The 54,148-nt window shown below is 60.2% G+C and carries 56 protein-coding genes, 2 tRNA genes and 1 pseudogene (1 of these 59 cut by a window edge); 31 read left to right on the forward strand and 28 right to left on the reverse strand.

Annotated features, from left to right (window positions below; translation table 11 throughout):
- The 4 genes and pseudogenes from HMPREF2698_RS13160 to HMPREF2698_RS01450 form a co-directional block, all read right to left on the reverse strand.
- Positions 1-643: pseudogene (locus tag HMPREF2698_RS13160) on the reverse strand (hypothetical protein); the annotation flags it as partial.
- Positions 644-987: 344 nt separating this feature from the next.
- Positions 988-1,647 (reverse strand): hypothetical protein, encoded by a 660-nt coding sequence (locus HMPREF2698_RS01440; protein ID WP_070510733.1) that lies wholly within the window; start codon positions 1,645-1,647, stop codon positions 988-990.
- Positions 1,648-2,464: 817 nt separating this feature from the next.
- Positions 2,465-2,553 (reverse strand) — tRNA-Ser (locus HMPREF2698_RS01445).
- A gap of 45 nt (positions 2,554-2,598) precedes the next feature.
- Entirely contained in the window at positions 2,599-3,753 is a 1,155-nt protein-coding gene (locus HMPREF2698_RS01450) for a PucR family transcriptional regulator (protein WP_070561632.1), read from the reverse strand.
- A gap of 113 nt (positions 3,754-3,866) precedes the next feature.
- Between HMPREF2698_RS01450 and HMPREF2698_RS01455 the strand changes: the two genes are divergently transcribed.
- Genes HMPREF2698_RS01455 through HMPREF2698_RS01470 form a run of 4 tightly spaced genes read left to right on the forward strand, consistent with a single transcriptional unit; the run spans position 3,867 to position 8,414 of the window.
- The gene (locus HMPREF2698_RS01455; protein WP_246819412.1) at positions 3,867-5,264 is read left to right on the forward strand and encodes an amino acid permease; all 1,398 of its coding nucleotides are present in this window, start codon (positions 3,867-3,869) and stop codon (positions 5,262-5,264) included.
- Between the two features lie 14 nt (positions 5,265-5,278).
- Positions 5,279-6,952, forward strand: coding sequence for an alpha-keto acid decarboxylase family protein (locus HMPREF2698_RS01460; protein ID WP_070561634.1), 1,674 nt, complete (start codon positions 5,279-5,281; stop codon positions 6,950-6,952).
- A 10-nt stretch (positions 6,953-6,962) separates the two neighbouring features.
- On the forward strand, positions 6,963-8,021 hold the full coding sequence (gene hisC, locus HMPREF2698_RS01465) for a histidinol-phosphate transaminase (protein WP_070561636.1): 1,059 nt from the start codon (positions 6,963-6,965) through the stop codon (positions 8,019-8,021).
- Positions 8,022-8,042: 21 nt separating this feature from the next.
- Positions 8,043-8,414 carry a phage holin family protein gene (locus HMPREF2698_RS01470; protein WP_070561638.1) on the forward strand — a complete coding sequence of 124 codons (372 nt, stop codon included), beginning with the start codon at positions 8,043-8,045 and terminating at the stop codon, positions 8,412-8,414.
- On the opposite strand, the gene HMPREF2698_RS01475 is transcribed toward HMPREF2698_RS01470, so the two are convergent.
- Positions 8,411-8,665 carry a MoaD/ThiS family protein gene (locus HMPREF2698_RS01475; RefSeq protein WP_070533522.1) on the reverse strand — a complete coding sequence of 85 codons (255 nt, stop codon included), beginning with the start codon at positions 8,663-8,665 and terminating at the stop codon, positions 8,411-8,413. The genes HMPREF2698_RS01470 and HMPREF2698_RS01475 overlap by 4 nt on opposite strands.
- Before the next feature lie 40 nt (positions 8,666-8,705).
- Here HMPREF2698_RS01475 and HMPREF2698_RS01480 point away from each other — a divergent pair, with 40 nt between their 5' ends.
- From HMPREF2698_RS01480 to HMPREF2698_RS01495, 4 genes are read left to right on the forward strand one after another with little or no spacing between them, the layout of a single operon-like run.
- Entirely contained in the window at positions 8,706-9,857 is a 1,152-nt protein-coding gene (locus HMPREF2698_RS01480) for a molybdopterin molybdotransferase MoeA (RefSeq protein WP_070533415.1), read from the forward strand.
- Entirely contained in the window at positions 9,854-10,324 is a 471-nt protein-coding gene (locus tag HMPREF2698_RS01485; protein WP_070561640.1) for a MogA/MoaB family molybdenum cofactor biosynthesis protein, read from the forward strand. The genes HMPREF2698_RS01480 and HMPREF2698_RS01485 overlap by 4 nt, the downstream gene beginning before the upstream one ends.
- Positions 10,314-10,733 carry a molybdenum cofactor biosynthesis protein MoaE gene (locus HMPREF2698_RS01490; protein WP_070561642.1) on the forward strand — a complete coding sequence of 140 codons (420 nt, stop codon included), beginning with the start codon at positions 10,314-10,316 and terminating at the stop codon, positions 10,731-10,733. Before HMPREF2698_RS01485 ends, HMPREF2698_RS01490 begins: the two co-directional genes overlap by 11 nt.
- Positions 10,730-11,755: a ThiF family adenylyltransferase gene (locus HMPREF2698_RS01495; RefSeq protein ID WP_070561644.1), complete on the forward strand. Its 1,026-nt coding sequence runs from the start codon at positions 10,730-10,732 to the stop codon at positions 11,753-11,755. Before HMPREF2698_RS01490 ends, HMPREF2698_RS01495 begins: the two co-directional genes overlap by 4 nt.
- A gap of 137 nt (positions 11,756-11,892) precedes the next feature.
- On the opposite strand, the gene HMPREF2698_RS01500 is transcribed toward HMPREF2698_RS01495, so the two are convergent.
- Positions 11,893-12,207 (reverse strand): DUF4288 domain-containing protein, encoded by a 315-nt coding sequence (locus tag HMPREF2698_RS01500; RefSeq protein ID WP_042528787.1) that lies wholly within the window; start codon positions 12,205-12,207, stop codon positions 11,893-11,895.
- A gap of 403 nt (positions 12,208-12,610) precedes the next feature.
- Here HMPREF2698_RS01500 and HMPREF2698_RS01505 point away from each other — a divergent pair, with 403 nt between their 5' ends.
- From HMPREF2698_RS01505 to HMPREF2698_RS01515, 4 genes are all read left to right on the forward strand, one after another.
- Complete coding sequence (locus tag HMPREF2698_RS01505) at positions 12,611-13,342, forward strand: DUF1648 domain-containing protein (protein ID WP_070561646.1); 732 nt, start codon at positions 12,611-12,613, stop codon at positions 13,340-13,342.
- Positions 13,343-13,346: 4 nt separating this feature from the next.
- Complete coding sequence (locus HMPREF2698_RS01510; RefSeq protein WP_070561648.1) at positions 13,347-14,090, forward strand: NAD-dependent deacylase; 744 nt, start codon at positions 13,347-13,349, stop codon at positions 14,088-14,090.
- A 61-nt stretch (positions 14,091-14,151) separates the two neighbouring features.
- Positions 14,152-14,406 (forward strand): prevent-host-death family protein, encoded by a 255-nt coding sequence (locus tag HMPREF2698_RS12820; RefSeq protein WP_369816022.1) that lies wholly within the window; start codon positions 14,152-14,154, stop codon positions 14,404-14,406.
- Positions 14,407-14,415: 9 nt separating this feature from the next.
- Positions 14,416-14,685 carry a type II toxin-antitoxin system RelE family toxin gene (locus HMPREF2698_RS01515; protein WP_010188336.1) on the forward strand — a complete coding sequence of 90 codons (270 nt, stop codon included), beginning with the start codon at positions 14,416-14,418 and terminating at the stop codon, positions 14,683-14,685.
- Positions 14,686-14,764: 79 nt separating this feature from the next.
- On the opposite strand, the gene HMPREF2698_RS13375 is transcribed toward HMPREF2698_RS01515, so the two are convergent.
- Positions 14,765-14,905: a type II toxin-antitoxin system Phd/YefM family antitoxin gene (locus tag HMPREF2698_RS13375; RefSeq protein ID WP_010188335.1), complete on the reverse strand. Its 141-nt coding sequence runs from the start codon at positions 14,903-14,905 to the stop codon at positions 14,765-14,767.
- Positions 14,906-15,744: 839 nt separating this feature from the next.
- Positions 15,745-15,832, reverse strand: a tRNA-Ser gene (locus tag HMPREF2698_RS01525).
- Between the two features lie 153 nt (positions 15,833-15,985).
- Here HMPREF2698_RS01525 and HMPREF2698_RS01530 point away from each other — a divergent pair.
- Complete coding sequence (locus tag HMPREF2698_RS01530; protein WP_070561650.1) at positions 15,986-16,882, forward strand: NAD(P)/FAD-dependent oxidoreductase; 897 nt, start codon at positions 15,986-15,988, stop codon at positions 16,880-16,882.
- Positions 16,883-16,897: 15 nt separating this feature from the next.
- The gene (locus HMPREF2698_RS01535) at positions 16,898-17,854 is read left to right on the forward strand and encodes an NAD(P)H-quinone oxidoreductase (protein WP_070561652.1); all 957 of its coding nucleotides are present in this window, start codon (positions 16,898-16,900) and stop codon (positions 17,852-17,854) included.
- On the opposite strand, the gene HMPREF2698_RS01540 is transcribed toward HMPREF2698_RS01535, so the two are convergent.
- Positions 17,851-19,062: an aminotransferase class V-fold PLP-dependent enzyme gene (locus HMPREF2698_RS01540; protein WP_070520243.1), complete on the reverse strand. Its 1,212-nt coding sequence runs from the start codon at positions 19,060-19,062 to the stop codon at positions 17,851-17,853. The genes HMPREF2698_RS01535 and HMPREF2698_RS01540 overlap by 4 nt on opposite strands.
- A 196-nt stretch (positions 19,063-19,258) precedes the next feature.
- On the opposite strand from HMPREF2698_RS01540, the gene HMPREF2698_RS01545 reads away from it, so the two are divergent.
- A complete protein-coding gene (locus tag HMPREF2698_RS01545; protein WP_070533525.1) occupies positions 19,259-20,110 on the forward strand; it encodes a galactan export ABC transporter permease subunit Wzm/RfbD in 852 nt (283 codons plus the stop codon).
- Between the two features lie 12 nt (positions 20,111-20,122).
- Positions 20,123-20,920, forward strand: coding sequence for a galactan export ABC transporter ATP-binding subunit Wzt/RfbE (locus tag HMPREF2698_RS01550; RefSeq protein WP_070561654.1), 798 nt, complete (start codon positions 20,123-20,125; stop codon positions 20,918-20,920).
- Here HMPREF2698_RS01550 and HMPREF2698_RS01555 read toward each other — a convergent pair.
- Together HMPREF2698_RS01555 and HMPREF2698_RS01560 are read right to left on the reverse strand one after the other, a co-directional pair.
- Entirely contained in the window at positions 20,917-21,807 is an 891-nt protein-coding gene (locus HMPREF2698_RS01555; RefSeq protein WP_070561657.1) for a Fic family protein, read from the reverse strand. The genes HMPREF2698_RS01550 and HMPREF2698_RS01555 overlap by 4 nt on opposite strands.
- Positions 21,808-21,870: 63 nt before the next feature.
- Positions 21,871-22,476 (reverse strand): GNAT family N-acetyltransferase, encoded by a 606-nt coding sequence (locus tag HMPREF2698_RS01560; protein ID WP_070533439.1) that lies wholly within the window; start codon positions 22,474-22,476, stop codon positions 21,871-21,873.
- A 186-nt stretch (positions 22,477-22,662) separates the two neighbouring features.
- Between HMPREF2698_RS01560 and HMPREF2698_RS01565 the strand changes: the two genes are divergently transcribed.
- The 3 genes from HMPREF2698_RS01565 (at position 22,663) to HMPREF2698_RS01575 (ending at position 24,622) form a co-directional block, all read left to right on the forward strand.
- Entirely contained in the window at positions 22,663-23,049 is a 387-nt protein-coding gene (locus HMPREF2698_RS01565; protein WP_230307919.1) for a hypothetical protein, read from the forward strand.
- A gap of 148 nt (positions 23,050-23,197) precedes the next feature.
- On the forward strand, positions 23,198-23,656 hold the full coding sequence (locus HMPREF2698_RS01570; protein WP_070533443.1) for a hypothetical protein: 459 nt from the start codon (positions 23,198-23,200) through the stop codon (positions 23,654-23,656).
- A 60-nt stretch (positions 23,657-23,716) separates the two neighbouring features.
- A complete protein-coding gene (locus tag HMPREF2698_RS01575) occupies positions 23,717-24,622 on the forward strand; it encodes a galactofuranosyltransferase GlfT1 (RefSeq protein ID WP_070561659.1) in 906 nt (301 codons plus the stop codon).
- Here HMPREF2698_RS01575 and HMPREF2698_RS01580 read toward each other — a convergent pair.
- From HMPREF2698_RS01580 to HMPREF2698_RS01595, 4 genes are read right to left on the reverse strand one after another with little or no spacing between them, the layout of a single operon-like run.
- Positions 24,619-25,074, reverse strand: a complete 456-nt coding sequence (locus HMPREF2698_RS01580; protein WP_070561661.1) for a GtrA family protein — start codon at positions 25,072-25,074, stop codon at positions 24,619-24,621. The two genes, HMPREF2698_RS01575 and HMPREF2698_RS01580, sit on opposite strands and share 4 nt — an antisense overlap.
- Before the next feature lie 2 nt (positions 25,075-25,076).
- Positions 25,077-25,466 carry a GtrA family protein gene (locus tag HMPREF2698_RS01585; RefSeq protein ID WP_070520260.1) on the reverse strand — a complete coding sequence of 130 codons (390 nt, stop codon included), beginning with the start codon at positions 25,464-25,466 and terminating at the stop codon, positions 25,077-25,079.
- 32 nt (positions 25,467-25,498) lie between these two features.
- Complete coding sequence (locus HMPREF2698_RS01590) at positions 25,499-26,365, reverse strand: plasmid pRiA4b ORF-3 family protein (RefSeq protein ID WP_070561663.1); 867 nt, start codon at positions 26,363-26,365, stop codon at positions 25,499-25,501.
- A 20-nt stretch (positions 26,366-26,385) separates the two neighbouring features.
- Complete coding sequence (locus tag HMPREF2698_RS01595) at positions 26,386-26,808, reverse strand: hypothetical protein (protein ID WP_070561665.1); 423 nt, start codon at positions 26,806-26,808, stop codon at positions 26,386-26,388.
- A gap of 36 nt (positions 26,809-26,844) precedes the next feature.
- Between HMPREF2698_RS01595 and HMPREF2698_RS01600 the strand changes: the two genes are divergently transcribed.
- From HMPREF2698_RS01600 to HMPREF2698_RS01620, 5 genes are all read left to right on the forward strand, one after another.
- Positions 26,845-27,123: a hypothetical protein gene (locus HMPREF2698_RS01600; protein ID WP_070520269.1), complete on the forward strand. Its 279-nt coding sequence runs from the start codon at positions 26,845-26,847 to the stop codon at positions 27,121-27,123.
- 148 nt (positions 27,124-27,271) lie between these two features.
- Entirely contained in the window at positions 27,272-28,675 is a 1,404-nt protein-coding gene (locus tag HMPREF2698_RS01605) for a decaprenylphosphoryl-beta-D-ribose oxidase (RefSeq protein WP_070561667.1), read from the forward strand.
- 14 nt (positions 28,676-28,689) lie between these two features.
- On the forward strand, positions 28,690-29,448 hold the full coding sequence (locus tag HMPREF2698_RS01610; protein WP_070520274.1) for a decaprenylphospho-beta-D-erythro-pentofuranosid-2-ulose 2-reductase: 759 nt from the start codon (positions 28,690-28,692) through the stop codon (positions 29,446-29,448).
- 38 nt (positions 29,449-29,486) lie between these two features.
- Complete coding sequence (locus tag HMPREF2698_RS01615) at positions 29,487-31,439, forward strand: galactan 5-O-arabinofuranosyltransferase (protein ID WP_070561669.1); 1,953 nt, start codon at positions 29,487-29,489, stop codon at positions 31,437-31,439.
- Positions 31,440-31,470: 31 nt separating this feature from the next.
- The gene (locus tag HMPREF2698_RS01620) at positions 31,471-34,812 is read left to right on the forward strand and encodes an arabinosyltransferase domain-containing protein (protein ID WP_070561671.1); all 3,342 of its coding nucleotides are present in this window, start codon (positions 31,471-31,473) and stop codon (positions 34,810-34,812) included.
- A gap of 3 nt (positions 34,813-34,815) precedes the next feature.
- Here the strand turns inward: HMPREF2698_RS01620 and HMPREF2698_RS01625 are convergent, their stop codons facing one another.
- Both HMPREF2698_RS01625 and HMPREF2698_RS01630 read right to left on the reverse strand, forming a co-directional pair.
- Positions 34,816-35,646: an alpha/beta hydrolase gene (locus HMPREF2698_RS01625; RefSeq protein WP_070561673.1), complete on the reverse strand. Its 831-nt coding sequence runs from the start codon at positions 35,644-35,646 to the stop codon at positions 34,816-34,818.
- Between the two features lie 14 nt (positions 35,647-35,660).
- Entirely contained in the window at positions 35,661-37,577 is a 1,917-nt protein-coding gene (locus HMPREF2698_RS01630; protein WP_070561675.1) for a M13 family metallopeptidase, read from the reverse strand.
- Between the two features lie 42 nt (positions 37,578-37,619).
- On the opposite strand from HMPREF2698_RS01630, the gene HMPREF2698_RS01635 reads away from it, so the two are divergent.
- Together HMPREF2698_RS01635 and HMPREF2698_RS01640 are read left to right on the forward strand one after the other, a co-directional pair.
- Positions 37,620-38,111: a hypothetical protein gene (locus HMPREF2698_RS01635; protein WP_070520291.1), complete on the forward strand. Its 492-nt coding sequence runs from the start codon at positions 37,620-37,622 to the stop codon at positions 38,109-38,111.
- Entirely contained in the window at positions 38,108-38,950 is an 843-nt protein-coding gene (locus HMPREF2698_RS01640; RefSeq protein ID WP_070520294.1) for a PrsW family intramembrane metalloprotease, read from the forward strand. The genes HMPREF2698_RS01635 and HMPREF2698_RS01640 overlap by 4 nt, the downstream gene beginning before the upstream one ends.
- A 1-nt stretch (position 38,951) precedes the next feature.
- On the opposite strand, the gene HMPREF2698_RS01645 is transcribed toward HMPREF2698_RS01640, so the two are convergent.
- Positions 38,952-39,554 (reverse strand): zinc metalloprotease, encoded by a 603-nt coding sequence (locus HMPREF2698_RS01645; protein ID WP_070520298.1) that lies wholly within the window; start codon positions 39,552-39,554, stop codon positions 38,952-38,954.
- Between the two features lie 101 nt (positions 39,555-39,655).
- Positions 39,656-40,429: a hypothetical protein gene (locus tag HMPREF2698_RS01650; protein ID WP_083303761.1), complete on the reverse strand. Its 774-nt coding sequence runs from the start codon at positions 40,427-40,429 to the stop codon at positions 39,656-39,658.
- 325 nt (positions 40,430-40,754) lie between these two features.
- On the opposite strand from HMPREF2698_RS01650, the gene HMPREF2698_RS01655 reads away from it, so the two are divergent.
- Complete coding sequence (locus tag HMPREF2698_RS01655) at positions 40,755-42,014, forward strand: HNH endonuclease signature motif containing protein (RefSeq protein ID WP_070520413.1); 1,260 nt, start codon at positions 40,755-40,757, stop codon at positions 42,012-42,014.
- Positions 42,015-42,061: 47 nt separating this feature from the next.
- On the opposite strand, the gene HMPREF2698_RS01660 is transcribed toward HMPREF2698_RS01655, so the two are convergent.
- The 6 genes from HMPREF2698_RS01660 to HMPREF2698_RS01685 all read right to left on the reverse strand — a co-directional run bounded on the left by HMPREF2698_RS01660 (position 42,062) and on the right by HMPREF2698_RS01685 (position 45,297).
- Complete coding sequence (locus tag HMPREF2698_RS01660) at positions 42,062-42,361, reverse strand: MGMT family protein (protein ID WP_070561677.1); 300 nt, start codon at positions 42,359-42,361, stop codon at positions 42,062-42,064.
- Positions 42,333-43,037: a VOC family protein gene (locus HMPREF2698_RS01665; RefSeq protein ID WP_070561679.1), complete on the reverse strand. Its 705-nt coding sequence runs from the start codon at positions 43,035-43,037 to the stop codon at positions 42,333-42,335. The genes HMPREF2698_RS01660 and HMPREF2698_RS01665 overlap by 29 nt, the downstream gene beginning before the upstream one ends.
- On the reverse strand, positions 43,037-43,315 hold the full coding sequence (locus tag HMPREF2698_RS01670; protein WP_046648682.1) for an RNA-binding S4 domain-containing protein: 279 nt from the start codon (positions 43,313-43,315) through the stop codon (positions 43,037-43,039). The genes HMPREF2698_RS01665 and HMPREF2698_RS01670 overlap by 1 nt, the downstream gene beginning before the upstream one ends.
- Positions 43,316-43,334: 19 nt before the next feature.
- A complete protein-coding gene (locus tag HMPREF2698_RS01675; RefSeq protein ID WP_070708104.1) occupies positions 43,335-43,982 on the reverse strand; it encodes a LysE family translocator in 648 nt (215 codons plus the stop codon).
- Between the two features lie 80 nt (positions 43,983-44,062).
- Complete coding sequence (locus tag HMPREF2698_RS01680; RefSeq protein WP_070520317.1) at positions 44,063-44,755, reverse strand: SDR family oxidoreductase; 693 nt, start codon at positions 44,753-44,755, stop codon at positions 44,063-44,065.
- Positions 44,756-44,760: 5 nt separating this feature from the next.
- Complete coding sequence (locus HMPREF2698_RS01685) at positions 44,761-45,297, reverse strand: NADPH-dependent FMN reductase (RefSeq protein ID WP_070520320.1); 537 nt, start codon at positions 45,295-45,297, stop codon at positions 44,761-44,763.
- Positions 45,298-45,380: 83 nt separating this feature from the next.
- Here HMPREF2698_RS01685 and HMPREF2698_RS01690 point away from each other — a divergent pair, with 83 nt between their 5' ends.
- From HMPREF2698_RS01690 to HMPREF2698_RS01700, 3 genes are read left to right on the forward strand one after another with little or no spacing between them, the layout of a single operon-like run.
- A complete protein-coding gene (locus tag HMPREF2698_RS01690; protein ID WP_070520323.1) occupies positions 45,381-46,523 on the forward strand; it encodes a Fic family protein in 1,143 nt (380 codons plus the stop codon).
- 23 nt (positions 46,524-46,546) lie between these two features.
- Entirely contained in the window at positions 46,547-47,161 is a 615-nt protein-coding gene (locus HMPREF2698_RS01695) for a sugar O-acetyltransferase (protein ID WP_232755543.1), read from the forward strand.
- Positions 47,154-49,349, forward strand: a complete 2,196-nt coding sequence (locus HMPREF2698_RS01700) for an ATP-dependent RNA helicase (RefSeq protein WP_070520329.1) — start codon at positions 47,154-47,156, stop codon at positions 49,347-49,349. Before HMPREF2698_RS01695 ends, HMPREF2698_RS01700 begins: the two co-directional genes overlap by 8 nt.
- Here the strand turns inward: HMPREF2698_RS01700 and HMPREF2698_RS01705 are convergent.
- The gene (locus HMPREF2698_RS01705; protein ID WP_369815739.1) at positions 49,346-50,122 is read right to left on the reverse strand and encodes a TSUP family transporter; all 777 of its coding nucleotides are present in this window, start codon (positions 50,120-50,122) and stop codon (positions 49,346-49,348) included. The genes HMPREF2698_RS01700 and HMPREF2698_RS01705 overlap by 4 nt on opposite strands.
- A 16-nt stretch (positions 50,123-50,138) precedes the next feature.
- Between HMPREF2698_RS01705 and HMPREF2698_RS01710 the strand changes: the two genes are divergently transcribed.
- The gene (locus HMPREF2698_RS01710) at positions 50,139-51,191 is read left to right on the forward strand and encodes an AbrB family transcriptional regulator (protein ID WP_369815737.1); all 1,053 of its coding nucleotides are present in this window, start codon (positions 50,139-50,141) and stop codon (positions 51,189-51,191) included.
- Here the strand turns inward: HMPREF2698_RS01710 and HMPREF2698_RS01715 are convergent.
- Together HMPREF2698_RS01715 and HMPREF2698_RS01720 are read right to left on the reverse strand one after the other, a co-directional pair.
- Positions 51,171-52,421, reverse strand: a complete 1,251-nt coding sequence (locus HMPREF2698_RS01715; protein ID WP_070561681.1) for an ATP-binding protein — start codon at positions 52,419-52,421, stop codon at positions 51,171-51,173. The two genes, HMPREF2698_RS01710 and HMPREF2698_RS01715, sit on opposite strands and share 21 nt — an antisense overlap.
- 106 nt (positions 52,422-52,527) lie before the next feature.
- Positions 52,528-54,148, reverse strand: the 3' portion of a protein-coding gene (locus HMPREF2698_RS01720; RefSeq protein ID WP_070561683.1) for a DUF885 domain-containing protein. Its footprint extends 41 nt past the window's final position; 1,621 of the gene's 1,662 nt are visible here — the last part of the coding sequence; its start codon lies off the right edge, out of view; it ends in the stop codon at positions 52,528-52,530.

The raw sequence follows: 54,148 nt of genomic DNA on the forward strand, positions 1-54,148 counted from the left end.
ACCCCGCTACGCACCCCGAAACCGGAAGAGCCCCTTTCCCATTGCCGCCTTCAATGAGGGCCACCAATTCTCCTGCAGGATTATAGACAGGGGCGCCTGAATCCCCAGGTTTTGAAGTCATTTGAGCCTTTAGAGTTCGCGCCTGATATTCTCTCCCATTGATGGAAAATGCCTCACAATATAAGTTCTTGTCGTTGACAACCCCATCAATTCTCCCTCCGAGAAAGGTTTTTGCAAAAATAGCTGAAGGTATTTCGATACTTTTATCACTAATTTTATCAGCCCGAAGAACGTAATCTACCGGAGGATCAAGAAGTATTTCTGAAACATCTATCCCTTGGTTACTCCACAAGTAGTTTTCACCAATACTTCCAATACGCCTACCTTTCGAATACACTTCATCCGCACTTTCACCACAATGACCGGCAGTCAAGGCCCGCTGCTGGGAAATGATAGTCACAGAACACGTCACCGCCCCTCGGGGAGGACCCACCTGCACCTCATCTCCACTTTCAATATATGAAAGAGGATCGAAATTCCTCTGTTGAACAGTAGATATTGATGAAGCCGTGGCCCCAAAAGATACGCTAGCCAGAAAGAAAAGAGCTAGCCTGCCTACTATAGAAATAGTATTTTGTTTCATAACTTAATAAATAATCAATCTAAAACAGAGGCAGGCCCGCTAAAATACCCACCTCTGCTCAGATATTTACTTCTTCCCAGATGGAACAAACACAAGGAAAATGACCAAAATTGCTAGAGCAATCGTGACCCCATACGGCCACTGAAGTTGAGCGGAAAGCATCATCAATAAAACGCCCACAGTGGCCAATATCTTTTTCCACATATTTTACTCTCCAGAACCATTTCTATTCTTGCCAGGCGGCAGATTCTCTTGGACTGTTATCTGAACAATGCAGAAACATCCATATGGCAAAATTCCAATTACCTTTCCCTAAACCCCTTTCTGTTTAGAGGAAGGATAATTTATTGAAAACCAACCCGCTGAGGATATGCATTATGTGTGAAAGCGCCAGCCACAATCGAACCAATGCCATAGTCTGCATACATACCACCGGGCGCAAGACCAGCAATAGCCCCTCCAGTAGCTAGGATTTTGGAAAGAACTGGCTCGGGAATCCAGACTCCAGCGATTGTGACACCGCCACCCACCCGGTTAATCGTCGTTTTAGACAGTAGCACCCTCACATAAGTCCCATGGAATTCAATTCCATTCCGACCCTCTTGAAAGTATGGATCAATGTCATCATCATCAGCGCTCGAAATCTTCGGCCCTTTTTCCCAGAAAGTTATCGAGTCTCCCGCCACCTTCATCTCAAGGTTACTATCAGCCTTGGCCTCGCTGATCCTTTCGTTCTGAGTCTCTACTTCATTTTTGATTTCTTGCAGTTCCTTTTGCGAAAGAGCGCTTTCTGCCTCTCTAGCAATCGCGAATTGGTCTCCCTGAAGGAAAACATAGGAATCTGCTTTTTCCGCAACTTCTGAGGAAACAGAAGACTGAGAGGCATTATTCTGAGTCGACTCAGCGAGGTCAGTCTCAGTACCGGCACTAGCATTGACTGGTGCAAAAACTGTTGCTGCCGCAACCAGCACCACTAAACGCGTAGATTTCTTGAGACGATACATGTCCATAATCCTTTCTAGAAAAGATGGCTGAAAATCGGACACCCCTAGAGTTACATCCAGTAGGGATAATTGGAAGCAAAAGATGTAAAATGTAGACTATTGTATAAACTTCCTCAAGATTTGTTGCGAGGGCGCACAAGAAGGCATATAATCCCTCCCCTTCCCCGCAAACCCTAGTCTTTTGAGACTCGGGTTAACCAGCGCCCCAAAGACTGGTGGTGGGCGCTCATTGTCATCAAGTGCCGCGCAGCCACAGGAGTCATCGACGGACTCTGGTTCCCAAGCGTAGGAATCGCATCCATGTTTTGAGTCATCGCATATTTCTGCGCAGCCTCAGCAGCCCGTGTCCGCGCCCACTTCCTCGACAGTGAATTCTGGATCAACTGCTTAGGCATGCTCGCGCTCTCAACCGGTGTATTGGTCCTGCCGCTAGTGCTGAATTAGGCGACCAAAAATTCTTCGGAACCACCCCTGCCCCATTTCGCCATCAAGCACATTCGCCCGATATTTACTTCTTTTTCATCCCCCACCTCACTATGCCGTTCGTTGCTTTGGGAAGTGGCTGAGGGGAATAGCACTCATGAATTTTGGAAAGAACAAAATATTCGGACAAAGTTCTCATCGGGATCGATGTTCGCGTTACTTTCCACATCCCAAATTGGCTCTTTTAGTAACTCCATGACGCTCCCAGCCAGCACAGATTAAGGTCAGCGCCTTCATTCTAAGTTCCCTGCTCACGGGCTGTCGGCATACGAAGGAACTGAAAACGTAAAATCCCGAGCCACCGGTGAAACGATGACTCGGGTTCTGTAGTTTGCGGAGACGAGAGGATTTGAACCTCCGGACCTACGCAAGTAAGTCAACTCCTTAGCAGGGAGCCCCATTCGGCCGCTCTGGCACGTCTCCAGCGATTCGCAATGAATCGTCCATCACTCTACCTGAGCGCTTCCCCTAGGGACAAAATGGGGCTTCCCTATTCTTTCCCTGAAGCGCCGCATGCAGCTTAAGGGCAACGTAGAGAGCCGCGCAGCGCCAGCCATCATCCAGCACGCCGGGCCCGAGAATCTCACGGACGCGGTCGAGGCGATAGTGCAGCGTGGCGCGGTGAATGTAGAGTGCAGCGGCGGTCGCAGAGACGTTGCGGGAATGCTCAAAGTAGGTCAGCAGGGTCTGCCAGTAGGAGTTGCGAGGGTCGTCGAGAAGCACGGCGGCATCCGGGCTCATCTCCACCACCGTTGCTTGGGTCAGCTCCCACCCGCGCAGCAGCCGCCACGCACCGGCCTCCTCCCAGCGCAGCGAATCCTGGCCGCAGAGTTTGGCCACGTCCGCCATGAGTCGCGCCTGCGGGGCCGTCGGCGCCGAGCCACGCGCCACCACCTCAGCGCCGGTGACAAGCGCGGCACTCTGCAGCTCCTCCATGAGGGCCTCGGTGTCCTTGTCGTCGCGGCGGCACTCAACGAGCACGAGGGAATCGTGGGAATCCGCGACCAAGAAGGGCCGGCGCACCAAGGGGCGCGCAAGCTCCACGGCCACCGCACGCTGATCGCCTTCCACCAGCACGCGATGCACGGTCAGCTCACCATCGGAGGGCAAGAGATCGCGCTCCCGCGCACCGGCCAGCGCAGCCGGATCACCTGTGAGCACCTCGCGGGCCAGCTCACCGAGTTGTTGGGCGCGGGCAGCGAGGGGTGCATCGCGTGCGTCGATAAGCCTGGCAAGGGGCGCAAGCAATGAATCCAGGCGGGCCAAGGGGGCGTCGCCCAGCGCGGGCTCATCGATGATCCACAGGTAGCCCACCAGCCTGTCCTCGTGACGCAGGGGAATGACCACGCGGGGCAGCATGTCATAGCGCGGGTTGGCGGGCAGGCGTACCGGCAGCACAGCCTCTTGGATTCCGAAGCTGAGCATCCACGGGATGGGCTCCGGGGGCGGGGTGCGATTAAGAATGGAGGCCGCCCGGTTCTTATCGATGGCACCGATTTGCGCACTAGCCACAATCACCGCGATGGCGGGGGTGGTCACCTCAACGGAGCGCTGCAGGATCTGGGCGCATTCGTCGACGATATCCTGGATGCTCGTCAGCTGTGGGGGTGTCACTTTTGACATATGTCAAAGATACTTCCGAATATTGTCTAGTGACAAACAAAACTGTGCTGCGCAATAATCTCCTACAGCCAAATGACCCACGTCACACATATACGTTCATGAAGGGCGTCTACATGACCACAACCAACAATTCCGTCCGGGCACAGGACGTTGTCGCCAGCGACAACGCCAGTGCAGACGACGGCCTGCAGCGCGGCATGAAATCGCGCCACCTGCAAATGATCGCCTTCGGCTCATGCATCGGCACGGGCCTCTTCTTGGGCTCCGGTGCCTCCATCCAGGAGGCCGGTCCCGGCGTTATCGCCGCCTACGCCATCGGCGGCTTCATCATCTTCCTCATCATGCGCATGCTCGGTGAGATGGCCGTGGAGCACCCCGTCGCCGGCTCCTTCAGCGCCTACGCCCGCGAATACATCGGGCCCATCGCTGGCTTTGTCACCGGTTGGAACTGGTGGTTTACCACCATCGTCGTCGGCATGGTGGAACTCACCGCCGCGGGCACCATCATGGATTTCTGGTTCCCTGGCATCCCGCACTGGCTCACCGCCCTCGTCGCGCTCGTCATCGTCACCGCCATCAACTTGGTGCACGTCGGAGCCTTCGCCGAGGCGGAGTTCTGGCTCTCCCTCATCAAGGTCGCCGCGCTCATCCTCATGATCGTCGTCGGCGCGGCCATCGTCTTTGGCCTCACCCCGGAGCCCGCCCTCGGCTTGAGCAATATCACCGAGCACGGCGGCTTCTTCCCCAACGGTGCCGCCGGTGTGCTCTTCTCCCTCGTCGCCGTAATTTTCTCCTTCGGCGGCATCATCTCCATCGGCACCGCCGCAGGCGAGGCCCAAGATCCCGCCAAGAGCCTGCCCAAGGCCATCAACAACGTGATCTGGCGCATTCTCATCTTCTACGTCGGCGGCATCGGCATCATCGTGCTGCTCGCTCCGTGGAACGAACTTGATACCTCCACCTCACCCTTCGTGCGCGCGCTGAGCACCTTGGGCATTAGTGCCGCGGCCACGGGCCTCAACCTCATCGTGCTCGTCGCCGCCGTCTCCGTGTTCAACACCATGACCTTCTCCGGCGCGCGCATGTTGCGGGATCTTTCCCGCGGCGGCCAAGCCCCGCCCTTCTTCAACTCCGTCAGCACCAAGGGCGTGCCGGTTCGCGCTCTGCTTTTCAACGCCCTACTCATGGGCTCGGCTGTGCTGCTTAACTTCCTCTTCGAGGGCAAGATCCTGATCGTTCTCCTCGCCATCATCGTTGGCGCGGAGCTCATCTCCTGGTCCGCCATCGCCCTTGCACACCTGAACTTCCGCAAGCGCTGCCCGAACGCCGCCTTCCGCGCGCCCCTCTACCCCATCGCTAACTACCTGTGCTTGGCCTTCTTCGCGCTCGTCATCGTTTTGATGTTCATGTTGCCCGACTACCGCACCGGCGCCATTGTCCTACCCTGTTGGATTGTGACCTTGGCCCTCATCTGGCTGGGCAAGAAGCGCCACGACGCCCGTAACAAATAGAAAGGACCCTCATCATGCAGACCACCATTGGTGATTTCATCCTGGACCGCCTCAAGGCCATCGGCATTACTGAAATCATCGGCGTGCCCGGTGACTTCAACCTGAGCTTCCTCGAGCAGATTGAGGCCTCCGAGGGCATCCGCTTCGTCGGCGCCTGCAACGAGCTCAACGCCGCCTATGCCGCCGACGGCTATGCCCGCCAGAAAGGCGTCGGCTGCCTGCTCACCACCTATGGCGTGGGCGAGCTCTCCGCCCTCAACGGCATCGCGGGTGCACGTGCCGAGCACGTCCCGCTGGTGTCGCTGGCGGGCGCGCCGCCGCAGTATGCGACCGAATTCCGCTGGAACCTGCACCACTCGCTTGCCGACGGCGACTTTGCCAACATGCTGGATTCCTTCGCCCCCTTCACCGAGGTGGCCACGCGTGTGTCCCCCATGAACGTGGTCGAGGAATTCGACCGCGCCCTGCACACCTGCCTGCGCGAAAAGCGCCCAGTGCACATCCAGATTCCTTCCGATATCACTCACCTGACCATCGAGGTCCCCGACGAGCCTTTCTCCACCGAGCTCGCTCCCTCCGATCCCGAGCGCCTGAACGCCGCTGCGGACTACGTGCTCGAACGCCTCGCGAAGGCCAAGGACCCGATCATCCTCATCGACCAGGACACCAACCGCCACGGTTTCACGGAGAAGTTCCGCGCCATCATCGACAAGGCCCAGCTGCCCTACTCCCAGCTCTCTTCTGGCAAGGCCATCTTGTCTGAGCGCCACCCGCTCTTCATCGGCACCTACAACGGCGCGGCGTCGGCACCGGGCGTGCAGGAGCGCATCGAAAAGTCCGACTTCCTGGTCACCACAAACCCGCGCTTCATCGAGGTCAACTCCGGCTCCTTCACCCACAACCTGGCCGATGCCCGCGTCTACAACTTCGGCGACCAGCACCTCAACGCTGACGGCGAGTACTTCGTGGGCATCAATACGCTGGAGCTTCTCGACGTCCTCCTCGACCGCATCCCGGAAGCTGGGGCATCGACAAGCGCGGCTTTCGAGCCCGAGCCCTTCGAGCCGAACCCGGATGCCCCGCTGACCCAGGAGCGCATCTGGCCGCAGATGCTCGGCTTCATCCAGGAAGATGACGTGGTCATCGCCGAGGCCGGCACCTCCAATATCGGTCTGGGCCAGCAGCGCATGCCCGAGGGCGTGCAGTACATTAACTCCACCATCTGGGGTTCCATCGGCTTTACCCTGCCGTGCGTCCTCGGTTCGCAGCTGGCTAACCCGGAGCGCCGCCACGTCCTCTTCATCGGTGATGGCTCCTTCCAGCTCACCGCCCAGGAGCTCTCCACCATCGTGCGTCAGGACCTCAAGCCCATCATCGTGCTGGTCAACAACGATGGCTACACCATCGAGCGCTACATCCTGGGCATGGAGCGCGAGTACAACGAGATCCAAATGTGGGACTACACGGCTCTGCCGAAGGTGTTCATGAAGGACACCACGATGGAGTCCTACGTGGCCTCGACCGAGGGCGAATTGGCCAAGGCCCTGGAGGATATCGCCGCCCACCCGGAGCGCGGTGCCTTCCTCGAGGTGCGCCTCGACGCTTTCGATGCGCCGAAGGGACTTCAGGCCTTCGGCCCGCAGACCGCTGATTTCGACTTCGGGCCCCGCGGCCCCCGCAACGCCTAAGGTGGAGAACATGATTCGACCAGACCTTTCCTCCCTGCCCGTCTACGTCCCCGGCAAGAATGCCGAGCACGCCTTGAAGCTCTCCTCCAATGAGGCAACCCAGGAGCCGCTGCCCGGCGCGCTGAAGGCCATGGAGACTGCCGTCGCGCACGTCAACCGCTACCCGGACATGGGTGCGGTGGAAATCCGCAAGGCACTCGCCGAAAACCTTGGCGTCACCCCGGAGCAGGTCACCACCGGCGCGGGTTCCTCCGCCATCTGCCAGCAGCTGGTGCAGATCACCTCGGTGCCCGGTGATGAAATTGTCTTCCCGTGGCGCTCCTTCGAGGCTTATCCCATCTTCGCGCAGGTCGTGGGCGCCACCCCGGTCAAGGTTCCGCTCACCGCGGATCACCGCGTGGACTTGGAGGCCATGGCGGCTGCCATCACGGACAAGACCCGCCTGATATTCGTGTGCAACCCGAATAACCCCACCGGTTCCATCATCACCAAGGAAAAGTTCGACGCCTTCTTGGCCAAGGTTCCGAAGGACGTCATCGTGGCGCTCGATGAGGCCTACATCGAATACAACCGCAACGATGCCGTCCCGCTGGCCACCGACTATGTCCACACCCACGACAACGTCATTGGCCTGCGCACCTTCTCCAAGGCTTATGGCCTGGCCGGCATCCGTTTGGGCTATGCCTTCGGCAACGCCGAGATCATCGAGGCACTGAGCAAGGTGGCCATCCCCTTCTCCGTGAACTCGGTGGCGCAGGTTGGTGCAGCGGCCTCGCTGGCCGCGCAGAAGGAGCTGCGCGAGCGCACCGACGAGACCGTTAAGCAGCGCGACCGCCTGGTTAAGCACTTCGCAGACTTTGGCGTTCCGGAGTCCCAGGCCAACCACATCTGGTTCGCCGCCGACTCCATTGCGAAGCTGGGCTCCCCGCAGGAGGTCGCCGCACAGCTCGCGGAGAATGACGTCCTCGTCCGCGCCTTCCCTGAGGGCGTGCGCATCACCGTCACCACGGCGGAGGAAACCGAGACGCTGCTCAAGGCCTGGGACGCTGCTTTCGGTGCAGAGAGCTAGTTTCCGCGTTAGAGTGCAGTTGTGAAGACATTTATCAATTTTGCACTCAACGTCATTGCCGTCGCGGTGGCCTTCTGGGCTGTGGTAGCGATTGTCCCCGGAATCGACATCGCCCCTGCGACCACCCAGAATTTCCTGCTCATCGCGGCGGTGTTCATCATCGTCAACGAGGTCGTCACCCCAGTGCTCCGCTTCCTCGGCGCACCGCTGACCTGCCTGACACTGGGCCTCTTCGCGCTCGTCATCAACGGCGCGGTCCTGCTCCTCGTCAGCGCGCTCATGGACTCGCTCGTCATCGACGGTTGGGGTGCCGCCATCATCGGCGCGATTGTGCTTGCGCTTGTCTCCGGCGTGGTGAACTTCTTCACCAGCCCGTTGCGAACTCGACACTAACCGCCAGAAAAAGGCGGGAGGACGTCGACGCGGGAGGCGTCGGCAAGCACGGCGTCTTCCTTTGCGCTCGCGCCATCCACCAGGAAGGTGCAGCGCTCCAGCACCTCCGCAAAGCTCATGCCGGCCTCGGTGCTGCCGGTATGACGAGCACGCAACACGTCCAGCAACTCCCCCAGCGTCGCTGCCTGCGCTGTGTCCTGCGCGCGCCCCGCGGCGGCGCGGGCTGCGGCAAAGTAGTGTATGTCAACCATGGCTGCCACTATGCCAGCCTCCGTGACAGGAAGGAACCTGATGCGCACCTATGAGGAACACCTTGCCGCCGTTCGCGCGGTCCTTCCACAACCCCGCGCGGTCTCCACACCCCTGAGCAGCGCCTTCGGCCGCCGCGCCGCCGCCACGTACCGCGCGGAACACAACCTTCCACCTTTTGATAATTCGCAGATGGATGGCTATGCGCTTCCGACTACACACGGCGGCACCTTTACCGTCGGCCGCACCATCGCGGCGGGTGATCCCCCGGGCTCACTCCCGCAAGGCACCGCCCTGCCCATCATGACCGGCGCGAAAATCCCCGAGGGCACCGTCACCATCGTCCCCGTCGAGCACTGCGAGCCCCCGCACTTCCCCGAGGAGGGCGCCACCGTCACCGTGCCGGCATCCCCTGAGCAGTTCATCCGCCGTGCCGGCTCCGATGTCACGGCAGGCACGCCCCTCATCAATGAGCACGCGCTTCTCGACGCCCCCTCCATCGCCACCCTCGCCTCCCAGGGCCTCACCGAGGTCCTCACGTACGCGCCCGCCCGCATCCTCATCTGCACCGGTGGTGCGGAAATCGGTGGCGCGGGCGAGGCCACCATCCCCGATTCCAATGCGCCCATGCTCGCAGCCTTGGCCGCGCAATATGGCATCGAGGTGGCCGGCTTCGTGCGCACGAATGACGATCCTTCTGCCCTGCGCGCGGACCTCGCCGAAGCAGTCATCACCCACCGCCCCGATGTCATCGTCACCTCCGGCGGCATCTCCCACGGAAAGTTTGAGGTAATCCGCCAGATCTTCGAAGAGGACGGCTGGTTCGGTCACGTGGCGCAGCAGCCCGGCGGCCCGCAGGGCCTGTCGCGTTTGGGCGAGGTGCCCGTTGTCTGCTTCCCCGGCAACCCCATCTCCACTCTGGTAAGTTTCCGCCTCTACTTGGCGCCCGTTATCGGCCGCGCTCCCGCCCCATTTAGAGCACACCTTACTGAGCCCGCCGAAGGCCTCAACAACCGCGAACAGTTCCGCCGTGGCACCCTAGCTATCTCCGACGGCACCGCCCAAGCCTCCTTTCTCGGCGGCACCAGCTCCCACCTGATGTCCCAGGCCATCGGTGCTACTGCCCTTATCCGTATCCCGGCTAATACGCAGCTTTCAGCCGGCGACCTCGTGGAGGTGTTCCCGCTCTCATGACCCGACGCGCACTCGTTATCGTTGCCTCGACCCGCGCCGCCGCCGGCGAGTACGAGGACCGCTCCGGCCCTATCTTGGTGAACTTCCTGCGTGAGCAGGGCTTCGATACCCCGGAACCCGTCGTCGTCGCGGACGCCGACATCGACTCCACCCTCGAGGCCGCTTTTTCCAACGCCCCCTCCGTCATCCTCACCTCCGGCGGCACCGGCATCACGTCGGATGACCGCACCGTCGAAGCGCTCACCCCACACCTCGAGCGCGAACTGCCCGGCCTAGCCCACGCCTTCTATGCGCACTCGGCGGCCATCCCCACCGCCGCGCTCTCCCGCACGGTTGCCGGAGTCACCGGGTCCACTTTCGCCATGGCCCTGCCCGGCTCCACGGGTGCGGCCAAAGACGGCTGCGCCGTCCTCGAACCAGTTCTTCACCACATCATCAACCAGCTGGAAGGCATCAATGAGCACTAACTACGGCTTACTTGGCGCGCACATCAGTGCTGAGACCATCACAGCCCCCGACATCGCCACCGCGGAAACGGGTGCCGTCGTTTTATTCGACGGCATCGTGCGCAACCACGACTCCGGCCGCGGTGTGAAACTCCTTACCTACACCGCGCACCCCTCAGCCCAGCAGGAAATTGAGCGCGTCGCCGGCGAAGTCGCCGCCGCTTTCCCCGCCGTCCGCCTCTGGTGCGCGCACCGGACTGGAACACTAGAAATCGGCGAATCCGCATTCATCGTCGCCGCCGCCTCCGCGCACCGCAAGGACGCCTTCGAGGCCGCGTCGACCTGCGCCGACCGCGTCAAAGCGGAAGTCCCCCTCTGGAAGGAACAGCTGCACACCGATGACACCACCACCTGGGTAGGCCTGGAATGAGCTCACGCTACGCACGACAGGAAGCCCTGTGGGGAACCTCCACACAGGAACGACTTCGCGCCTCCACCATCGCCGTCATCGGCGCCGGCGGCCTGGGCTCGCCTGCCCTGCTCTATCTCGCAGGCGCGGGCGTGGGACGCATCCTGCTTTTCGACGACGACACCGTCTCCCTCTCCAACCTGCACCGCCAAGTCATCCACACCACCGCGACCGTAGGCCAGCCCAAAACCGAATCCGCCGCCGCGGCCTTGAACGCCCTCAACCCGGAGTGCACCGTCGAGGAGTTCTCGCGCCTGACACCTGATACCGCCCTGGACCAGCTGCTCGGCGCTGACCTCATTATCGACGGAACCGATAACTTCTACTCCCGTCACCTCGCCTCCTGGGCCGCCCATGAGCTGGGCATTCCGCACGTGTGGGCCTCGCTTCTGGGCTACGACGCGCAGCTCACCGTCTTCCACTCCGGCCACGGCCCGGTCTACGAGGACCTCTTCCCCACCGACCCGCAGGTGCCTTCCTGCTCGCAAGCCGGCGTGATGGGACCGGTCGTCGGCGTGGCCGGCTCCGCCCTGGCCGTCGAAGCGCTCAAGCTCCTCACGGGCATCGGCACCCCGCTCATCGGCACGCTGGGCTACTACGATTCCCTCGCCGGGACCTGGGAATACATCCCCGTGCGCGCGAACGGCGCCACCCCGGCGCGCCCCGACAACCCCACCGACATCCGCGACATCCCAGAGGACGCCACGCTTATCGACGTCCGCACCTCCCCCGAGCGCGCCGCCTACCTCATCCCCGGCTCGCAGCACCTCCCGCTCGATGACATCCTCGCCGGCCACAACCCGCCCCTAGACCTCGCCGACCTCGCTGTCCTCTACTGCGCCAGCGGCCTGCGCTCCGCACAGGCCGTCGAGGCCCTGCGCGCCCGCGGCTTCAGCAACGTCTACTCGCTGCGCGGCGGCATCGACGCCTGGCAAGAGCACATCTCTGAGCTCGAGGCCGAAGCCGACGCCGAGGCGATTTAGAGACCATTTCTCTTGAAGAACTAGAGGCTGAATGTGGCGTGGAAGATTAGCTTCACGCCACGCGGTGCGAAAGCCTTCCGAAAGCTAGCCAGGCCAACACAGAAGAGAGTCAGCAGGTTTCTTCGCGAAGTCTACGATTAATCAGCCAGCGGGTCGGTTCCGCCGAGCTTCATCTCGAAACGCTCGTAGTCCTCTAGGTTCGCAAAGTGCCGCGAGTAGAGATCGCAATCGCGGTCTACATAACCATAGAGGGCTGGCGCGACATCCACGATGTGCCGTACCTTCACATCCTCACCATCGGCCTGCTCGTTCGCCATCGCTTCAACGCGTTCTCGAGCCTTCTCGTCCGACTCCGCATACACAATATAAAAGTCCTCGCGGAAGAAGCTTTGGGCAGATGAACTGGACTTCTTAGCAAGCTCCATCACGACAATTCCAACATAAGGTTCCATTGCCGGCTACTGTCCTTTCCGGTTCTTGGTCAGCTTGGGCTCGACCCTACCTGCTCACCCAGACCATGTAACGCGGAAAACTCAGCCGGTCGCCCTTTAAGCACATCTCCAATGAAGACCCATTCCGCGCCCACGGCTTCAGCAACGTCTACTCGCTGCGCGGCGGCATCGACGCCTGGCAAGACCACAACGACGCATAGCCCAAACCTGCACTCAGTCTCCTCTGCCCACATGGCATCTTGTAAAAGGCGTCAACCAGAAGGCGTTTTCAGAGCCAAAAACGCCTTTTATCCCGCCCCCGCGCAAATGGCGTTTTTTATCCCAGAGATGCCTTTTGACAGATGCCATTTGCCAGACGCCTTTCGCAGAGGTCCTCGGCCGGTCGCCTTGTAAACTCACTGGCATGAGAAGCCGCCAGTATTACGTCGCTACCGCTGTGGTGTGTGCTCTCACGCTGGTGTACATGCTGCTGCGTTGGGACTCGGTGCCCGATCCCATCCCGGTCCACTTCGATGGCTCGGGCAATCCGGACCGCTTCGAACCGAAGTCCGTCCTCAACGCAACGGTCCTCGTGTGGATCGGCGTTGTGTTCGCCATTGCGCTGCCGCTGTGCGTGCCGCCAATCTCGCTGGCTCGAAAAACAATGGATGTCCCGGCAGAGTCAGCTCTTCCGTTCTCCGAGGCCACCGCACAACGCGCGGAGCTGCTCACTGGAAAGACCTCCACGTTCATTGCCCAGACAGTCCTCACCATGACGGCCTGCGTGTGCCTCACTGCGGTCTGCACCGTCATTCCGGATATCCCCTTCTCAGGCTTTCTCCTCGTGGTCGCGTGGATAGCCTTCACCGTGTTCGTCATGATCCAGGGCGTCAGATTGACGCTGACATCCGCGAAGGCCGTGAAAGCCATACCCGCCGACCATGAAGAACAAGTTCGCAACGAAGCGCTCCGCTTTGCCGGCAGCATGGGCATCTACAACGAGCCCACCGACCCCATGTGCATGGCAGTCTTTTCCACGAATTCTTCGAAGCTGCAGATCAACACCGCGCACGAACCGGGCCGGCGCTACCTATGGCGCATGGGCATCGCCCTTAGCGCATCCATAGCATTCTGCGTGCTCATCACCGTACGCTAGATGCATGGAGCACCTGTTTGAGCGCGCACAGTCGATTCTTTCTGATGCCACCCACGTTGAGGTTTTCACCGGCGCGGGCATGAGCGCGGATAGCGGCATCGCCACGTACCGCGATGCGCAGACGGGCATTTGGGAGAACGTGGATCCGGTGGCGATGGCGTCGATAAGCGCATGGCGTCATGAACCTAAGCCCATGTTCGCCTGGTACCTGTGGCGCGCACAGCTGGCGCAGCGTGCCGAGCCCAACGCCGGGCACCGCGCGATTGCTGCCGCACGCGGCATGACGGTGACCACGCAAAACATCGATAACCTGCACGAGCGCGCCGGAAGCCAAGACGTGGTTCACCTGCATGGCTCCTTGTTCGCATTCCGCTGCACCGACTGCGATACGCCGTATGACGAGGACATTGCACTGCCGAACGAACCGGTCGAGAGCATCACCCCACCAGAGTGTCCCGTGTGCGGCGGGCCGGTGCGCCCGGGCGTGGTGTGGTTCGGCGAAGCCCTGCCCGACGACGAATGGGCTGAGGCCGAGCGCCGCATGTCCACCGCGGACGCGCTGCTCATCGTGGGTACCTCCGGCGTGGTTTACCCCGCCGCCGGGCTGCCACAGATTGCCCACGCGCGCGGTATCCCCATCGTGGAAGTCACCCCCCAGCCCACGGACCTCTCGCCGCTTGCCAGCGTGGTGGTCACCGCCACCGCAGCGGAGGCACTACCTCGCATCCTGGCGGGGCGGATCGGATAAACGGCAACCCGATATCCCGCGGCCCTTGCCCACCAAAATGTACAAGATGTACATTTGTTGTATGAAAACGATGTCAGTGGCGTCCAGTCAATTTCGCCAATCCCAAAGCCAAATTCTTGAAGAGGCACAGCACACGCCCGTCGCCATCACTAGTCGTGGAAGCCGTGTTCGCGCTTTTGTCGTCTCTCCTTCATTTTTCGCCCGCGCAGTCGAAGCACTAGAAGATCGTGAGGATGTTCAGACCGCAGAGATTGCCCGAGGAGAAGCCGTAGAGATTTCACACGAAGACCTCAAAAAAGAACTCGGACTCACCTAATCGCCTTCTATGGCTGACTCCACTTATCACATCACCTATAAGGCATCCGCAGCCAAGGAGCTACGCAAGCTCGACAGGCCGACACAGAGGCGACTACTTGCTGCAATCGAAGACTTGGCCGTTACCCCTCGCCCGGATGGAGTAAAGAAACTAAAAGCTTCAGATGACCTGTATAGAATTCGAGTCGGACACTATCGCGTGGTTTACGAGATCTTAGACGGAAAGCTCGTGGTGCTCGTGCTACGCGTTGCTCACCGACGAGATGTTTACCGGAAATAGGCAAAATTCCTCTCAGATAAACAAAACCGGTTCCACCCTGCCAGAAGGTGAATACTCCACTTCGATCGGAAGATAGTTCTTACACATCTAGATCGATGTCGTGCTCCTTAGCCTTTCCGTCCAGCACTTGCTCGTAAGACTCCAATAGCCGGCGAGCATTGACTGGGGAGCCGAAAAGATAATCAGTCTCTACCCACGCCGAATAGTTATCCTCTGACATCACGAAACCGCCTTCCTTACCACAACCATTATTCCCCCCGAGAGGAGATGAATCCATGCTCTACCTTGTTCCAGGAGGCTTAGCGGGAATCACCTTTTACGCCATTCTCACAGCAGTGAGCTGGGCCATCTGGAAAGCCTGGCCACAACGACGTCTAAGCGCACATAGCCGGTTGACCCTCCACTGCCTTGCCGCAGTTGCATTTTCAATTTTTCTCGCCTTGCCTGGCGGCGGAAACTGGGCCACCCACCTGCAGATCAGCGGGTTCCTACTAGTGGGATGCGTTCTGAGCTGGGTGACTGCAGCGATGAACAACGGAGACAATGCCTGACGCCGTAGAGCGATAACTTCGCTTAATCGTCATTCCTCACATCCCTAATGGATACAAACCCTGTGAGTTGTTCTCCGGGGAGGCATAAGGGCTTCTTCCCTACATTTTCTCTTCGCTCATTAACGGAGAAAACGAATTGAGCGAACTGGGGAACAATCTGTACCGATGGAAAAAGCTCCCTTAATTGGTGAGTAATACGCCATCCCGCGTCGTACCATCGAAATCTATCGAATTGGTCCTTCCAACGCGGACGCTGGCGAAAGCTATCGGGTTTCTCGAGGAAATTCTGCTGAAACTCCTCCGTCCACTCAAGGATTTCGCGTCCCAGATCAGACTCAATTCCTAAGTCTTCAGGAAGATAGAATCCGATTCTATTAGCCCCAGAAACTATGAGTTCTTTAGACGGCCACAGCGAGCTTGGGTGGCTGTACTCTGGGCGGAGGAATATTTGCCGATCGGCCATGGAACTAGAATAGCCCAGCGCCACTGCTGAAAATACGCAAGATTTTGGCGGAGGCGGCGGGATTTGAACCCGCGGTGAGTTTCCCCACGCTGGTTTTCAAGACCAGTGCATTCGGCCGCTCTGCCACGCCTCCTCGTCACGCGTCAGCATGCACCGCGCGCAACACGTTCAGAGTACTAGACTCCGCGGCGGGAGAAGAATTCGCCTCATCACGTTGTGCAAAGCGCCCGACACAACCTACGGAAAACCATTGCCGCACGCACCTTGCTCTGGTTTACTCGGGCCCATGCAGACAGTCGATACCCTCATCATCGGCGGTGGTGCGGCCGGCCTTCAGGCAGCGCTGGTCATGGTCCGCGCCCGCCGCAGCGTCCTCGTTGTTGATTCCTCCACCCCTCGCAACCGCTTCGCCCACGAAATCCACGGTGTCATCGCCCTCGAGGGCACGCCACCCCTTGAGTTCCAGGAGCGCGGCAAAGAGCAGCTGCGCAGCTACGGCGTAACAATCGCGAACGCCACCGTAGATTCCGTTACCGATAATGACCGCACGCTAACCGCCACGTTGAGCAACGGTGAGACCGTCGCGGCCCGCTCCATCATCGTCGCCAGCGGTGTGGACGACGTACACCCAGCCATCCCGGGCCTCGAAGAAAACTGGGGAAATACAGTCCTCCACTGCCCTTACTGCCACGGGTTCGAGGTGGCGGACAAGAAGCTCGGCGTTCTCTGCATCGGCGAGTTCTCCCTGCACCATGCGGCACTCCTGCGCCAGTGGTCAAAGGACATCACCTTCTTCACCAACGGCATGGAGCTCACCGAGGAGCAGCGCGCGGACCTGACTCAGCGGGGCATTGCGCTTGTCGACGGCCCCGTCACCTCCTTCCAAGATGGAAAGGTCCTGGTTGGAGACAGCGAACATGCCGTCGACGCCCTGTTCTACATGCCCGTCCCTCACCCGCACGATGAGTTCCTCACTGACCTCAACCTTGAGCGCCACAGCCCGCCGGCTGCGATGGGCGGAAGCCTCATCAAGGTGGGCCCAGCCGGTGCCACCAGCCACCCGCGCATCTGGGCCGTGGGCAACGTGGTTAACCCGCCGGCACAGGTGGCAGTGGCGATGGGCGAGGCCAACGCCGCAGCCATCGCGGTCAACGCGTTTCTCGTCGAGGATGATTGGACTTAAGTACGGTGGTGTGGCATGAAAGCCATCATTCAGACCAATCTGGAAGACCCACACTCACTGGAGTTGGGGGAAACCGATAAGCCACAGCTCCACGACGGCGAAGTCCTCGTTAAAGTCAAAGCCGCCGGCGTAAACCGCGCCGACCTGCTCCAAGCCCGCGGGCACTACCCGCCGCCGCCGGGCGCTTCGGAGATTATCGGCCTCGAAGTCGCAGGCGAAGTCGTCGACGCAGGCGACACCGACATCGAGGTTGGATCCAAGGTCGGCGCACTGCTGGCCGGCGGCGGCTATGCCGAGTACGTAGCCGTACCGCAAGGCCAGCTGCTGCCCATCCCCAGCGGCTATTCCTTTGCCGAGGCCGCATCCGTCATCGAGGTGGCCTGCACCGTGTGGTCCAACATCGCGATGGAGGCGAAACTAAACAAGGGCCAGACCATCCTCATCCACGGAGGCGCGGGCGGCATCGGTACCTTTGCCATCCAGGTGGCGAAAAACCTCGGCGCCACCGTCGCGGTAACGGCTGGCTCGGACGAAAAGCTCGAGACCTGCAAGGAACTCGGCGCGGACATCCTCATCAACTACAACGAGCAGGACTTCGCCGAGGAACTGAAGAACCAGTGCAATGTCATCCTCGACATCATGGGCGCGAAGTATCTCAAGAAGAACCTCATCGCGCTAGCTAAGGGCGGCCACATGGTCACCATTGGCATGCAGGGCGGAACAAAGGCCGAGCTCAACATGGGCATCCTCCTCAACAAGCGCCTGACGCTGCAGGGCACCACGCTGCGCTCCCGCTCGCTGGAGGGCAAGGCCGCCATCGTTGCGGATACCGTTAAGAACGTCTGGCCTTGGCTGGAGAACGGCAGCGTCAAGCACCATTTGCACGCTACCTACGCGCTTGCTCGCGCCTCCGAAGCCCACCAAGCCCTCGACTCCGGCGAGGTCACGGGCAAACTGGTCCTCGAGGTCTAAGCCAGGGACGCGACCACGCGGGTCAAGTGCTCAACGTCGTGGTACGTGCTAAACGGACTCAACGAGACCGTGACGGCACCGCCGACCTCTTCCACGCCCATCTCCGTGAGCAGCGGGGTGTGCGGGGCGATGGTAGTAACCAAGCCATTGTCGAAGAGCCGGCGGTGGATCACATCCGCAGGCACGTCGCGCACGGCGAAGGTCAGGCGCGGGAGGCGATCATCGGAGGCGTCGGCAGCCGCCTCCCCTGTCACGCCCAGGATGTGAACGGCCGGCAGCGTGCCCAACAAGCTATAGAGATCCCCCGTGAGATCCTCCATGTAACCCGCGAGGGCTTCCATCGAACGCGTCAGGCGCACGCGGCGCGAACCGCGCTCCCCGCCGGCAAGTTCCGCTAGATGATCCACCAAGGGTCCAACGCCGCCCGCCAAGCCCGCGGAGACCGGGCCCACGACAATCTCATCGAGGCGGCGGAACATCGCGGTATCGCGGAAGACCAGCGCCGCCATCTGCGGGCCACCCAGCGCGCCCACATCCACACCAAGAATGTCTGCCCCAATCGCATCAAAGTCGAGGAGACGGTAGGGGGCGATCGATGAGACGTCGACAAGCGCCCATGCGCGCGAACGCTCATGGACCGCATCAACTATGTCCGAGGCCGGCGTGACCGTGCCCAGCAGCTCGTGCGCGGCGGAAAAAGCGACGAATCGCGTCGATCCATCAACCAGATCGGCGTACTGGAAGGCTGGGAGCTCGCCCGTACCCAAATCCGGCTGCGCCCACCGAATATCAGCGCCCACGTGCTCAAACGCGCGTGTCATCTCCGGCGAATCAAAGCGGGAGAGCACCACCGAAGACTGGCGGCGCAGCAGCGGGCGCAGTGCAACGCCCAAGGACTGGTAAAGCACCGGCAAGGACGGGCCCAGGATGACCCGTTCCGCCGTGGCACCCGTGAGATCCGCCACCGCCCGGCGCGCGGAGGCATACATGTCTGCCGCGTGGAGCTCCCCCGGATCGTTGTGCGCCGAGTGCGCACCCACGGCGTCCTCCAGCGGCTTCACCGTGGCGGACATGCGGAAAGAACGGGCAACGCCAGAGGCCACGCGCTCCGCAATCTGCGGCGCGGCATGCGCGTTCAGGTAGGTCCAACCATCGGACAGACCAGTGTAAAGACCTCGCACGCTGGCGACGTCATACTGTTCCGTCATGCTTCAACCCTTCCTTCCGATGCGGATGAACGCCCCCTACTCTATACGCCCCACCTGAATCTTTCCTAACCCTCGGTTTTCCCAGCTCGCCCGTGTTTTCCCAGGTTACGGGCGTGTGTGTAGGTGTTTGTGGGACGTGCGCGCTAGGGTGAAGGGCGTGCAAGACAAGAAAAACCTGCGTGACGACGTCGCCCGCATGACCTCCGCGCCTGCACCCGGCGAGGAGCCGGCCTCGCGTTCCATGACCATGTCGGCGGCCTTCGCCGATCTCCTGCAAGGCGCTCGCCAGCGCGAGCTGTGGTTCAAGCTGGGCATCCAAGACATTAAACAGCGCTACCGCCGCTCGGTGCTGGGTCCGTTCTGGATCACCATCGCAACCGGTGTCATGGCCGCGGCGCTTGGCCTGCTGTACTCCATGCTCTTCCAGATCCCCGTGGCGGAGTTCCTGCCCCACGTGACCGTGGGCCTGATTATGTGGAACTTCATTTCGGGCGCCATCAAAGAAGGCTCGACGGTCTTCATCGACAACGAGGGCCTAATCAAACAGCTGCCCGCGCCACTGTCGGTGCACGTCTACCGCTTGGTCTGGCGGCAAACCCTTTTCTTGGGTCACAACCTCATCATCTGGCTGTTGCTCATTCTTATCTTCCCGCGCCACCTAGGCTGGGAGTTCTTCCTGTTCATCCCGGCTCTAGGACTCTTCCTGGTCAACGGCGTGTGGGTCGCCATGTTCTTCGGCATCATTGCCACCCGCTTCCGTGACGTTGCCCCGCTGCTGGAGGCTCTAACCCAGCTGCTCTTCTACGTCACGCCTATCGTGTGGATGACCAACACCCTGAAGGATCAGGGAGGTGCCGTGGCCAGCCGCGCGCGCATCGCCGAGATCAACCCGCTGTATCACTACATGGAGATCATCCGCGCCCCCATGATCGGCGAGCCCGTCGCCGGCTACCACTGGCTCATCGTCATCGCCTGCACCGTCGCCGGCCTGCTCATCGCCGGCCTGGCCATGCGCCAGTGGCGCTTCCGCGTCTCCTACTGGGTCTAGAAAGGATCGTCCATGGTTTCCATTGATACGTATAACGCTTGCGTGGACTTTCCCATCTTTGATGCCAAGTCCCGCTCTCTCAAGAAGGCGATGCTCTCCACGGCCGGTGGCTCCATTGGCAAGAATGACCAGAACGTGGTCATGGTGGAAGCACTCAAGGACATCAACCTCCACCTGCGTGAGGGCGACCGCGTCGGCCTCGTCGGCCACAACGGCGCGGGCAAAACAACCTTGCTGCGCCTGCTCTCCGGTATCTACGAGCCCACTCGCGGCGCCGCCGACGTGCGCGGGCGCGTTGCCCCCGTCTTTGACCTCGGCGTGGGCATGGACCCGGAGGTTTCCGGTTACGACAACATCATCATCCGCGGCCTCTTCCTGGGCCAGACCATCAAGCAGATGAAGGCCAAGATGGATGAGATCGCGGAATTCTCTGAGCTGGGTGATTACCTCTCCATGCCGTTGCGCACCTATTCCACCGGTATGCGCGTGCGCCTAGCGCTGGGCGTGGTGACCTCCATTGAGCCGGAGATCCTGCTTCTCGACGAAGGCATCGGCGCCGTCGACGCCGCCTTCATGGCCAAAGCCCGCGTCCGCCTCCAAGACCTGGTGAAGCGCTCCGGCATCCTGGTCTTTGCCTCCCACTCCAATGACTTCCTGGCGCAGCTGTGCGATACCGCCCTGTGGATCGACCACGGCCAGATTCGCTCGGTGGGCGAGGTCTCCGAGGTCGTCGGCGAATACGAGGGCCCCGAGGTGGGCCAGTACGTGCGGGACTTGCGCAAGCGCTTCGACAACGAGGAGAACGCCTAGCCACGGCCTTTGTTGTCACTGCCATACTGCGCATCAATCATCCACGTTCCGCGCTGCCGGAAGGCCGGGATGGTACCCCGCGCCGCCTTATTGGCGGCCGCGGAACCAGAAACGCCATTAGCCTTTGCCCATTCCGATAGGCGAATCACCTTCGGCGCGGTCATGAGCGTTATGCGCTTGTGTAGGGACTCGATGAGTTGCCGCGCGATGAGCGTGCTCAGCGCAGAGAAGTCCCCACTAACTGGGTAGCCACGGAACACAGGGTAATAGTGGCGCTCTTTTCCCTTGTTCGGAATGATGATGGGCGGTGCCCCTAGCTCCAAGAGCTGTTGATTGATAATGACGCGCCCGATGCGCCCATTGCCGTCTGAAAAACGATGAATGGTTTCAAATTCCGCATGAAACCGCGCGATTCGGTCAACAAAGAAGCTAGTGTCCTCGTAGTATTCGGCAATGGCTGTGTCCACCAGCCTGTCCACGTATTCAGAGTTGGCTCCCATATGAGCGCCCACGCGAACCCACTCCCCCCTTCGACGAAAGCGTCCCGCCCAGTCGTCATTGATGCCGCGAAGCAATATGCCATGCAGTCGCAGAATGAGGTTTGCATCGAGCTTACCGACGCCCCGAATAAGTTCCTCAGTCACGTCCGCCAGGTTTTTGGCCTCAAAGACTTCCCGTAAATCGTGCGCTCTGGCGGTGAACCCCGCCAAGATGTTCTCGGTGTCCTCCAAAGTCAGCGTGGAATTCTCAATGGCGTTCGAGTTATACACCGACTCCGCCACCTCTGCGCGTGCTATCTCCGCAATGGCCTCGGAGTTGTCCTCCCGCAACGCTGCATATTGGTCAAGAAGAGCGTCAATTTTTGAGATGGTCCGCGCGTTAAGCATGCCAATATTGTACAAGTATCCGTGAAAACGAGTCGATACTCTCCTATTTTCACGAATGATTCGTCATACTGCGAAGTTTGCTCCCAAAAGCTCGCGCAGTTCCTCACTCATCCCGGCCACAATCACTTCCGGCCCCGGCTGGTAATCTTCTTTGCTCAGCACGGCCTTATTGCCTTCGATGGTGTACCCCAGCTTGCGTGATACAGCCTGGGACGCCTCATTGCCCGGCTCCCATTCGGAGCGCAACGTGCGCGCACCCAAGTAATCAAAACAAAAGACCGCAGCGGCGTGGCGAACCTGCGTACCTATCCCGCGGCCCTGAAGGCGGTGGTAGATCCACGAGCCAGTTTCGACCTCATGGTTATCGGGAAAACTCTTCGCCCGCAGATCCACAGAACCAATGACTTCACCATCAAGGTGCACACCGAAGTCCAGCGACCATTCTTCCGGGGACATCTGCGCACGGTGCGCCCACCGGAAACTCGGATCAGGCTTCTGCTTCAACCACGGAAACGTGTAATCCGGTAGCGGCTCACCAAAAATCTCGGCGGCAGTGACACCATGAATCGCAGCGATGTCGTTATCACGCAGCACCCGCAGGGTCAGGTCACCCACGTGGATGGAAACTCGAAAGGGAGCCCACATTTCTTCAACGCTTCGTACGGTCATAAGGTCACTCTACTGTGTGCGGAACTCGTCAATGGGCCCATGCGCTGGAAGAATGCATACCCCTGTATGGGTGAATCACGATAGATACTTTTTCTATTTGCTCTTTTTCTTAGTTCCTTTCAAGCTAAAATTGTCGCGAGCCTGAATCACAGGCACTGTTCTCTCTTAACTCTAAGGAGCCCTATCATGAAGCGTATCGCCGCCGGCGTTGTTGCCGCTGCTACCGCACTGTCCCTGTCCACTGGTGTTGCCTCTGCTGCCGGTGACCCGAATGCTCAGAATGGTTCTTCCAACGACTCCTACACTACTGGCTACATTGTCGGAAGCATCGTGAAAGAAGCAGCTGGTCAGGACGGCATGACTTCCTCCGTAGAGGAGATCGCTGAGAACAGCAAGGCTGACGGAAACCGCTCGCCACTATTCAGTTCCTTCAAGTCTGACGCGGCGAACGGCTGGAAGCTAGGCACCACTTTCGACATTCTTTGGGGAACCGGCGTTGCAGTAGCCGTCCTCGGCGCTGCTTACACCGCAGTTCAGAACGGTCTCATCCCGGGCGTTTCCCTTCCGTTCTAATCTGAACGCATCAAGCTTTTAGCTTTGAAGTTCTAGCTCCAGTCCTTTGAGGGCTGGAGCTTTTCCATATCGCATACTTTTTAGCCTTCACTTCTTTATCATTTTCTTTACTTTCGCTACCTCTACCTTTCTTCCAAGGAGTACCTCCATGAAGCGTTTCACCGCCGCTGCCGTTGCCGCCGCCACTGCACTGTCCCTGTCCATCGCCCCGGCTACTGCTGCTGAGAAGGGTTCTTCTGAGGTCTCCGAGGCTGAGGTCTTTGGCTACATCCTGAAGCAAGGGGCTAAGGAACTCGTCGGCGGTGACGGCTTCGCCTCCTCCGTGGATTACGGCATTGAGAAGGGCGCTGAAGCTATCAGCAGCAAAGGCAGCAGCGAGGGCAGCAGCACTCCTGAGGAAATCAAAGAAGGACTTGAGACTGCCGGCTCCGCCAAGGACGTGGCCATGTCTTCCCTGAAGAATGACACCGCCAAGGAATACCCGGTGGGCACCACCGCTGAGATCCTCGTTGGCACCTCCATCGCCGCGATTGTGCTGGGCCTCATTGCTGGTGTTGTCAATGCTGTGAACTCCGGTCTCATCAAGATTCCGGGCTTCAACGCCTAAACCTCGGCCACCTCCATGTCACGCACCTGAGCGCCACATGCGGGTGGCACAATAGAACCCATGACTGCCACCCTGTCCCAGGCCGGAACAACGGCCGCTGTGATCGTCACCCACCAGCGCGTGGAGCTGCTACGCGCCTCCCTTGAGCAGGTGGTGAACCAGACGCACCCGGTGCAATGGGTCATCGTGGTGGATAACGGTGCGGAAGCAGCAGTGAAGGAGCTCCTCCACGAACTGGCCGGTGAGCGCGGCGTCTACGTGCCTTCCGAGACCAACCTTGGCGGCGCAGGCGGCTTCGCGCTGGGCTTCCTTACGGCATTGGCCCTCGGCGCGGATGCGGTGTGGTGCGCGGATGATGATGGCCGCCCCGCCGACCATCACGTGCTGGAGGAGCTCTACCGTGTGGCGGAAAACAACGCACTCCACGAAGTCTCCCCCGCCGTGTGCAACATCAACGAGCCCGCCAAACTGGCCTTCCCTCTGCGCCAGGGCCTGGTGTGGCGGCGCTACATGAGCGAGTTGGAGGGTGACTTCCTCCCCGGCATCGCCTCCCTATTCAACGGCGCGCTCATCTCCGCAGAAGCCATGGAAATCATCGGCGTTCCAGACTACCGCCTGTTCATCCGCGGCGATGAGGTGGAGTACCACCGCCGCCTAGTCAACTCAGGCCTAAACTTCGGCACCGCGCTGACCACGAGCTACCTGCACCCGGATGGCTCCGATGAGTTCAAGCCCATCCTCGGCGGCAAAATGCACACGCAGTACCCGGAGGGCGAGTTCAAGCGCTTCTTCACCTACCGCAACCGCGGCTACCTGTTGTGGCAGCGCGGCATGCGCAAGCTGCTGCCGCAAGAATTCGCGCGGTTTGGCTGGTTCTTCATCGTGCAGCAGCATGACGTGAAGGGCTTTATGGAGTGGCTGCGCCTGCACAACCGCGGCCGCAAGGAAGACTTCCGCCGGCCCTAAACCTCAAAGGACTTGCGCGTGCTGCGGAAAATCACCCACCGCTGCACAAAGAAGTTGATAAGCGTTGCCGTGCCCTGGGCAATCACGAAAGCGACCGCCAGCGCCCAGGACGAAGGCCAGTCCAGTGTGTGATCAAAGAAGGGGAAGGCCCAGCGATACAGCACAATGTTGATCGCATAGGTCATGGCGTAGGTGGCAAACACGGCAGCAAAGCGGCGCTTCGATGCCCGCGCGTTGAAGGTCCACCGCCGGTTCAATAAATAAGCCACCAAGGTGCCGGCGGCAAAGCCAATAGTTCTCGAGGCCACATCGCCGAACAGACCTAAACCAATTTGAAAGAGCCAGGTCAGGGAGACGTCGATAAGCGCGGCAATGGCTCCCGTGATCGCGAACTTCGCGCCCTGCGCCTGCAGGGAATTCGACCGTGAGAGGCGTTCGGCGCGACCAGCCATGGTTACTTTCCTTTGAAGATGAAGGCACGTTGAATGGCGAAGTTGGTCACCGTGGCAACGCCTTGTGCGATGACGAAGGCGATGGTGTCCTTGACCGCGCCTTCAAAGCCCAAGCTGATCAGTGGGGCGTTAAGTACCCAATACAGGAAATTCTGTACTGCAAAGGTGGACAGGTACAGCAAGCCCACGGCACCGGCGGTGCGGCCGGAAACCTGGGCACCAAAAGTCCACCGGGCATTGGCCACATAGGCGGCGATGGTGCCGAAGACCCAGCCAATCGCCTTCGCCAGGGAGCGATGCAGACCCAAATAAGTAAGGAAGAGGGTCAGGCCATAATCAATCGCGGCGGTGAAAACACCGACGGACACGAAGCGCACGAGTTGGGTCTTCATGCTAGAGGTAGGTTCAGTCACGGCGAGATACTTTACCCGCGGATAAGGGCGCGGTAAATGTCCAGGCGGTCCACGGGCGCGACGGCATCTTCACCATAGGCGCCGAGGGATGACAAAACCTTAAGCGAAGCCGAGCACAGCTCCCGAATTTCCGGGCCGCGCAGCTCCTCGCCGCCATCGTCGACCCAGCCCAGCGCCGCCATGGCGGTCTCTACGACGGAATCAGTCAACTCGCGCCCGCCCATGCAGGACAATGCCAGAGCCATGGACCAAAAAGCATCCTTGCCCTCATTCGTCACCTCGCGCGGCAAGGTGCGCAGCTGGCGGTACGCCTGAGCATCAATGCTTACATCCCGCTTCAGATCCAGTGCTTGGAGGAGCGGAACGAAGTCGTAGAGACGGGTTCTCTCAATCAGCGCGCGGACGGGACTAATGACAAGATCCAACACCTCATCGATGGTTTCCTGGCCCGTGAGCTCCGCATTCACGGCGGTGAGATCAAAGGGGGTCTGGAAAGAACCGGAACCGCCCACGCACAGGGCTTCTGGCGTCCCGCTATCACGCGGGTAGGTCTCCACCACAACGATTTCGAAGTCCCACAGCCCCCAGGCGTAATCGACCTGCTCGCCTTCGCGGCTCAAGAATTCGCGCACGGTGTGGCTCGGATCGATGCGCTGGCCGCGGGCATCTGTGTGCTCAAAGAAGTGCCACGGTGAATCCTCTTGCGGCAGCCCGAAGCAGATTTCAAGAATGTGGTGGAGCTCTTCCAACGTGAGCGCATCAGAGAAACCGATCTGGCGGTGAACCTCTGCTTCTGCGCGAACATTGGATACCTGGCACAGGAGGGTTTCACCACGATTGGCGCGGACCTGCGCCAAATCTGTGACCTGTGAGCTCATGTGCCCCACCATACGCATTTTTAGTTACGCGCGGTGAGCTCGCGTGCTTCAAGCTCGCTAAGGATGAGGACGATGGCAGCACTAATTCCTCCCCATACCGTCCAGGGTTTTGCCACGCCGCGGCGGCGAATAAACCGGACCACGCTTTGCTCAGTCTTCACGGTGATCCATCCACCAAGCACCAGAATGGCGAAGGCAACCGGGATGGCCCACACAGGAACGTCGGGGGTCTCCGGCTCCGGGCGGTCCTCGTGGCTCTCTGCATTAGTGATAGCCACGAGCGCGCCGAATCCGAGGAAGGACAGCACATAGGCGAAAACGAGCGCAGTCTTATTCTTGATCCAGTCAGGGAACGCGGTCATGATGCCCACGGCCGCAGCCTGGGTGATGCGTCCGGCAAGGGTGTCATCCAGCGCATAATTGTCTTGCTTGGGAGAAGTCATACCGCCCCACTTTAGGCGGGCGGTATGCTACCGTGCATGTACTCCTCCAAAAAAGAGCACCTCACCCCGGCCCAGCGAGCAGCGCAAGATGAGCGCGCCGAGGAAGACAAGCGCCACGGCCACTATCTGGCCACCGAACACACCTCGCTGCCGCTCAATGGTTTCATGACGCGGCTCATCGCCGAGGAACTCCCCATCCTCGATTCCGTCTCAAGGGCAAGAGTCTACGAGATCCTCCGTGAGTATGACGGCCCGGAGATCACCTCCCAGGAAGAGCTGCCGGAAGAGATCCGCGAGATTATGGATCTGTACTAATTCCGAACTAAAACCACATAACCGGACAGTACAAATGTTCCGTTTACTTGGCTTTTGTACCTAATCTCACGTTTTCACTCACGCCACAGGCACTGTCACCTAGGTAGGGTAGAGAACCGACCCATCACATCGAATCAAAGAGTAAGAGATGGAACTGCATACTACTGAGAAGTCCCTCCACGGTTGGGGCCGCACGGCGGCGACAACCGCCCACGTTTTGTCCACCCCAGACGTCGACGTCATCAAGACTGCCGTCGCCCAGGTGGCTGAGGACAACGCTGATAAGCCCGCCCACCTGCGCCGCGGCGTCATCGCCCGCGGTATGGGCCGTTCCTACGGTGACCCCGCGCAAAACGCCGGTGGCCTCGTCATCGACATGCAACCCCTCAACAAGATCCACTCCATCGATCCGGAGTCGGGCATTGTCGACGTCGACGGTGGCGTCACCCTTGACCAGCTCATGAAGGCCGCTCTGCCCTACGGCCTGTGGGTTCCTGTCCTGCCGGGTACCCGCCAGGTCACCATCGGCGGCGCTATCGGCCCGGACATCCACGGCAAGAACCACCACTCCGCCGGTTCCTTTGGTAACCACGTCACCTCCATGGAGCTGCTCGTCGCCGACGGCCGCGTCCTCCACCTGGAACCGGAAGGTGAGAACAGCGAACTGTTCTGGGCCACCGTCGGCGGCATGGGCCTGACCGGCATCATCTTGCGCGCGCAGATTAAGATGACCAAGACGGAAACCGCCTACTTCATCGCGGATACCGACCGCACCGATAACCTCGATGAGACCGTGGCCTTCCACTCCGATGGCTCGGAGCACAACTACACGTACTCCTCCGCGTGGTTCGACGTCATCTCCCCGGAGCCGAAGCTGGGCCGCTCCACCATTTCGCGCGGCTCTTTGGCCACCTTGGAGCAGCTCGAGGAGCTTGCCCCGAAGCTGGCGAAGGACCCGCTGAAGTTCAATGCTCCGCAGCTGATGACGGTTCCGGATATCTTCCCGAACTTCACCATGAACAAGCTCTCCCTCATGGCCATCGGTGAGGCCTACTACCTCATGGGCGCCCCGGCGCGTAACCAGGTCAAGAACCTCACGCAGTTCTACCAGCCGCTGGATCTCATCGGCGAGTGGAACCGTGGCTACGGTTCCAACGGCTTCCTGCAGTACCAGTTCGTGGTGCCGACCGACGCCGTCGAGCCCTTCAAGGAAATCATCCGGGACATGCAGCGCTCCGGCCACTACTCCGCGCTCAACGTGTTCAAGCTCTTCGGCCCCGGCAACAAGGCCCCGCTGTCCTACCCGATGCCAGGCTGGAATGTCTGCGTGGACTTCCCCATCAAGCCGGGCCTGGGCGCCTTCCTCGACGATCTGGATAAGCGCGTCATGGAATTCGGCGGCCGCCTCTACCTGGCCAAGGAGTCCCGCACCTCGGCGGAGAACTTCCACAAGATGTACCCGGGCCTCGAGGGCTGGCTCAAGACCCGCAACGACATCGACCCGACCGGCGTCTTCGCCTCCGATATGTCCCGCCGCCTCGAGCTGCACTAGAAAGGAATCACCTCATGCTGAATGCAGTAGGCCAAGCACAACACATCCTCCTTCTCGGCGGCACCTCCGAAATCGGCCTGGGCATCGTCGAAGAATTCCTCGAGCGCGGCCCGGCCAAGGTCACCCTCGCGGCACGCGCCGACTCCCCGCGCATCGCGGATGCCCGCGCGACCATCGAGTCCCGCGGCGGCGACGTCGAGGTCATCGACTTTGACGCGACTGACTTCGAGGGCCACGGGGACGTCGTCAAGCGCGCCTTTGAGCGCGGCGATGTCGACGTCGCCATCATCGCCTTCGGCACCCTCGGTGACCAGGAAGAACTGTGGCAGGACCAGGCCAAGGCCGTCGCCTCCGCCCAGACCAACTACACCGCACCGGTCTCCCTTGGCGTCTTGCTCGGCCAGAAGTTCAAGGAGCAGGGCCACGGCACCATCGTGGCGATCTCCTCCGTCGCCGGCATGCGCGTGCGCCGCTCCAACTTTGTCTACGGCGCCTCCAAGGCCGGCGTGGACGGCTTCTTCATCAACCTCGGTGAGGCCCTGCGCGGCTCCGGCGCCAACGTGCTCGTGGTCCGCCCGGGCCAGGTCCGCACCAAGATGTCGGCGGAAGCCGGCGAAGCGCCACTGACCGTCAACGTATCCGACGTGGCCAAGGCCACCGTCAAGGCGGTCCTGGACGGTAAGCAGTCCATCTTCGTGCACCCGCTGTTTGAGTACGTGTCCTTGGGATTCAAGTTCATCCCGCAGGCGATCTTCCGGAAGCTGCCTTTCTAAAGTTCCGCTAAGTCCACGGCGTGTGGGAAACTACTTACATGACTGAGTCTCCCACCATGTCGTCTCCCGCCGTGTCCCCCACCATGGAATATGACGTCGACCGCCTATCGCGTCGCGCCACCCTCGTGGGTATCGCCGCCGCCGCTCTAGGTGGTGGCCTTGTCACGCTTCTTGGCTTCTTTGCCTTTAAGACGGTCTCCCTCCCGGCGTTCAGTACGTCGATGGTGACCCGTGCGCTGAGCACCGCGGGAACTGCGCTCACCGTTCTCCTGGTGGGCGTGTTATGCGTGTGGTGGGTCATTGGCAGCTCGCCGCGACCCCGGTGGCGGACGTGGCTCACCACCGCCCTGTGCTACATCTCCCCTGCGCTGCTAACGCTAACCAGCATCGGCCTGCCCCTTTCGGCCTCGCGCCTCTGGCTCGACGGCGTCCAGGTCGATCAGGTGTTCCGCACCCAGTTCCTCACCCGCGTCACGGAAGCCAGCTCCTATGCGGACATGAACTACGAAGGCCTGCCCACCTTCTACCCGTTGGGCTGGTTCTGGTTGGGCGGGCGGCTGGCCAACATCCTCAACATGCCCGGCTGGGAGGTCTACCAACCCTGGAGCCTCATCTCCCTGGCCGTGGCCGGGTGCATCCTGGTTCCGCTGTGGCAGCGGCTTGCCGGTTCCCTACCGGTGGCCACCGCCATTGCGTTGACCACCACAGCGGTGACCCTGACTATCGGCGCTGAAGAACCGTATTCCGCGGTCATCGCAATGGGCGTGCCCGCGGTCGCCGTCCTGTGTTCACACGCCTTCTACGGCTCCTCGTGGTTCTCCGCCGCCGCAATCGCCATCTACCTCGGAATCTCCGCCTGCTTCTACACGCTGTACACGGGCGCTGTGGCGCTTACCATCGTCAGCCTCATTGCACTCGTCACGTGCGTGGGCGACCGTACGTGGACTCCCCTCGTGCGCCTCGCCGCCATCGCGGCCGGATCCCTGGCCATCGCCGCGATTGCTTGGGCACCGTATCTGCACGCCGTCCTGCACGCCACCGCCCCGCTAGAATCCACCGCGCAGCACTACCTGCCGGAGGAAGGCACCCAAATCCCGGCGCCCTTCCTCTCCTTGTCCGTCATCGGCGCCCTCAGCCTTATTGGCCTGATCTACCTCATCTTGCGCGTTGACGAACCCGAAATCAGAGCCATGGGCACCGCGCTCGTCGGTACCTACCTGTGGACTTTGGCTTCCATGGTCATGACTCTTGCCGGCAGCACGCTGCTGGGCTTCCGCCTGGAGCTGATGGTCGCGGTGCTCTTCGCCACGGCGGGCATTCTCGCGCTGGCCGACGTCCGCCTCATGGGCCTGCCCACGCTCTACCCGGCGGGCATTACTGAGACCACCAGCAAGCGCGTGACCCTGGTCTTTGCCATCATCATGGGGCTGGGCGGTATTTACTATGCGCAGCAAATCCCCGCGACGAACGTGACCGCCTTGGATCACGCTTATACCGATACCGACGGCTACGGGGAGCGCGCGGACCGCTACACCAGCGATTCTTCCGCTAATTACGGAAAGATCCGCGAATTCATCGACGCCCAGGGCTACGCGGCCAACGACACCGTCGTCCTCACGGACGAAAAGCTCTTCATGGCCTACAACCCCTACTACGGGTTTAACGCCTTCACCAGCAACTATGCCAACCCGTTGGGAGAGTTCAGCACCCGTAACCTGCAGATTGAAGAGTGGGCTTCCAATTCCTGGGACCAGACTCCGAAGGAATTCTCGCATTCCCTCGAGTCCTCACCGTGGCGCGGCCCAGACGTGCTCATCTTCCGCGGGGACATCAAGGAACCCGGGGATGGCTACAAGACGCACTTGGCAGAAGACATTTACCCCAATCAGCCCAACGTGCGCTACCGCGCGGTGTTCTTCAACCCGGAGGTCTTTGAAGAGGGCTGGACCACTAAACAGATTGGCCCCTTCGTCGTCGCGGCCAGATCTTAATAAGCCATGGCGGTGACGTAGACTGATCGCCGTGTCAGATCGGAATACCTCTTCACTGCGAGCACCGCAGTCCCTGCGGCTCACCGCCATCATCGCTGGATTCATCGGTTTCCTGTGCTTTGTGGCCACGCCGCTGCTGCCGGTGAACCAAACCCAATCTTCCTTCGATTGGCCCCAGCAGGACTCCCTGCAGTCCATCAACGCCCCGCTCATCTCGGTGGCGCCGGAGGAGATCGATGCAGAGATCCCTCTGAAGGCCGTCGATAAGCTGCGCGATGGCCAGGACCTGCTCTACGGCACCGTGCCCCCGGAGTCCAAGAAGGCCTCCAACCGCGGCATGTTTGTCCGCGCCGGCGAGGATGGTCTCTCGGTGACCAGCCTCGATGAGGTCATTTTCTCACTCACGGCCGAGCAGGTGGCGAAGCTGCCTGAGGACTCCACGCTCCGCATCCAATCCACCGGTGACGGCACCACCGTCTCCTTGGGCAAGCACAAAGAGACCTCCGAGGAGGATCTCCGCCCTCAGGTCACCGGCGTTTATACCGAGATCGACGACTCCCCGGAAGCCCTCGCCGAGCTTGGCGACGACCTCCGCATCCACGTGGAGATCAACTCCCGCTTCACCTCCTCCCCGACACCGCTCAAGCTCATCGCCATGTGGCTGGGCCTGGCCATGGTGGTCATCAACCTGGTCTGCCTGTGGCGAATCGACCGCCTCGATGGCAAACGCCGTGGCTTCATGCCCGAAACTTGGAAGCAGATCCGCCCGCTCGATGGCGTCGTGGCGGCTGTTCTCGGCTGGTGGTACATCTTCGGTGCTAATACCTCCGATGATGGCTTCATCCTCACCATGGGACGCGTTTCCGATCACGCGACCTATATGGCGAACTACTACCGCTGGTACGGCGTCCCCGAGGCCCCGTTCGGCGCGCCGTACTACGACCTCGTGGCATGGCTGGCGCAATTCTCCAGCGCGTCCATCATCGTGCGCCTGCCTGCGCTTATCTCAGCGCTCATCATCTGGTTTATCTTGTCGCGCGAGATGCTTCCGCGCTTCGGCGCTCGCGTCAACGAGCGCCGCCTGGCGCACTGGACCGCCGCGTTCATGTTCCTGGCTTTCTGGCTGCCCTATAACAACGGCATCCGCCCCGAGCCCATCGTGGCCCTCGGCGTCATGCTGACGTGGGCCTCTTTCGAGCGCGCCATCTCCACCCAGCGCCTCCTTCCGGCGGCGGTGGGCACCATCATCGCCACCATCACCCTGGCCGCTGGCCCCACCGGCCTCACCGCGGTGGGCATCTTCCTGGTCTGCCTGCCCGCCCTGTTCCGCATCATGGGCAAGCGCGCTCCCCAGATCGGCTGGACAGCTCTCATCGCCCCGTTCCTTGCCTGCGGCACCGCTGTCATGGTCGCTGCCTTCGGGGACCAAACGCTAGCGTCGGTCCTCGAATCCACTCGCGTGCGTTCCGCGGTCGGCCCGTCCCTGCCGTGGTACTCGGAGTTCGTGCGCTACTCCACGCTCTTCGAGCCCTCCGTGGACGGCTCCCTGACGCGCCGTTTTGCCATGTTCACCATGCTCTTCTGCTTGGCGCTCATCATCTATGCCTTCATCAAGGACCACCGCGTCGTTGGTGCGGAGGCAGATCCCACCAAGCGCCTGCTGGCCATCATGGCGCTCTCGGCCTTCTTCCTCATGTTCACGCCGACGAAGTGGACGCACCACTTCGGCATTTACGCCGGTGTCGCCGGTGTCATCGCCGCGCTCGGCTCGGTGGTCCTTTCCCAGATTGCCATGCGCTCCCCGCGTGCCCGGACCTTCTCCATCGCCGCGGTGATCTTCCTCATGGCCATCTCCCTGGGTGGCTGGAACGCCTGGTGGTACGTGTCCTCCTTCGGCATCCCGTGGTGGGACCGCACCGTGCAGTTCAAGGGCATCGAGGCCAACACCGTGGTGCTGGCCATCGCCATGGTGGTCCTGGCGATTGGCCTCTACCAGTCCCTGGTTCACAGCTATCGCAAGAACAAGGCCGAAACCGCCGGCACCCTCGAGGAATTCGAGGCCGCCAATGCCGCCAAGGTCTCGCGCTGGGCGGGTGTCATGTCCGCACCGATTGCGGCGGCCTGCATTATCATCGTGGCCTTCTCGTGTGCCTCCTTTGCCAAGGGCTACGTGGCCCAGGCGGATTCCTACTCCGTGGGCAAGGGCAACCTGGCTTCCCTGCGCGGCGATACCTGCTCGCTGGCGGATTCCACCATGATGGAGACCAACACCAATGAATCCTTCCTCACGCCAGTCGAGGGCGAATTCCAGGACTCGCTCGTTGACAAGAAGGAGGACAACTTCGGTTTCGGCCCCAATATGATCAAGGAAGATATTGAGCCGGAGAACCTCAACTCGGCGTCGGTAGGCGCTATTGCCAACACCACCAGTGACGACTCCGCTGCGTCTAACGAGCAAACCGAGACCGAAACTGAAGAAAAAGCAACCGAAGTCACCGACTCCTCCGCCGGCGGCGTGCGCGGAACCCTGGGTGTCAACGGCTCCGAGATGCACCTGCCGTTCAACTTGGATTACCGGAAGGTCCCGGTCATGGGCTCCTACGATGAATCGCAGCGCTCGACCGCCACCATCACCACCCAGTGGTACAACTTGCCGGAACCTGGCGAAAACACCCCCGTCCTCTCGGTCGCTGCCGCCGGCAAGATTTACCACCACGACGTCAACGGAGTGGAGCAGGAGGGCACCGAGCTCACCTTGGAGTACGGAACACTCAAGGATGGCAAGGTCACCAACAAGGGTGAGGCCGAGCTTTCCGACGTCGGCGCGACCCCCAAATGGCGCAACCTCCGCATTGCTCTAGACGAGCTCCCAGAGGAGGCCAACGTTGTGCGCCTCGTCGCGGTCGATGATTCCACCGATGAAGACGATTGGATGGCGTTTACCCCGCCGCGCGTCCCGGAGCTTGCCACCATCAACTCCCAGTTCGATTCCTCTACCCCGGCACTCCTCGACTGGTCCGTCGCCCTGCAGTTCCCCTGCCAGCGCACCTTCGACCACTACGCCGGCGTGACCGAGATCCCGCAGTTCCGCATTCTTCCTGACGCCGCCGCACAAACCTCCCTCACGGACTTCCAGTCCTTCTCCGGTGGTGGTGCGCTGGCAACCGCGGAGGCAGTGAACTACTCCTATGAGATCCCGAGCTACCTCAACAACGATTGGGCGCGCGACTGGGGCTCCATTGAAAAGTATGAGCTGCGCACCAACTCCCGCGGCGAGGCCCCGCTCGAGGCAGATATCGACCAAGAAATTATCCAGCGCTCCGGCCTGTGGAAGAACTCCGAGATGAAGATTCGCCCGGAGGGCGAACAGTAGGGATTAGAGAAACTCGGCCGAATCTTTAACCCGCTGACGCGCCACGGCCGGGGTCGAAATACGGTGCATGGACACGTACTCCGCGGTCTGTGCACCGGGGATCTCCACGCGCTCAGCAATCTCGTCCTGCGCCGCGGTCTGGACCAAGATGTCAGAATACAGCCCCGGCAGCTTCTCAACATCGAGGACGTAGTCGCCGCGGATCTCCTCCGGCAGCTTGGCCAGCGCGCCAAAGTCGGGGAAGGTGAGGAGGAGGGCGTCGGCAGGCACCAGCGCTGCGAGCGCCCCACCGGAGGAATATCCCCACACCGTCACGCGCTCGGCACCATGCTCGCGGGCATAATCGACGGCCGCCTGAACCGACTGGACCATCTCCGCCACGGTGTGCTCCGGCGCCAACGGATAATCGACATCAATGATCGTCGTGCCCGACAACTGCGCTGCGGCAGCAACTTCGGGCCGCCATTGCATTTCTAGCGCCTTGCCGTCACCGCGCCACCAGCCGCCGGAGTGCAGCGACACCGCCCAGCGACCAGACTCTTCTGACGGCCTAAAAATCGCTCCAACCTCAGAGTCTTCAACGCTCACGCCTTCCGTAAAAACGGTGCCGGGCAGCGAGTGATCCACCGCGGATCCCAGCACCATCATGGAGGCCTGCACGATACGATCCGGCAGCAGCGCGCAATAGCGGTCCGCCTCCGGCGAACCTCCACCGGCCCACGGCGGGCGGAAATCCGGCAGCGGGTAGTGCACCTCCATGTAGGAGGAGAGCTGCTCGAGCTGTTGTTCTGGACTTAGCTGGCGATCCTGGCCACCGATATTCCACTCACTCATGGCCCCCAAGGGTACTACCAGATGGTGACGCGCTCCTCTGGGACCAGTCCACCCTCGACATCAAAAGCCTCGTAGAATTCGTCGATGTTCTCGGCGATGATGTTGCAACGGAACTCCGCCGGCGAGTGCGGATCAATGGCCAAGTACTGCGTGGCCATCTCTGGACGAATAGCAGTGCGCCACACGCGCGCCCACGCCAGGAAGAAGCGCTGCAGACCGGTGTACTCGTGCTCTGCCAATTCCGGCTCAGCGCCCTCGGCCTCAAACGGTGCTACCTGGCCGTTGATGTCCAAGCCCTTGTCGGCGCAGTAATTCTTGTAGGCCACCACAGCAATACCCAGTCCACCGAGGTCACCGATGTTCTCACCCAGGGTGAAGCTACCGTTGACACCCGCGGAATCGGTGCCCTCCAGCACCTTCGGCACCTGTCCCTGGAACTGGTCCACCAGCTTCGCGGTCAACTTCTCGAAGGCCGCGCGGTCCTCATCCGTCCACCAGGAGTTGAGGTTGCCCTGGCCGTCATACTGCGAGCCCTGATCATCAAAGCCATGCCCAATCTCGTGGCCAATCACCGCGCCGATGGCACCGAAGTTCTCCGCCGCGTCCGCGTCCGGGTTGTAGAACGGCGGGCGCAGAATCGCCGCCGGGAAGGTGATGTCATTAACTACTGGGTTGTAGAAGGCATTGACCGTCTGCGGGGTTGCGAACCACTCGTCGCGGTCGGCCGGCTTGCCAATCTTGGCCAGCTCATAATCGTGGCTCCACGCGCTGCCTGCGCGCACATTGGCCACCAGGTCCGCACCCTTGGGTGAAAACTCTAGGTCGGAATAGTCACGCCAGGTCTCCGGATAACCAATCTTGGCCTTGAACTGCAAGAGCTTCTCCAGCGCGCGCTCACGAGTGGCCGGGGTCATCCACTCCAGCTGCGAAATCCTCTCGCGGTACGCGGAGGTAAGGTATTCCACCAGCTCATCCATCTCGGACTTCGAGGATGGAGGGAAGTGCTTGTCCACGAAGACCTTGCCAATCTCCTGGCCCACCATGTTCTCTGCCAGGCCCACGGCGCGCTTCCAGCGGTCACGCTGCTCGGTAGCGCCGGAAAGCTTGGTTCCGTAGAACTCGAAATTCTTCCTACCGATCTCCTCAGTAAGGTACGGCGCGCGCGACAGCAGAATGTGCCACGTGGCCCACAGCTGCCAATCCGCCATGCGGCCGGCGGTAAACAGACCCTCCAGGTGCTCAAAATACGACGGCATCATGGCCACCGCGCGGTGCTCCGGCAGTGCCCCACCGTTCAGGATGGCGCGGGTGATGCTGGGCAGCTTGGCGACGTCCACCGGGTTATACGTCTTCACCGCATCACGCGAGGCCACCACATCCCAATGCCCTGCAGCAATTTCCTTTTCCAGATTCACGATGCGGGTAGCTGCAACCTCCGCCCCCAAGCCGAAGAGGCGAGCCGGATCCAGGAATCCAAGCATCGCTGCGACGTGCTTCTCGTAGGCCTCAAGCGTCTCCGCGTGGGCTTCCTCGCGGTAATAAGCCTCATCTGGAAGGCCCAGGCCGGACTGGATAATGTAGGCCACTGCCTCCTCGGAGCCGGAGTCCTTTTCTACCCAGAAGGTAACCGGGGCGCCGACGCCCTCGCGCTCCAGCACGCCCAGGTTGTGCGCCAGCTCTTCCGGGTCCGCCGCCACCAGCTTGTCCAAATCTTCGGCCAAAGGCGCCGTTCCCGCAGCGTTCACTCCCTCAACGTCCATGTGGGAGGAATACACGATCCCCGGACGGCCTTCGTCTTCCTTAACGATGTCATGGACGAGTTCCTCGGCTTCGTCGCGAAGCGCGTGAAAAGTCCCGTCAACACCGCGGTCATCGGGAATAACGTGGGACTCAATCCAGGGGCCATTAACAAACTGATACAGATCCTTCATGCACTTCACTCTATGTCAGATGTACCCGTTAGTGTGGTGTGCATGACTTCTTATCGTTTCCCGCCAGCGAAGATGACGGGGCCGTTTTTCGCTGTGCTTGGGGTGACCCTCCTCGTGCTCGGCACGCCCGCCGTCCTCAGCTTGGCGCTGCCGGACCACGATCCTGAAACCGAGCCTGTTGTCCTCGACGATCCTGAGTGGCGTCAGCCTATCGACGGCGTCGAATGCAGCGTGAACTACGATTCCGTGGCCAACCAGGCGTGGGATTGCGGCGATACCTTGGTCGAGGCCTACCTCACCTCTGATGTCGACGATGACGAGCTGGCCCTGCGCCGAGCTGTGCGCGCCACGACCTTCGGGTCGATGCCGAAAGAAGAAGTAGAAAACCAAGACGGCATCCTCGTACTGCGAACGTATACATACATCCCGGTCGTTGCCTTTAGCGTGGCCAAGGACGATCTCAACTACGAGCTCGTCTTTTCAGACGGAAACCCAGAAGAAATCGCCGATCAGTTTATGGAGGCCTTCAAGTGAGCAAGATCTTCCGCGTGGCGCTGTGGGTCATCATTGGTATCTGCCTGCCTGCAGCTCTGATCAACCTGTTAGGTGCTTTCCTCGTTGCCCCGCTGCCGGGCCTAATAAGCCTGCTGATCGGCTTTGCTTTCTTGGCGCTGGGGCTGTATCTGTGGCACCTCAGCCCGATGTGGGCGCGACCTGCCAAGGGATGGGCCACAGCCAGCGTGCTGTGGGGAGCCGGCACCGCGGTGTCTTTGGCGCTCCTATCAGCACTTCCGTTCAGCTCCCTCACCAAGGGCGTGGGATGGGAAGAATCCATGATGTCATGGTCCGGAGCTTATCCGGAGGAGTTCGCCAAGGCGCTGGGCGTGGTTTTTGTGTTACTCAGTTTCCGCCAGCTCAACCGCCCTTGGCATGGTTTCATCGTCGGCGCGCTTGTGGGCTGGGGTTTCGAGGTCTTTGAAAACGTCCTCTACGCTTCTCTCGGCGCCGTCATGCACCCGACGTCTGATTGGATTGGCATGCTGCAGATGTGGGGGCTCCGCCTTGTGGCGGGCCCAGGCCTACACATGTCACTGACGGCCATCGCAGGCTTTGGCATCGGCTGGGCCATTTACGCCGCCCACAAAACGTGGTGGTGGCGCCTCGGAGTGGGCGTGGGCGCGCTTTTTGTTTCCTTCTGTCTCCACTTCGCGTGGAACTACATGTGGGATGAGACATGGCAGCTGGTCACGCAGTACATCGTGGTCGCGCTCATTCTCTACCCCATCGTCATCACCCTGGGGCTTCGCGCCCACCGCCTAGCCAAGGCGGACGATACCTACTCGCACTCGCCCGGCTCAGCCAGCCTGCGCTGAATTAGTCAAACTGCCCCTGCAGGACAGCCACGGCGTCAAGCGGGGTCACATGATAGGAAATGGGGTTCTGGTTTGCACCGGCCATGAGGGCGTGGGCGCAGGAGTGGCCCGCTCCCATCATGTGGCCGAGCTCGTGAGCGATGGTTCCCTGAAGCGCCTCTGGGTATTGAGCGGTGGCCGCCTTGATGAAGAGCATCCCGTGGTCCGGGTAGGCCGTACCCTGGACGTAACCATTCGGCTCCGGCTTATAGATGATGGCGATGGTGTCATCATCGGCCTCGGACGGCGCTACTTCCTTCAGAGAAGCCTTACCGTCGAGAGCATCGTTCCACTCAGCTACCGCGGCATCGAGCTGCTCGCGGTAGGGGAAGTTATCCGCCACCTTGTACTTGAGCACGCCGCTCTTGAAGTAGGAAGGAACGGAATCAGCATCGTGCAGAATCGACGGATCCGGAACCGGCTTTCCTTCGTTTGCCAACTTGGTGATGGAGGTGCAGGTGCCAGGGGAAATGAGCGAACGAGTTTGGTCGCTCTTCGCCGAAGCCGACGGGGCAACGGTCAAAGCAACAACAGCAATGGCCGCGATGGACAGGGCCTTACGCATAGGGAAATACCTTTCGGGTTAGTAACCGCTTATTTGGTAGCCGAGAATATATTAATTTCTCAGTTTCCGCAAAGGTAAAACTTAGCTAAACCCGTGGCCAATCAGCACACGTGCGATGAACTAGGCACAGCGCGCTTCAGCTCCGCACACGCCCTATCGCGCAGGTCCTGAGGGGGCGTCGGCAAGCTCGGCGCTTGCGGCTGTACCTCCACCGCGCCGAGCACATCTGCGGTGAGATCCGCGGGAGATCCATAGGTATTTGCCGCCACACTATATCCAGGACCGAAAGAAGCGCTCGCATGCACCTGCCGGTCATCCGACCACCCAAATTTCGTTCCGATAATGCCCGGAATCCGCGCGGTGCCGAAGTCCTGACGATATCCGTCGGATGCCGTAGGCGCTGCCGTCGCCATACCTTTCATGAGCGGTGCAGCAACTGGGTCACCAGATATCACCCCAATAAAGCGAGCGAGATCCTCCGTCGACGTCGTGGTATTGCCCCAGTAACCGTTGTGATGGGTCTCCCCCAAGCGATATTCCCCGATGATGGAAGGTATGGCCTGCGGATACTTCCGCTCCAGATCGCTAGCGGTGCCATCCTCAGAGAAGCGAACCATGTTTTCCACCCGCGCTTTATCCTCCGGCGCGCCATATTTCAGGACCCACATTCCTAGGTACAGCTTCGCGAGGGATAGCGCAGGACGAGACTCGTGGCCATTTCCAGTGGAAACCGAGTTTCCGTCGGCATAGCGCACGGTCATTTGAGTGCGTGGCGGAACCTTTCCAGGATCAAACGTCAGGGCCTGGGCGGATGGCGCAGCGACGGTCGCTAGCGCAAGACCAGCAATAAGGGAGCGGAGTTTAAGCACTTTCATAGATTAACTCAAGCCACAGCTTCAACAGGCTTGATTGGTACATAAGCGCCGCTGCCCAAGGGATTCAGCGCGCACCCTTCCCCACGCTAGGGTTCGAACAGTAATTTTATTAGCTTCTTACCCAACAAGCCCCTCCCAACGAAGCTCAAAGCGGCGGAAGGCTGGGTAAATGCAATATCAGTAGGCACATTCACCTCTCTAATCACAACTTTCCGCCAGGGTATAGACTTTCCAAACGGTACAGAATAAACTCATTTTTCGAAAAGGGATTCGGACAGTGGGGGTTCGGTCCTTCTCAATATCTCTAACGAAAGAGGGGGTTGAATTGTCTTCCACTACAGAAGCCGTTGTTTTCTATTTCTCTCATTCCAATCCGAACGACCCGGTCTGCATGAAAGGTAAAGCCATACGCCAAGCAGACTACGAGTTTTGGTCTAGCGTCCTTCCCGCCTTGGACGAGGACTCAGATACAGCGTGCATGCGCCTTGGGCTAAAGACCGGCAAGGCGGCCGGGACGGTTGCTCGCATAATCATGGGGATTTACCGCCTGAAAGAGCTACCCCAGCTCAAGGCCCTGCAAGATGCAGATTTTTTGCTGGACTTACCCGCTTTGATTGCCATCGACCAGGTCATGGCTAAACTCGGCCAACCTTCCACTGAGGTAGTAGCCGCCATTGACGCTGCGTTGGCCCGTTGGCTTACGCCTACGAAGCCAAATCAGGTATTTCCCACCACGTCGCAGATTCGTCGCCGCATGCGTGACCTTGTCAAGGTCCATGATGACTCCATCGCAGTGGAGGATAAGCGCACAAAGAATCGATATTCCATTCTCACCCGCGACCAACGCGCCACCATAGAACTAGAGGTGGATAGCAGCGTTGGAATCATCATCCATGAGGCCATTAAGGCAGCTGCTGAAAAGCATGAAGTCTCGATGGCAGAAGCACTAATCCTTTTAACGACTGGAAAGGTAGAACCAGAAGCTGCCCGAGTAGTGCTCCACACTTATCAAGCGAGTGATGTCGAAGACGCGCCAGTGTATGTAGAAGGGCACGGCTGGCAGGTAGAGAATATCCCAGCACAAGCCGTAACGAAAAGGGACTTGAGCACCAAGCCGAAAGCCACTAATGGCTACGGACCAGCCACGTTGGTTCGCAAATATGTTGAAGGGCGCGATGGCACCTGCCGTGCAGCTGGCTGCGGAATGCCGGCGTGGCTGTGTCAATTAGACCACCGTATTAACTATGCCGATGGTGGGCCAACGCATCCGGACAACATGGTGGCGTTGTGCCAGCATCACCACAACATGAAGACCGATGGGCGGGCGTTCTATTTTTTGGACCCCGATACCGGGGATGTGGTCTGGCTCTTTGAGGATGGAACCTGGGCAATCACGGAACCTTCCGGGCCACTAGCACCAAAGAACAAACGCTGGGCGCGAAGCGTTGCGCAAGATATTGAAGGTTACCGCGCTAGGAAGCACCGGGAAGCTCAGGAGCTGAAAGCCGAGCTAGACCAAGAACAGCAAGCAAACACAAATAAGAAGACCGCTTATGGCAAGGGAGATGAAGAAATCCCCTTCTAGATAACTAGGTTCGTCGCTTAAAACGACGAAACACATTGGTGCTCGGCTTAGAGGAGGTAATTGAGGTCCGCCGCATCCAGCCCGCATTCAGCGAGCACCACACTGTCGCCGCGGTGTGGAATACCTTCGGCATCCCACTGGGCTTGGGCGGCGGGGGTATGGGCGCGGCCCGTACTGTTGACCACCCGCCACCAGGGCAGATCCGCGCTTTTCGACATCACCCAGCCCACATACCGCGCACCGACCCCTACGACTTTGGCGATCTCTCCGTAGGTGGAGACGTTGCCAGGCGGAATGCGGAGAACGACCTCCGCAACCCTAGAGCTCGATGAGTTCTTCGGGGGCATCCTCGACCTCGCACAAGGTAAGCGTCGCACCCGTGGAATCCTCAATCAGGCACAATCGGCCGAATGGTGAGTCGTGGGGCTCGCGGATAACCTGCCCGCCATTCTCCACAACAGCCTTCGCTGCTTGGTCGATGTCCCGCACACCCAAGTATGTTTGCCAGAAACTCGGCAAACCTTCCGCATGCCAGAACCCAGCGAAGGCAGCGCCTTCTTCCTCCGCAACTGCATAATGCTCATCACCACGGATTTCCCAATCGAAGAGCTCACCATAAAAGTCCAGCGCTGAGTGAAAATCCTCCGAGACCGTCAGCTCGTGCCACACCGGGGTGCCAGGCTCACCGCCGGCGACGAAGCGGTCGAGCTCCGGCTGCGTCAAGCCAAACATGGCACCGGACTTGTCGAGTACGAGCGCCAGCGGAGCACCTAAAGCGAGGATTTTTCCGCCGAGTTGTTCTACTCGGGCGCAATCGGCTTCCAAGTCGCGGGAGAGGAAATAGGTAGCCCAGGTGTCCTGGCCCGGAACAATTTCTGCAATCGGCAGACCTTGAAGGCGGGCGATGCCATCTTCGAATTCCCAGCCCAGCACGGCCGAGTAAAACTTCTCGGAGGCTTTCACATCAGAACTGGCCAGAGTAATCCAGTAGGGCATTCCTACTTCAGCTTCAAAAGCGGGCATTAAAGGTTCCTCCACTTCTCCGGGTCGAAGTCATCATCAGCGGTAGCCTCATCAAAATAATCGTCGTCGTCTTCGACGACGCGGGCGCAAGTGTCGGAGACACAGATGACGTCGCCAAGCGCCAGCGTTGCTCCGCGCTGCTTCGTCACTTCCCCATTGACGGTGACCTGACCCTGCTCGATGAGTTCTTTGGCCTCTCCCCCGGTGGCGACCAAGGAGGCCAGTTTGAGGAACTGGCCGAGCTTAATGGATTCTCCCTTAATTGAGACTTCTAGCATGTTGACCAGCATACCCAGCTCAAAGCGCAAGAATTCCCTCTGCCAGAATGATGACGCCAAGCAGGGCAAACACGACTCCGCTGAAGATATCTACCCCGGCGGAGTTCTTTGCCATCCACTTCGCCACCGCACGGGTGCACAACGCAACGCCGACAAAAATAATGAGGCTTTCAATAATCAGCACAGAACCAACCGTGGCATTCGCGCTCAAGCCCATGCCCGGATCGATGAAGTTGGCGAAGATAGCGCCGAAGAAGATGAGCACCTTGGGATTAGAAAGATCGCTGACCAGGCCCATGCGGTACGCCGTACCGAGTTTGATGATGCCGTCCGGGGTGAACCCGCGCGGTTGAGGATTCATGGTTGCTGGAGCACGACGCTCTTTAATGCCGCTGCTTATTGCAGAAAATGCCATCCATAGCAGATAGCTACCGCCGGCAATCTGCAGCGCCACAAGGATTTCAGGATGGGCCGAAATCAGCGCGGTAAGCCCCGCCAGCGAAGCAACGGTCCATATCATCAAGCCAGTCGTGCTACCTATTGCGGCCCACACCGCTGCACGCGTGGAACGCGCACCCAAACGAATAATCTGAACCACATCTGGCCCCGGCGAAGCCATCGCCGCGAACCACACACCCATCAAGGCCACTATGGCGCTGAAAGCCACCTAACACCCCCATACTCACATGCGTTTTCACTAACACATGCCACTATAAGAGGCGTCTCACCTGCAGCGAAACAGGTAAATTAGCTTTGCGTACGCGGCTTAATAGTCATGGTGTCAATGTTGACGTGCTCCGGCAGGGACGCCACCCAACGCACTGCCTCAGCGATGTCTTCTGCGGTGAGGTTGAGCTCGCCGTCATAAACTTGTGCGGCACGTTTGGCGTCACCCCGAAAACGATTGAGGGAAAACTCCTCCGTGGCTACACGGCCCGGGTCAAGTTCGGTAACGCGAACGCCGTGCTCTTCAATACGCAGTGCACGAGAAATCACGCGGACGCCATGCTTGGCGGCGTTGTAACCGGAACCGCCCTCGTAGACGTTCCACCCGGCCACGGATCCCATGTTGATAATGAGCCCGCCCCGCAGCTTCGGCATGAGAGCCTGGATCATCCGAACGGTGCCAAGGACGTTGACGTCATACATCCACTGCCAATCCTCGATGGTGGTGTCCACGAGGGGCTCCAGGCCCTTAGCGCCACCGGCGTTGTTGACCAGCAGGTCAACGCGGTCGAGGTGGGAAACGAACTCGGCTACGGATTCGTCCGAAGTGACGTCGAGGGCATAGGCCTCGCCGCCGATGTCGTTCGCGAGGGCCTCAAGGCGCTCCACGCGCCGCGCGCCGACGACGACACGCCAGCCGTCAGCCGCCAACGCTCTTGCCGACGCCTCCCCAATCCCCGAAGACGCTCCTGTAACGACTGCTACTTTTTCCATGCGCCCTAGGATAGGGCTTCTTCCAGCTCGGCGCAGATGTTTTCGACGATTCCACTCTTGAAATCAGCCGGGGTGAAGGTGCCATCCTTCATGTCGGTATTTAGCGAGATATCCAACTGAGTGCGCAGCTGCGGCATGGAGAAGTTCGCCATGATAAGGCGCCACGCCTCTACCGCGCGGATGCCGCCGCTGAAGCTGTAGCCCACGTAAGCAATCGGCTTGGCCACCCACTCGGCACCGAGGGAATCGACGGCGTTCTTGAACGCGCCCGGCACGGAATGGTTGTACTCCGGGGTGACGAAGATAAAGGCATCGCAGGAATCGATAGCATCGGACCAGGCCTGCACATTCGGGTCCTCGTAGTTTTTGTTTGCCGCCATAGGAATGACGGAGGTGGTGAGGATCGGGACATCGAAAGCCTTGAGGTCAATGAGCTCGTAGTCCACGTCGCGGCCCTGAGCGAGGTCGGTGACCCACTGGGCGATGGCCAGCCCGGCGCGGTCGTCGCGGGTAGAGCCGAGGATGATGCCGATTTTCGCCATAAGGATGCCTTTCATGATTTTGTTAACGCGTCAACGTCTGAGGGTACGCCGATATGTCGACGCAATCGACAAGTCACCCAGATATGTCGAAAATTCTAGAAAAAATCGACATATCCGCTCAACATGTCTATTCTTTTACCATGCCAACCTATAGCCCGGACACCCCCTACAATGGGCTTCCGCCCCTCCCACCAGCAGAAGTGGTGGAAACCGTTCCCGTGCTTAAGGCCATCATCGATGCTAAGGAAAAACTGGCTGAACTGCGTACGGCCTGCCAGCTCATTCCCAACCCGGAGATCATCACCTCAACGATTCCACTGCGTGAGGCTCGTGCTTCCTCCGAGATTGAGAACATCGTCACCACTAATGACGAGCTCTTCCGTGCGGCGTGGCACGTCGATGCTGAGCCGACTCCTGCCACCAAGGAGGCTCTTCGCTATAACGCCGCGCTCCACGCTGGACTTTCCTCGCTATCGCAGCGACCTCTATCCGAGAAGACGGCAAAAATCGTATGCAGCACCCTTCTAGATACTCAGGCCGAGGTGCGTTCACTTCCGGGCACATTTATCGGTAACCCTGTAACGAAGGAGCGGCTCTACACCCCACCTGAAGGAAAGGAGATTATCGAGGGCCATCTCGCAGCGTGGGAGGACTATATATATTGCAGCCACGACGTTGATTCCCTCGTAAAGATGGCACTGCTTCACTATCAATTTGAAGCAATCCATCCTTTCTACGATGGCAATGGGCGCACTGGACGAATCCTTAACGTCCTCTACCTCATTCAAGAAGATCTTCTTGAGCTGCCGGTTTTATACCTGTCCGGGTATATCGTCGACAACAAAGCAGACTACTATCGCTATCTCAACGCTGTTACAGCCAAGGGAGCATGGCAAGACTGGCTTCTCTTTATGATCCGCGGCGTTCACGCAGCGGCTGCCGACGCCTCCTCGATGATTACCCAGCTTCGGGCTATCCAGGAAAACACTGCGCAACGAATACGTTCTGCGGGCGTGATTAACCATCCCCTCGAGATGGCCGAGCTCATTCTTATCAAGCCCTATGTACGCATTACTGACGTGGTAGAGATGGGCTTCGTCAAACGCCAAACTGCCAGCGCGTGGCTGGCACATCTCGTAGATTTAGGAATCCTCGAAGAAATCCAACAAGGCCGCTCCAAGGTTTTCCTTCACCGTGCCGCTCTCGATGTTCTGACTCGAGACTAAGACGAGGGAATAGGATGGCTGACATGCATCACCCAGACGAAGGATCCTTTGAGCGCATGACCAGCGGGCAGTGGTTCATGCCCGGTGTCAACGAGGAGGTCAGCGCCGAACATCGACGCGGCTTCCTGCTGGTCAAGGAGCTCAATGAGCTGCACAACACCAACCCAGAGCGCGCGAAGGAGATCTTGCGAGAGCTGCTTTCGCCCGAGTCCGAGGTTCCCGGGCTGCACGTCCCGCTCAACTTGGAGTATGGCTGCAATGTGACCATCGGAAAGGGCGTCTTCATCAACTTTGGTGCGACGATCCTGGCGCAGGCGCCTGTAACCCTCGGAAATCACGTCATGATCGGTCCGAACTGCTCGCTTATTACCGTGGGGCATCCTGTCAACGATCATGAGATGCGAGCAAACGGTTGGGAGATTGCGAAGCCTATCAGCGTCGGCGATAACACGTGGTTCGGCGCCAATGTCACTGTGTTGCCGGGCGTGACCGTGGGCAAGAACTGCGTCGTGGGAGCGGGCACGCTGGTGACTAAGGATATCCCGGATAACTCGCTGGTCTTGGGCTCACCGGGACGTGTGGTGCGCAAGCTGGAGGACAACGAAGATAGGTGGGAGCGCCAAGATCTCGATGTTTGATCTCAAGGCGATCGGCAAAGGACTCCCCGTCCTAGAGACTATTGATTCGCTTCCGTCCGCCGGTCACGTCGTCGTCCAGGCCCCGCCCGGCACGGGTAAGACCACGCTCGTTCCGCCGGCGCTGGCTAACCAAGTAGAGGGCAAGGTTCTCGTCACCGCGCCGCGCCGAGTAGCTGTGCGTGCGGCGGCAAACCGCCTTCAAGAGTTGTCAGGCCAGCGCATCGGCTATGCGGTGCGCGGTGATTCCCGCAAAGGTCAGGACGTCGAGTTTGTTACCCCCGGCGTGCTGTTGCGCCGACTGTTGCGGGATCCGGAACTCACTGGTGTTGATGCCGTAGCCATCGACGAGGTGCATGAACGCCAGCTCGATACCGATTTGGTGCTGGGCATGTGCTTGGAGTTGGCGCAGCTCCGCGATGATTTCCGGGTCATTGCCATGTCCGCGACTGTCGACGCCTCCCGCTTCTCCCAGCTCATGGGAGGGGCGCCGATCCATTCCACTGAGGCAGTGACGTACCCGCTCGACATTTCCTATGAACCGATTCCGGGACGTGCCGCGGGCGATCGGGAGTTTTGGAAAGGCGTGGCCAAGGTTGCCGCGCGGCAGCACGAGTCCACGCTGGTCTTTGTTCCCGGCGTGCGCGAGGTCAACCTGGTGTGTGATGCATTGAGCGGCCACAACGTTTTTCCGCTCCACGGCCGCCAAACCACGCAGGAGCAGGACGCGGCCCTGTATACGCGAGAACAGCGCATCGTGGTGGCGACGTCTATTGCGGAGTCCTCGCTGACCGTGCCGGGCGTGCGCACCGTCATCGATGCTGGATTGTCCCGCGTTCCCAAGCGGGATGCGCAGCGCGGGATGAGTGGGTTGGTGACAGTGTCGACGTCGAAAAGCAGCGCCGACCAACGCGCCGGACGTGCCGGGCGTGAGGCGCCGGGTACCGTCGTCCGTTGCTATTCGCAGGAGGATTACCAGCACTTTTCTCCGCACGTGATTCCAGAAATCCTTTCCGCCGACCTCACGCAGGCGGCGCTGTTCATGGACTGTTGGGGCGCGGGATCAGACTTTCCGTTACTTGATCAACCGCCGAAGGCTGCGCTTGCCGACGCCCACCGCACCCTAGATCTGCTTCATGCCACTGAAGAGTTGGCGCTTTTGCCGGTGCACCCGCGATGGGGCGCGGCACTGTTGAAGTACGGTGCGGGGGCAGCATGCACGATTGCTCGTCTGGATGATTCGGACCCGAAGCGGCTTGCCCGCTTGGTGCCCAACAACGGGCCGGTGGACCCAGGCGTGGTGGTCGCTACCGCTTTCCCAGAGTTCGTGGCTAAGCGCGTGGGTGACAAGGAGTACTTGTTAGCGAGCGGTACCCGCGCGCGGCTACTCAACGGTGAACAGGGAGCTGACTGGTTGGCGGTGGCTGAGGTGTCGTTGGCGCAATCCGGTAACGCCGTCATTCGTGAAGCAGTGGCTATCGCGGACAAGGATGCGCTCGAGATCGTCGGCGTCACGGAGGAGACGCGAGCGTTTCTCGACGGCTCCAAGGTCCGCGGCGTGCGCGTGCGTGCGGCAGGTGCCATCGTGTTGTCGGAGACGCCAGTAAAGGTCACCGGCGATGAGGCGGTGGAGGCATTGCGCAGGTCCGGACAGGGCTTAAGCTTGTTCCACTTCAGCGAGAAGGCCCAGAACCTGCGGGAACGTCTGCGGCATCTGTATCGGGCCTACGGAGAGCCCTGGCCAGATATCGACAATGCCAACCTTGAGTGGCTGGATCCGGAGCTGCATGAGTTGGCGATTGGCGGGCGCCCAGACATGTATCCGGCGCTGCAACGATTGCTGCCGTGGCCCGAAGCCAGCCGCTTGGACGAGCTCGCGCCGGAGCGTTTGCCGGTGCCGTCCGGGCGTGATGCAAAGATTGATTGGTCCGGCGAGCGCCCGGTGGTTTCCATCAAGTTGCAGGAGTGTTTTGGTTTAGCGGAGTCCCCCGAATACTGCGGCCACCGCGTGCAATTCCATCTACTGTCTCCCGCCGGGCGGCCGCTTGCTGTGACCGATGACTTGGCCAGCTTCTGGTCCGGGCCCTATGCCGGGGTGCGCGCCGACATGCGCGGGCGCTATCCCAAACACCCGTGGCCCGAGGACCCGTGGAATGCGGTGGCCACCGCAAAGACGAAGAACAGGATTTAACCCCACTGCTGCCAGGCCAGGTACACGCTCATCACCACGACGAGAGTGAGCAGCGCATAACGGATGAGCTTCGCACCGCCGCCGAGCACTGTTCGCGCGCCCAGCTGCGCACCAATGATATTTGCCGCTGCGAGAACAAGTGCTAGGCCCCATACCACGTGCCCGCCCACGATGAAGACCACGAGCGCGCCGACATTGGTGCACGTGTTGACCACCTTGGACATCGCGGCAGAGGTAAGGAAGTTCTGGGAAAAGATGGCAGTGAAGGCCATGATGAGGAACATACCGGTGCCGGGGCCAAAGATGCCGTCGTAGAAGGCAATGGCCGCCACGGCGGCTAACCCGGCCCACGTGCGCCAGCCGCCGCGGATACCGTCTCCTTCGCCACTGCCGAAGTCTGGGCGAAAGGCCACGAAGAGGCCGACTGCCACCATAAGCACGATGATGACCGGCCGCATGACGTCCTTGTCCATGAGTGCGGCTGCTGCAGCGCCGAGCCCGGAGCATAGGAGGGCGATAAGACCCATACGGATGAGCTCGCCCTTCGGCGGGCGGACTTTCCTGACGAGCGTAATGGCCGCGGACGCTGTACCAGATACCGCCGCCACCTTGTTCGTGGCCAGCGCGGTGGCGGGAGCAAGCTGGGGTGCAACCGCCAGAATGAGGGGAATAAGGACGAGGCCGCCGCCACCAATAACGGCGTCGATCCATCCGGCCACGGCAGCTCCAATAGTGAGAATCGCCCAACCACTCAATCCAAAGCCCATGACCATCATTAAACTCGATTGCATGTCTGTGCGTGCAAGGTGGGCCATCGTTGCCCCGGGATCTGTGGCTCTCGGGGCAGTATTCAGCTACCTGCACGTGCCCGCCGCCTGGATTCTGGGCGCCATCGTGGTCTCCGGCGCCATGGCACTGACGACGGGCAAGGAGCTTTCCGTCAACGATCGCTTCTATGCTGTCGCTCGCGGTTTCATCGGAATGATGGCGGGCATACCGCTGACTCTTGTGCCTGCCTCCACCCTGATTGGCTTTGTGCCGGCTGCGGTGACGATGTCCCTTATCACCGTGCTTATCGGTGTCGCCGGCGGTGTTCTGCTACACCGCTCACAGCCGAAGGATATTTCCTGGGAGACGGGCATTTTATCCATGCTGCCCGGTGGAGCCTCGCTCATGCCCGCGCTGGCTAGCGAGCTGGGTGCGGACTACCGCTACGTGGCGCTGACGCAATATCTGCGCCTTCTGGCAGTGTCGGTATCGCTCCCTTTGGTGGTTTCTTTGTTAGATGCTCCTGCGGGCGAAGGCGTCGACATGAGCGTTGACGGCGAGGTCACGTGGTGGATTGTGCTGCTGACCCTCGCTATCGCCGTGGTTGGTGAGAAGCTAGGCAAGCTCGTGCGTTTGCCTGCGGCTGCGGTGCTAGGTCCGCTTATCTTAACGGTGCTTGTCGCGCAGGTTATCCCAGCCGGCCACACCTTGGAGCCGCTCTACGTGTTCAAGATCATGGCATTCATGTCCATCGGCTGGGTCTGCGGTGGCGGGCTTTCCGTGCCGGCCTTGCGGGCCTTCGCCAAGCAGCTACCCGCGACGATCCTCTTCATTGTCGTGGTCATCGGCGTGTGTGCGCTGACCGCCCTGCCATTGACCGCATGGCTGGACATCACCTACTTTGAGGCTTACCTCGCCACCTCGCCCGGCGCGCTGGAGACGGTTCTCGCGCTGTCCGCAGAAGGAGGGGCGGGTCCCGCCGTGGTGGCCGTGCAGATTATCCGACTCATCATCGTGCTGGTCATCGCCGGCTACCTGCCGCAGATTCTGGGGCTATTCCGCAAGCGCCGCTAGTGGTACCACCCAGACCCCATCCGGACGTTGGAAAGCTGGACCGCTGGGAATCACAACTATCAGCGCTGCTGGAGGCGAAGAAAGCTTAGCGGCTACGTGCTTAAGGTGTGCTGCCGCTGCATCGACCTCGTTGTGCGAAAGTTTCGCCTCAAATCCCACCCACGAACCATCTCGAAGCTCCACTACTGCATCAATTTCTTCGCGCCCCTTCATATCCCTCAGGTGGAATACTCCGCGCGCACGCAGTGCCTGCGCATAGACGCGCAGATCGTGCACAAGTTGCGCCTCGAAGAGGATGCCTAATGTCTCTAAATCTCCAAGCAGTTTATCTGGACCCGTTCCCAACAAAGCAGCAGCCAAACCAGGATCGGCAAGCTGGCGTTTAGGCATTTGGACCATGGAAGTCTTCGACCTCGTACGCGGTGACCAAGCTGGTTGATCCTCAATAAGGAAGAGGCGAGTAGCAAAATCGTGAATGACGTTCACAGTTTCTGCGGCTGGTGTCGAGGTAGCGCTGCTGAGTTCTCCTATGCGTTTACGAATCGCTGCAGCGGTGGCCGGCTGGGCAACTAGTCCGGCATAGGCATGAAGGAAAGACTGGAAGCGGCGCGGATCGCGGCGCGGTCCGCCAAGCTCCGGGTAGTCGTGCTCGCTCATCTCCGTGAGGTAGGACTCCATCCCTTCCTGCGCGTCGAGCGGATCAAGGTCAAAGAATTCCGGAAAACCACCAGCAACGATCCAGCGGGCATAATCCGCCACGGTGGCGTCCGTCCCAGCTGTAGGATCTTGATTGCCAGCAATGATGGCGCCCAGTGATACCCGCTCAGCAGCAAGTTCTCGCTCTGCCAAACTCAACGTGCGCAATTGAATAGAACGAATACGGCCTGCGCCCGAATGCCTGGTGGCATCGTCATTGGGCGTGGAGGAGCCTGTAAGGAGAAACTGTCCTTTCTCCGGTGAGTCATCAACTGCATGGCGCACTTCATTCCAGATAGCAGGGACAACCTGCCACTCATCAATAAGCCGCGGCCGCGCCCCTTGAAGCCCCAAAGCCGGTTGCATGCGCGCAAGGTTTGCTTCTGGGGAGTCACGGTCAAGTTGAATGACGGACTTTGCGAATTGGCGTGCTGTTGATGTTTTCCCACTTGCACGGGGGCCTTTGAGGAAGAGGGCTCCCGCAACACGGAGCCCTCTCTCGACTTCTGCATCAACGATTCGGGGCAGGTACATACCACGCATGTTAGCCCGACAAGTGGATAAATCACAGAGTCACTAGTGGATAAATCCAAGAGTCAGGTGTGGATAAATCCAAGAGTCTAAGAAGCGACCTGGGGTTTTAGTCCAGAATTGTCTCACGCAGGATCGACATCGGCACAGAGCCTAGGGCCAATGCCTGGGAGTGGAAATCGCGTACGTCCATGCCCTGCTCCACCGCAGCGTCGCGGGTTTGCTGCCACAGGCGCTGGCCCAAGGCATAAGACGGAGCCTGACCCGGCCAACCCAGGTAGCGGGTGACCTCGAAGGAGAGGTTGGCATCATCCATCGCGGTGTTCTCACGCATAAAGGTCTTGACGTGGGACTTATCCCAGACACCGGACGTGTTGCAATCCGGCAAAGGCTTACCCAAGTGGAGTCCGATGTCCACCACGACGCGGGCGGCGCGGAAACGTTGGGCGTCGAGAAGCCCCATGCGGAAACCTGGGTCATCCATGTAACCCAGCTCCGCCATGAGTGCCTCAGCGTACAGAGCCCAGCCTTCACCATGGCCAGAGTTCCAGGTCACCGCGCGGCGCCACAGGTTGAGGTCAGGCTGGGTCAGCGCGGCACCAATCTGCAGGTGGTGGCCCGGCGCGCCCTCATGGTGGACGGTGGTCAGCTCCTGCCAGGTGTGGAAAAGCTCCTGACCAGCAGGCACAGACCACCACATGCGGCCGGGGCGGGAGAAGTCATCCGACGGCGAGGTGTAGAAGATACCGCCGGTGCCGGCCGGGTCGATGCAGCACTCGATTTCTTTAACGGCCTCCGGGATATCGAAGGCGGTTCCGTCGAGGTCCTTAATGACGCGATCCGCGGTGGACTGCATCCACTCCACCAGCGCGTCGGTGCCGTGGAGCTGGTAGCGCTCCTCCTCGTTGAGCTTGCGCATCGCGGCGCGGACCGTCACGTCGGAGCCATAGAGCTCGTGGGCGATCTTTTCTTGTTCCGCCTTGATGGAACGCACCTGATCCAGACCCCACTCATAAGCCTCATCGAGGTCCACGGCATCCCCGACGAAAAGCCTGGAGAAGCGCTCGTAGCGCTCCCGGCCCACCGCGTCCTGGGACGGAGCCTGCGGTTGCAGCTCGTTGGAAAGCCAATCGGCGAATTCGCCGAAGGCTTCCTTGGCCGCGTCCACCTCGGGGCCCTCCACACCAAGGTCCTCGAGCATGGAGCCGGCGTCGGCAAGCCGCTCACTCTGCACGAATACTTCCGAGATCTGGCGTTGGGGCGCCACCATGCCACGCGACGCCGCCTCGGTGAGGGACTCCTTGTAGCCGTTGAGGGAGGCCGACACCTTCGACAGGCGCGAACGCAATGCATCAAGCTGCTCCGGAGTGTCCTTCGGCATCAGCATGAGGGTGTCGCGGATGGTCTGCACCGGGGAGGCAATGTTGTTGAGGCAACGGATGTCTTCGCCAGCATGGTGCAGGTCAAGATCCAAGCAGAGGCGATCGCGCAAGACGGCGGCGGTGACGTAGTCCACCTCGTCGAAATCGTCGTCATCGTCGGATTCGTCGGTGGTGTCATCGAGTGCATCGAGATCCGCCATCATCTCACGGGTGCGATCCGCCACGGAGGAGTAGTACTCCGGGGAGAAATCCTCCAGCTCCCCATCGAAGCCGGGGATTCCCCACGCGGTGGCATCGGTGGGCGTGAGCTGCGCGAGGTCGTGGACGAAGTTATCGCACGACGCGTCC

Source organism: Corynebacterium sp. HMSC072A02, from assembly GCF_001810085.1.
GTDB lineage: Bacteria > Actinomycetota > Actinomycetes > Mycobacteriales > Mycobacteriaceae > Corynebacterium > Corynebacterium hesseae.

Bases quoted from the DNA above. Each gene is read 5' to 3' on its own strand.
- HMPREF2698_RS01715 (WP_070561681.1), bottom strand. From the start codon at position 52,421: ATGTACCTGCCCCGAATCGTTGATGCAGAAGTCGAGAGAGGGCTCCGT.
- HMPREF2698_RS01500 (WP_042528787.1), bottom strand. From the start codon at position 12,207: ATGGAACCTTATGTTGGAATTGTCGTGATGGAGCTTGCTAAGAAGTCC.
- HMPREF2698_RS12820 (WP_369816022.1), top strand. From the start codon at position 14,152: ATGAAAACGATGTCAGTGGCGTCCAGTCAATTTCGCCAATCCCAAAGC.
- HMPREF2698_RS01695 (WP_232755543.1), top strand. From the start codon at position 46,547: ATGCATCACCCAGACGAAGGATCCTTTGAGCGCATGACCAGCGGGCAG.
- HMPREF2698_RS01570 (WP_070533443.1), top strand. From the start codon at position 23,198: ATGAAGCGTTTCACCGCCGCTGCCGTTGCCGCCGCCACTGCACTGTCC.
- HMPREF2698_RS01600 (WP_070520269.1), top strand. From the start codon at position 26,845: ATGTACTCCTCCAAAAAAGAGCACCTCACCCCGGCCCAGCGAGCAGCG.
- HMPREF2698_RS01680 (WP_070520317.1), bottom strand. From the start codon at position 44,755: ATGGAAAAAGTAGCAGTCGTTACAGGAGCGTCTTCGGGGATTGGGGAG.
- HMPREF2698_RS01710 (WP_369815737.1), top strand. From the start codon at position 50,139: ATGTCTGTGCGTGCAAGGTGGGCCATCGTTGCCCCGGGATCTGTGGCT.
- HMPREF2698_RS01480 (WP_070533415.1), top strand. From the start codon at position 8,706: ATGCGCACCTATGAGGAACACCTTGCCGCCGTTCGCGCGGTCCTTCCA.
- HMPREF2698_RS01705 (WP_369815739.1), bottom strand. From the start codon at position 50,122: ATGGTCATGGGCTTTGGATTGAGTGGTTGGGCGATTCTCACTATTGGA.
- HMPREF2698_RS01560 (WP_070533439.1), bottom strand. From the start codon at position 22,476: ATGACCGTACGAAGCGTTGAAGAAATGTGGGCTCCCTTTCGAGTTTCC.
- hisC (WP_070561636.1), top strand. From the start codon at position 6,963: ATGATTCGACCAGACCTTTCCTCCCTGCCCGTCTACGTCCCCGGCAAG.
- HMPREF2698_RS01595 (WP_070561665.1), bottom strand. From the start codon at position 26,808: ATGACTTCTCCCAAGCAAGACAATTATGCGCTGGATGACACCCTTGCC.
- HMPREF2698_RS13375 (WP_010188335.1), bottom strand. From the start codon at position 14,905: ATGTCAGAGGATAACTATTCGGCGTGGGTAGAGACTGATTATCTTTTC.
- HMPREF2698_RS01505 (WP_070561646.1), top strand. From the start codon at position 12,611: ATGAGAAGCCGCCAGTATTACGTCGCTACCGCTGTGGTGTGTGCTCTC.
- HMPREF2698_RS01550 (WP_070561654.1), top strand. From the start codon at position 20,123: ATGGTTTCCATTGATACGTATAACGCTTGCGTGGACTTTCCCATCTTT.
- HMPREF2698_RS01685 (WP_070520320.1), bottom strand. From the start codon at position 45,297: ATGGCGAAAATCGGCATCATCCTCGGCTCTACCCGCGACGACCGCGCC.
- HMPREF2698_RS01650 (WP_083303761.1), bottom strand. From the start codon at position 40,429: ATGAAAGTGCTTAAACTCCGCTCCCTTATTGCTGGTCTTGCGCTAGCG.
- HMPREF2698_RS01585 (WP_070520260.1), bottom strand. From the start codon at position 25,466: ATGAAGACCCAACTCGTGCGCTTCGTGTCCGTCGGTGTTTTCACCGCC.
- HMPREF2698_RS01490 (WP_070561642.1), top strand. From the start codon at position 10,314: ATGAGCACTAACTACGGCTTACTTGGCGCGCACATCAGTGCTGAGACC.
- HMPREF2698_RS01615 (WP_070561669.1), top strand. From the start codon at position 29,487: ATGACTGAGTCTCCCACCATGTCGTCTCCCGCCGTGTCCCCCACCATG.
- HMPREF2698_RS01555 (WP_070561657.1), bottom strand. From the start codon at position 21,807: ATGCTTAACGCGCGGACCATCTCAAAAATTGACGCTCTTCTTGACCAA.
- HMPREF2698_RS01495 (WP_070561644.1), top strand. From the start codon at position 10,730: ATGAGCTCACGCTACGCACGACAGGAAGCCCTGTGGGGAACCTCCACA.
- HMPREF2698_RS01665 (WP_070561679.1), bottom strand. From the start codon at position 43,037: ATGCCCGCTTTTGAAGCTGAAGTAGGAATGCCCTACTGGATTACTCTG.
- HMPREF2698_RS01580 (WP_070561661.1), bottom strand. From the start codon at position 25,074: ATGGCTGGTCGCGCCGAACGCCTCTCACGGTCGAATTCCCTGCAGGCG.
- HMPREF2698_RS01610 (WP_070520274.1), top strand. From the start codon at position 28,690: ATGCTGAATGCAGTAGGCCAAGCACAACACATCCTCCTTCTCGGCGGC.
- HMPREF2698_RS01700 (WP_070520329.1), top strand. From the start codon at position 47,154: ATGTTTGATCTCAAGGCGATCGGCAAAGGACTCCCCGTCCTAGAGACT.
- HMPREF2698_RS01515 (WP_010188336.1), top strand. From the start codon at position 14,416: ATGGCTGACTCCACTTATCACATCACCTATAAGGCATCCGCAGCCAAG.
- HMPREF2698_RS01450 (WP_070561632.1), bottom strand. From the start codon at position 3,753: ATGTCAAAAGTGACACCCCCACAGCTGACGAGCATCCAGGATATCGTC.
- HMPREF2698_RS01545 (WP_070533525.1), top strand. From the start codon at position 19,259: ATGACCTCCGCGCCTGCACCCGGCGAGGAGCCGGCCTCGCGTTCCATG.
- HMPREF2698_RS01485 (WP_070561640.1), top strand. From the start codon at position 9,854: ATGACCCGACGCGCACTCGTTATCGTTGCCTCGACCCGCGCCGCCGCC.
- HMPREF2698_RS01575 (WP_070561659.1), top strand. From the start codon at position 23,717: ATGACTGCCACCCTGTCCCAGGCCGGAACAACGGCCGCTGTGATCGTC.
- HMPREF2698_RS01530 (WP_070561650.1), top strand. From the start codon at position 15,986: ATGCAGACAGTCGATACCCTCATCATCGGCGGTGGTGCGGCCGGCCTT.
- HMPREF2698_RS01660 (WP_070561677.1), bottom strand. From the start codon at position 42,361: ATGCCCCCGAAGAACTCATCGAGCTCTAGGGTTGCGGAGGTCGTTCTC.
- HMPREF2698_RS01635 (WP_070520291.1), top strand. From the start codon at position 37,620: ATGACTTCTTATCGTTTCCCGCCAGCGAAGATGACGGGGCCGTTTTTC.
- HMPREF2698_RS01440 (WP_070510733.1), bottom strand. From the start codon at position 1,647: ATGTATCGTCTCAAGAAATCTACGCGTTTAGTGGTGCTGGTTGCGGCA.
- HMPREF2698_RS01625 (WP_070561673.1), bottom strand. From the start codon at position 35,646: ATGAGTGAGTGGAATATCGGTGGCCAGGATCGCCAGCTAAGTCCAGAA.
- HMPREF2698_RS01475 (WP_070533522.1), bottom strand. From the start codon at position 8,665: ATGGTTGACATACACTACTTTGCCGCAGCCCGCGCCGCCGCGGGGCGC.
- HMPREF2698_RS01535 (WP_070561652.1), top strand. From the start codon at position 16,898: ATGAAAGCCATCATTCAGACCAATCTGGAAGACCCACACTCACTGGAG.
- HMPREF2698_RS01460 (WP_070561634.1), top strand. From the start codon at position 5,279: ATGCAGACCACCATTGGTGATTTCATCCTGGACCGCCTCAAGGCCATC.
- HMPREF2698_RS01590 (WP_070561663.1), bottom strand. From the start codon at position 26,365: ATGAGCTCACAGGTCACAGATTTGGCGCAGGTCCGCGCCAATCGTGGT.
- HMPREF2698_RS01565 (WP_230307919.1), top strand. From the start codon at position 22,663: ATGAAGCGTATCGCCGCCGGCGTTGTTGCCGCTGCTACCGCACTGTCC.
- HMPREF2698_RS01630 (WP_070561675.1), bottom strand. From the start codon at position 37,577: ATGAAGGATCTGTATCAGTTTGTTAATGGCCCCTGGATTGAGTCCCAC.
- HMPREF2698_RS01510 (WP_070561648.1), top strand. From the start codon at position 13,347: ATGGAGCACCTGTTTGAGCGCGCACAGTCGATTCTTTCTGATGCCACC.
- HMPREF2698_RS01540 (WP_070520243.1), bottom strand. From the start codon at position 19,062: ATGACGGAACAGTATGACGTCGCCAGCGTGCGAGGTCTTTACACTGGT.
- HMPREF2698_RS01645 (WP_070520298.1), bottom strand. From the start codon at position 39,554: ATGCGTAAGGCCCTGTCCATCGCGGCCATTGCTGTTGTTGCTTTGACC.
- HMPREF2698_RS01690 (WP_070520323.1), top strand. From the start codon at position 45,381: ATGTCGAAAATTCTAGAAAAAATCGACATATCCGCTCAACATGTCTAT.
- HMPREF2698_RS01605 (WP_070561667.1), top strand. From the start codon at position 27,272: ATGGAACTGCATACTACTGAGAAGTCCCTCCACGGTTGGGGCCGCACG.
- HMPREF2698_RS01670 (WP_046648682.1), bottom strand. From the start codon at position 43,315: ATGCTAGAAGTCTCAATTAAGGGAGAATCCATTAAGCTCGGCCAGTTC.
- HMPREF2698_RS01455 (WP_246819412.1), top strand. From the start codon at position 3,867: ATGACCACAACCAACAATTCCGTCCGGGCACAGGACGTTGTCGCCAGC.